The following is a 56,432-nucleotide window of genomic DNA, read 5'->3' as shown; positions in this document are numbered from 1 at the left end:
AAAAACCAAAACATCGTCGGCCTCTGCACGCTGCGGAGTCGATATCAAACTACCCAAAACAATAGCAGCAGCCAGAAAACGGCTTGCGGATGACAGGGTCATATTGTTCCCGTCTCGTAGGTTAAGGTTCCATCAGGGGATATCTGAGGCGGCGGGGGGCGCGCAAGCATCGATAGGACGCATCGTGAATAAGAACCTTTGAAACGGGCAATTCATAGCCGCTACAACACCCAAGATATTTTGGAGGTGCCTGATCCGAAACGACCGGTTCAGATTTCGTGATCCCTCAAAAAGTCTGATAAATCAGAGCCCGGTTGGCGGAGATATCACCCCAGATGCCCGCCTTGTCTAAATTCAGTGAAAGAAATTGTGCCAGACCCTCTTGCGCCCGCGCGCCGGCTTGGCTAAATGCAGCCTCACGGGTGATTAGCTCAGTTGGTAGAGCGCTTCGTTTACACCGAAGATGTCGGGAGTTCGAGTCTCTCATCACCCACCATTCTTTCCCTACAATGTATCAAGGTCTTACGCGGCTAGCACCTTTTGCTGTGCTGCGCATGAAACTGTGTCCGCTGCGCCTCCGCTGCACTTAAACGGAGATGATGTCTCCAACACAGGAGATAAGCCACATGGGTTTCGCACGTATTCAGAAGAGGTCAAACTTGAGCCTGGGACTTATGGCATCGAAGTCCGATATGTCGAGAACCACGGCCATGTGGGGCTGAAGCTGGAATGGGACGGTCCGGATACCCATGGCCGTGAGGTGATGCAGGCCGATCCCGGTTTGTCGGTTCCCAAGGACGACGCGATCCAAGTTGGCATCCAGGTGTCGCATGCGTCTGATCAGGCGAGTGTTACACTGGAGGGGTTACCGGCAAATACCCTGATAATCAGTGGTGAGCATTCGGTGATCACCAATGGTGATCCGGTGGATTTGTCGGGTTGTAACCTGAACCACCTGGAGCTTTCCCCGCCAGTAGGTTTCGAGGGCGTAATTCATGGTCAGATCGTTGTGTCAGACATAGACAGCGCCGGCACTCTCATCACTTCGGAAAACCCATTTGCCCTGACCGTCGGTGACGACCCTGTCAGCCCAGGGATTTCTTTGGACGAAGAACTGGCTTACGAAGCGCTGCACTCGAGTACTCCTGGAACCCTGCCTTGGGATGCTATCCATTCGACCGACAATGCCCCAGAGGTGGATGTTCTGGACGAGCCGATCTCAACCCTCGGAGATGCAAATATTACTTGTATTGAAACAGATACTTATGAGAGATTTGATTGGTAGTGAATGCAATGCTCAGTTGAGCCGACCTGCATTCTGTTCTGGGATGCGATCTTTGCCACAGGCTTCTTGCCGAGACGCTAGAATCTTGATTTTGCAGACGGTCCAACACCTATATTTTCTTTGGTTGTGCCCAAGGCACAGTCTGGCCAGAATTTCAGCAAATTTATGACAGAAATCACACCTAGCTGCGGCGTTCGAAACGAATCTGCTCTAGGTGAGATCAAATGAAAAAGTTGGCCATTCTTCTTATATCTATGCCCTTCACGGCGCTTGCAGAAGAGCGGGTGTTTGAATGTCAGTCGCCAGACGAACAGCATCCCGAAATGGCTGCGAAACTGATCAAATATGAAGATCAAAATAAAGGTCGTATCAAGATCGGTGACATCGACAAAGAGGTCGATGTTTTCCCGGGGCTCGATACCTTGACCTACCTGTATATCGGCGAGGATCACACGCTGAGTTATAACGTCCACCCCCAGAAAGGCACGTTCGATTTCTCTGCCTCTGGTAGTAGAACCGGTTGGGGCAAAGGAACTTGCACGGAAATCACAGGGCAATAACCCGCATCTCCTCCTAACAATGCACCGGCCTGTTCCATGGGCGTGTGCTTGCGGCAAACAGTGGCTGCACCCGCAGTAGCGCCACATATCTATCGGCGGACCAACCAGCACAGTCCCTTTTTCAAATATACGCATCGCGCCGTTTCCGTCCCGAAACGGCGCGATGACATTTCAGTTAATGCGCGCCACTGCGCTTGGCGTTGACGACCGTCTGCTCCAGAGGGTTATAGCCTTCTGGAACAGGCACAAGATTTACCCTTTTTGCATAGTCCTCAAAATAGGCCTGCATCGCTGCGACACGCTCGGGCATCTGGTCCGCCAGATTGTGTAATTCCGACGGATCAGCTTCGATATCAAACAGTTCCCATTCGCCTGTGCCTTTAGGGGCCAGATTCTGCATCAGTTTATATTTGCCCTGGAATACTGCCGAGGACCCTGCAAGCTCATATCCGACCGGGTTGTTATCGTCGCGCACGGTTTCCGTCTCACCCTTCAGGACCGGCATCATACTGATACCGTCTGGCGTATAGATTTCGCGACCGTCATAGACCGGTCCGGGAACGTCTACGCCGGCAACTTCAAGAAGTGTTGGAACGATATCGCGAACAAAGGCAAATTTATCGACTTGCGATCCGGGCTCGACAACACCCGGGAATTTCACGATCAAAGGGACACGCAAACCACCCTCGGTCGAGAATGTCTTAAAGTAGCTGCCCGGAACCGCTGCGGCTGCCGCCCAGCCAGGGCCGTAATCAGCATAGACACCCTGCTGCCCCATATCCGAATAATCGCCGTCAAAATCCTCGATATAGACCTTGTCGTAATGGGCTTTGTACCAATCACGATAGGCTTCAGACAGCGGCAACTGGTTCGGATCCGGGCCGTTATCCGCAAGGAAAATGACGATGGTGTTGTCCGCAATACCTTTTTCATCCAGATAGCTCAGAATCCTGCCGATATTGACATCCATATTGTCCAGCATTCCGGCATAGGTCTGCATCCGTCGCGCGTTGAATGCTTTTTCTTCGTCGTTAAGCTTTTCCCAATCCGGCATCTGCCACGGTTCATAAGAGGTTTTCGCAAATTCCGGGTCCAATTCCACATCCGGAGAGATAAGCCCAAGTTCCTTCTGCTTTTCCAGACGCGAAACCCGCAGGACCTCGAACCCTTCGTCATAAACGCCGTCATATTTGTCGATGAATTCTTTTGGCGCCTGATGAGGGTAATGGACGGCCTGATACCCGACCCAGGCCAAAAATGGTTTACCGTCATCCAGGTTGCTGTCGATGTAATCGATCATCGTTTGGGTATAAAAATCCGACGAGAAGTAGTCGTCCGTTGGCAGGCTGACGAGCTTGTCGTCCTCGTAATAGTGCACCCGCGTATAGAACGGGGCATAGGGCTGCTCGACCCAGTTATCCGCACCGCTTTCGCCCAGCATAAAGGATTTCTCAAATCCGCGGTCATAAGCGATCGTGCCAGGCTCATGACCCAGGTGCCATTTGCCGGTCATATAGGTGTGGTATCCTGCGTCGCGCAACAAACGCGGCAACGCAACAACCTTGTCGTTCAAATGACCTTCATAGCCAGGCTTGCCGAATTGGTTATCGGCCTGAATCTCTAACATATTGCCGAGGCCTGCGAGATGGTTGTCGACACCGCTGATCAGCATAGTCCGAGTGGGCGAGCAAGACGCTCCGACGTGAAAATTGGTGAACAGCATACCGTCATCTGCCAGTTGGTCGATCGAGGGCGTTTCGATTTCACTGCCAAATGCACCTACATCGGAAAACCCCATGTCATCTGCGATTAGAATAAGAACGTTTGGGCGTGTATCCTCAGAATCAGCAAGTGCTGCAGTCGTTGATAACGCCGAAGCGCCAAGCACAGCTAATATATTCCTTAAAGGAACCATTGAATCCTCCGTTATGTGGGAAGTCCGGGGCGTCGTGCCACGGTCGACAATAATGTCGCAGGAAACGACATTTCCGGCTACAGAAAGAGACGGTCATTCCATCATTTGGTATGAGCGTTCTGAATATTGGAACGAGGGTGCAAATGATTGATTCCAAAGCCATAGATGCGGTGCGCTCATTGGCCAGACACGGCAACTTTCGCGTGGCAGCGGATGCAATCGGAACCTCTCCGGCAAGTTTCTCACGCTATATCGGCCAGGCAGAAACTTATGCCGGTCAGGCGCTATTCGAACGGACAGGCCGCGGCGCAACCATCAGACCGGCGGGGAAACGCTTTCTGCAACTTCTGGACGCGCTGCACAATGCGACCAGCCAGTTTGAAGCAGGAGTCAAACGGCTGCGTTCGGTCGGCCCGGAGGTGCTGAATATCGGCTGCGGACCCCTGACGACCCGGACGATCATCACGCCGCTTCTGGCAGAGCTGCTTGATAACTGGCCAGATCTTCGCGTCCGCGTTGATGTGCGGGCCACCATGGAACCCCTCGAAGCATTGCGGATAGGGCGTCTGGACGTGGCGGTTTGCGATCTGACACACACGCCCAACCTAAGCGATCTGGACATTCAGGTCGTTCGAAAGGAACCCGTTTTCTTCTGCGCTCGCCCCGACCATCCCATTCATCAGGCTACTCCGGTCTCAATCGCTGAGGTGTTTCGGCATCCGTTTATAACCGCGCATATGCATCGCCACTGGCGCTCTGCCATTGCCGCCACTTTGGGGAATGACGAGAAAGCCTGGCATATTGTTGACCGATTGCCCCAGATCGAAAGTGACGATTTCTCTTTAGTGACCGATATGGCCTGCAGAGCAGACCTGATTGCCGGAGGAATGAAGGAAGATTTTGATCAGCACCTGAAATTGGGGATGTTGAAAGAAATACGGACCACGCAACCTCTGACCTGGAACATATGCGCTGCCCGTCGTAAGGGCGTCAAATTTGCCGCGCTTGATATGTTCTGGAATCGATTGTGCCACCGGTACGGGGCGGAATAAGCCCGCCGCATGACCGGAATACCCGGCGGTTAGTCTACATCGCGGACAACGCGAAATCCGACATGATTGCTGCCCAACGACATCTCAACCGGCTGCCGCGCAGAAGGTCGGTAACGCAGACAGAAATTCGGCGCGCAAAGCCATGAGCCCCCTTTGACCAACCGCATTGCACCCATCGATGCGCTACCGAACTGGGCGGCAAAGGCTTTTTCCGGGCCGGTAGGATCAATTTGGTCGCCAGGAATGTGCCCCGGCACCCACCAGTCGGCCACGTGCTCCCAGACATTGCCCGCCATGTCAAACAGGCCGTAGCCATTGGCCACATATGACGCTACGGGTGCGGTTCCGACATGGCCATCGTCAGCCAGGTTTTCGCTTGGGAACTGTCCTTGCCAGGTGTTTGCCTTCCACCCATTACTGGGATCATAGCTGTCACCCCAGGTGTAGTCGGCGCCTTCGATCCCGCCGCGAGCTGCAAATTCCCATTCGGCCTCGGTCGGCAGACGACCTCCGATCCACTCTGCAAATTCTGCGGCATCCTCGGGTGACACATGCACCACCGGATGGTCGCCCAGTTCCGCAATCGAACTGCCCGGTCCTGCCGGGTGTTGCCAGCTTGCACCTTTGACATAGCGCCACCATGCGTTGGGGTTATTCAGCGACACCGCTTCCTTAGGCTGGGCGAAGACCATCGACCCAGGCTCAAGCAAATCTGCAGGCAGACCCGGGAAATCCTCAGCCGACAAGCCACGCTCTGCCGTTGTCTGATACCCGGTTTCTTCGACAAAATTCGCAAATTGGTCGTTGGTAATTTCTGTCCGCGTAATGTCAAAGGACCCGACATTCACTGGATGGACCGGAGTCTCTTCCGCTTGAAAGTTTTGCGAGCCCATCAGGAATTCTCCACCATCCAGCCGGACAAACTCAGGACCTGGTTTGGAACCGATACTGGTATACCAAACCGCAAAGCATACAATCGTAACCACGGGAACCGAGCCATAGGCTAGCAATCTTCTTGAAAGGGGCATGTAGAATTAACCTGTTGGATCTATCAGGGGTGAATGTAGTGATTTGGTACGGTTTTCAATCCCCTACTGTGAATGGGCAGCATTTCCACCCTTCGACCTGTGCTTCAACGAAAGGCGCGCACCTGCCTGCTGCGAGGCAAATTCACCGACACTTGTAAATTCATGTCAAATTGGGACCACTGTTCAATTCAAACGATCCACAGCCGCCAAAGCACCTGACAGAGCGACTTTGATCTCTGAGGGCATGCCTCTGCCCTGTTTATATTGATTGGCCGCGATCCAACCTGCCTTGTGCCCCCGCGCACCGATCGCCTTCATCCGTGCATCAGCCGCAGAATCCGGCATTTTCTCAACCAGGTTTCTCGAATACTCGATCTCATCGCGGGACAAAATCATACCAACCGCACTGTATACATCCATGCCCACTTGCATCGTCAAATGATCCAGCCGATGTGTTGCCCCAGACAACATGCGCGTGCAAAAGGCCGCCAGAAAATACCAGCGAAAGATCGCAAGTATGCGCTTCTGAGTATCAGTGAATGTATCTACCTCAAATAACGCCGTGGCGGAGATCTTTTCAAATGCTGCACTGGCCGCCTGAGAGGCCTGAATAATCTGAACCTCGCGCACGTCTACGGGTATGACTGGCGGGACAGGTGTCACGACCGGCTGGTAAGTTTCGAAATTCATGCATGGCCTCCGGCTTTGGTTGCTGAAGGGAACATGGGGGTTCGAAAATGCATCCCGATGTGAATCTCTGCCATAGTTTGTAAGTATACCCGGTATTTTGGCTGAACTTAAAAGCCATTTTTCATATGTAACGCAAACTCAAGGACAAACTTGGCTATTTGAGCTATTAATTGTGTGGGATTTGAGCCGCATTTTTTGCAGAAATCTGGGCCTTTATATCGCCCTAAACCCCCTTACATCTGACACGATCTTGCAGAATTTGTGCCCTTTTTACCAAATACAAACAGTCAATCCTGCTGATCAGTTTACGAGTTTGAATTTAACGAGGGGGTACAAGCGGGACTAGGGGGTGAGCGCCTGCCGGGCCGGGCTCGCCCTAGGGCAGAGCAGCTCCCCCCGCCGCCTTCCGTCAGTCGATTTTGCTTTTTTGCGAATGCGGTGTGACACCAAAACTGGATCGATAAACCCGCGAGAAATGACCGGGATTTTCAAAGCCACAAGCCAAGGCGACCTCGGTGACGGATGCTTCGGTCTGAAGCAAAAGCTTTTGCGCGCGTTCCAGGCGCAATTCCATAAAGTATTTTTTGGGCGAAGTGTTGAGATACTTACCAAATAACCGCTCTAACTGGCGCGTGGATATGCCAAGATCATCCGCGATCTTTGACGGAGAAACCGGTGCTTCAAGGCATTCGCGCATGGTATGGATAGCCCGAGCCAGATGTGCGTTACGCATCCCGTTGCGCGATTGCAATGATACCCTTTGTTTGGCCGTTGCGTTGCGGGCAGCATTATACACCATCTGATCTGCAACCGCGATCGCCAGCTCCTCACCGTGGTCGCGTCCGATCAGATGCAACATAAGATCGGCAGTTGCCGTCCCACCCGATGCCGTGATGTGTTTCGCGTCTGCCACGAAGACACTGCGCACAAGGTTCACCTCTGGGAACGCTTCCATAAACGCATCGTGATATTCCCAATGGATCGCAGCCTGAGAGCCATCCAGAAATCCGGCCTCTGCTAGAAGCCAAGCACCAGAACACAATGCCCCGATCGGCGTGCCCCGCGCACGTTCGCGTCGCAACGTCGCCAGAAGGTCGCGTGAGACATGGTTGCGCATGTGGATGCCCGACAAGACAAACAGCTGATCAGTCTTTGGAATATCGCCCAACCCGCCATGCACAAGTGTCACCACCTTATTGGAACACACTGCACGCTCTGCGTCCTCCGATATCAGCGTCCAATCATATAGCGTTTTCTCACTGACCAGATTGGCGATCCGCAGTGGTTCGACGGCACATGAAAAGGCGAGATGCGAGAACTCCTCGATCAGAACAATGGTGATGTGCCGCATCTGAGGCATAGGGTTTTCCACTTTGTTCGGCCGGATTGGCTGAGTCTTTGTCGTTGGATTATGCTGCACGAAATTTCCATGTATACAATATGTATTTTATTCGGATACAAAAAGGAGGCAATCGAACCCAATCGATTCTTGCTGACTGGGCTGGAGGATCCGGATGAAGGACGTCGCAAAAACCCGCAAAACGCAGCTGGCCGAGCACTTGAAGGTCTCGATCCTGACTTTGCGCCTGCAACCTGGCACCGATCTGGACGAGGTGCATCTGTCCGATGCGTTTGGCCTGTCGAGAACGCCTTTACGCGAAGTGTTCCGACAACTCGCCGGAGAAGGATATCTGGACCTGCGAACAAACCGCAGCGCGCGCGTGTCCGAAATGTCGTATACCACCTTGCGCGATTTCTTTCTGGCCGCTCCGATGATCTATGGTGCAATCCTGCGACTGGCAGCGGCGAATGCAAAGCCTGTGCAGATTGAAGCCCTGAAAACCGCACAGCAGGCATTCAAGGCCGCGCTGCGGGATGGGGCAGCCGAAGAGCGCGCCCTGGCCAATAACCGCTTTCACGAAGTGACCGGCGAAATGTCGGGCAATGTCTATCTATTGCCCTCTTTCAACCGTTTGCTGATTGACCATGCCCGTATCGGCATGACCTTCTACCGGCCACAGTCGGGCAGGATGGTCGAAAACCTGTCCGAGGCAAGCCAGCAACACGACGCCATCATCGACGCCATAGAGACACGCGATGAAACGGCTGCTGCGCAGCTGGCCGAAGATCACTGGAACCTGTCACGCGATCAGATCGAACTGTTCGTGATGCCCGATGCGCTGGATGTCCCAATGGGCCTCCCACCGCTTTCGAAACCTGCATGAGGACGGAATGAATCCAATTTTCCGATTTGAGGGGGTCTATACCCCGGTGGTCACGCCCTATCAGGCCGATGACAGCGTCAACTGGGACGCGCTGGCGCAGGTGATCGAGCTTCTGATCAAGAATGGCGTGCATGGTCTGATCTCGGGCGGGTCGACCGGTGAGAATTATGCGCAGACCGTGGAGGAACGGCTGGAATTGGCGCGGTTCACCCATGTGCGTCTGAAAGGCCGTTTGCCTCTGGTTGTTGGCACGGGCGCGATGTTGACGTCGGACTCGGTTGCGCTGGCGTCGGGTGCAAAGGAAATCGGGGCAGATGCGATCCTGTTGGCCAGCCCGCCCTATTCGGTGCCCACCGACCGCGAAAATGCGCTGAATGCGCTGGCCATCGACAAGGCCGCCGACCTGCCGGTAATGCTGTACAATTATCCTCACCGCACAGGCACGATGATGGGCGAGGAATTCCTGGACCGCGTCGGACGCAGCAGGAATTTCTGCGGCATCAAGGAAAGTTCGGGCGATATCAACCGGGTTCATCTTCTGGCGCGGGACTATCCGCATATCCAACTGGGATGCGGTATGGACGATCAGGCGCTGGAGTTCTTTGCCTGGGGCGCGCCGTTCTGGGTCTGTGGCGGCTCGAACTTTCTGCCTGCCGAGCATGTGGCGCTATACCAGGCCTGTGTAATCGAGGGCAATTATGCCAAGGGCCGCCGGATCATGTCGGCGCTGATGCCCTTGATGCGGGTATTGGAACAGGGTGGAAAATTCATCCAGACCATCAAGCATGGTGTCACAATGAATGGGATTGACGCGGGCACCGTTCGACCGCCGCTGAAATCTTTGAACAAAGATGACAAACGCGCGCTAGAGCAAGTGACGCGCGTGCTGAAACAGAAAATCGCTGACATCATGGCAGAGGGGTAAGGTATGACATTGCTGACGCAGGACGAATACGACTCCATCGCCGCGGGTCTGACCTTGCCAACCGGCGCCTTTATTGATGGCGCGTACCGCCCGGCGATTTCAGGGCAGTCCTTCACAACGGTTAACCCGGCGACCAACAAGAAATTGGCCAACATTGCCGCCTGTGGTGTAGCGGACGTGGATTTTGCCGTCGAGAAGGCGCGCGAAGCGTTCGAAGATGGCCGCTGGTCGAGGCTGCACCCATCCGAGCGCAAAAATGTGCTGATCCGGTTGACCAAACTAATCACACGCAATGCACGTGAACTGGCGGTGATGGAAAGTATCGACAGTGGCAAGACCATCTTTGACTGCGAGACCGTCGACCTGCCCGAGACCATTCATTGCCTGAAATGGCACGCTGAGGCGATCGACAAGATCTATGATCAGGTCTCGCCCGCCAGTGACGACCACATCGCTTTGGTCGTGCGCGAGCCGATTGGCGTTGTCGGGTTAGTCCTGCCCTGGAATTTCCCATTGCTGATGCTGGCATGGAAAATCGGGCCCGCTCTGGCTGCGGGCTGCTCGGTGGTGGTGAAACCGGCCGAGGAAACTTCACTGACGGCATTGCGGCTGGCCGAACTGGCGATGGAGGCCGGTCTGCCACGCGGCGTCCTGAACATCGTCCCCGGCGCAGGTGCCGAGGTGGGCGAACCTATTGGACGGCACATGGATATAGATATGGTGTCCTTCACCGGCTCAACCGTGACTGGCAAACGGTTCCTGAGCTATTCGGCGGAAAGCAACGCCAAAGAGGTGGTGCTTGAAATGGGCGGCAAGAATCCGGCCATTGTGATGGAAGATGCAGAAAATCTGGACCGCGTGGCGGCACATATCGTCAACGGTGCGTTCTGGAATATGGGTGAGAACTGCTCGGCCACGTCCCGCCTGATTGTCCACAAGGACATAAAGGCCGAGTTGCTCGACCGCATCGCCCATCATGTAAAGCAATGGAATATCGGCGAGCCTCTGAACCCGGAAACACGATTGGGCGCAATGGTCAGCGAAGCTCATTTCGATAAGGTCTGCGGATATCTGGATCAGGCCGAAAACGTAGTGATCGGAGGCAAAGCGGACAATGGCTTTGTCGAGGCCACCGTAGTCGAACTCCCTGGCAATGACGCCATCCTGGCACGTGACGAGATCTTTGGTCCCATTCTTTCGGTGATCACGGTTTCCAGCTTTGATGAGGCCATCAAGATCGCCAACGATACCGAGTATGGTTTGTGTGCGTCGATCTTCACAGCCAATGCGAAACGCGCCATTCGCGGGGCGCGGATGATCCGGGCGGGAACGGTGACTGTAAACAGTTTTGGAGAGGGCGATATCACCACGCCCTTTGGCGGTTATAAACAGTCTGGCTTTGGTGGGCGCGACAACTCGATCCATGCGCATGACCAGTATACCCAGCTAAAAACCATCTGGGTCGACCTGTCCGACGATGCGGATGAGGCCGTGGATTGAGCAGCTATGCCGCCCGAACCCTGCCAGTCCATCGCGGACCTGCGGCCTGGAGCGTCATATTAGGCGATCCACCCCCAGCCCAAGAACTGGATGGTGATCTGACGGCGGATGTCGTGATTGTTGGTGCCGGTTTCGCAGGCCTGTCAGCGGCACAGCGTTTGAGGCAGCTGCAAAGCGACGCAAAGATCATCGTGCTTGAGGCTGGCCGCGTGGCCGAAGGGGCTGCTGGGCGCAATACGGGTTTTATGATCGATCTGCCACATGACCTGGCCTCGGACAATTATTCCGGGCCGGGGGATGATCGCACCATGATCACACTAAACCGACTTGCAATTGATTTTGCCCGATCGGCGGTCGAGCAATATCAGATCGACCCGAATTTCTTTGATCCGGCTGGCAAGGTTAACGGAGCGGTGAGCGCGGCGGGACATGCACATAATATCAGCTATGCGCATCATCTCAGCACTTTGGGTGAGACCAGTGAAATGCTCGACCAACAGCAGATGCACGCCCTGACAGGGTCGCGCCACTATCGGTCGGGGCTATACACGCCCGGCACGGTTATGTTGCAACCAGCAGGCTATATTCGTGGTCTGGCTGCGGGACTGATCAAGGATGGCATTGCATTGTACGAGAGCTCTGGCGTGACCGGGTTTGAGAAGCAAGGCGGTGCGTGGCTGGTAAAAACCGCGCGCGGTACCGTCAGCACTGGTACAGTCATCCTCACGGTGAACGGGCATCTGGAAAGCTTTGGGATCGAGCGTGACCGCCTGATGCAGCTGTTCCTGTTTGCGGCAATGACCCCGGAGCTGGACGCCGAAGTACTGTCGCGGCTGGGGGGGCAACCCCGCTGGAGTGTCACACCATCTGATCCGTTGGGTACAACGATGCGGCGCATTGATACGGCACAGGGCGGCAATCGGATCATAACTCGTACCTGCGCGGCCTTGCGCCCGGGCATGACCTCGACTGCTGGTGATCTGGCGCGCGCCTCGCGGGTGATGCAGCGCAAATTCGACCAGCGATTTCCGCAGTTGGCCGGGCTGGACATGCAATATCGCTGGGCCGGTCATCTCTGCCTCAGCCTGAACGGCGTCGCCGTCGCACGAGAGGTCGAACAGGGCGTAATTTCTGGCTGTGTCCAGAACGGGCTGGGCACGGCGCGCGGCACCCTGACCGGTATCGCGGCGGCAGAACGCGCCTGCGGCCACAGCTCGAATATCACCCGGTATTTCGACGCCCAAGGTCAACCCAAACGCCTGCCCCCAAAGCCATTCCGCGAGATCGGTGCCAATGCGGTGCTGCGCTGGAAAGAATGGCGCGCGCGGGACGAGTGATCAGGGCAGGCTCAGCTTGGCCATGCGGCCTCCGTCTACTGTGTAGACCTGCCCGGTGATAAAGCTGGCATCACCCGACGCCAGGAAGGCGACGAGCGCCGCAACCTCTTGTGGGCTTCCGGTTCGGGCAATGGGGTGTATGCGCTTGATATCCTCGTGAAATGTCTCCGGGTCCGGCATTGAGGCGATGAAATCCACGTTCAACTCGGTGTCGATCCAGCCAGGGGCCACGGCGTTGCAACGAATGCCCTCTGCCCCATGATCCACGGCCACCGCTCGTGTCAGACCATGCAACCCGGCTTTGGATGCGCAATAGGCGGCATGGCCGGGATTGCTGCCCAGCCCCTCAATCGAGCCGATATTGACAATCGCCCCGCCGGCCCGTCGTAAATGGGGCAGCGCCGCCTTGATCAGCAGGAACGGGGCCGTGAGGTTGACTGTCAACGTGCGCTGCCAGTCCGCAAGGCTCATCTGCTCGACGCCGGCTTCCTGCATCATGCCTGCATTATTGACCAGAATGTCCAATCGCCCGGCCTGATCAACGACCTGATTGACCACCGTTTGCGGGCTGAGGGGATCTCTGAAATCGGCCTCGAACCCTTCGAATTCCGGATCGCTCCCACGTTGCGCGGTAAAGACCCGTGCACCTTCGTGTTGCAAACGTTCCGCGATGGCGCGTCCGATACCGCTGCGCCCGCCCGTGACCAGCGCGGTTTTGCCGGTAAATCGCGTCATGAAACCGGTTTTCCTCCGTTCACTTCCAGCAATGCCCCGCACACATAGCGCGCGGCGTCCGAGGCAAGAAACATCACCACATCAGCAATATCCTCGGGCTCGGCGATACGCCCCAAGGGCACCGTCCGGCCCAGCTCGGCCACGGCAGTATCCGGATCAAAGCCGCGTTTTTCAAACCCCGACCGCAGCATCGGCGTGTTTACTTCATTCGGGCATACGGCGTTAATGCGGATGCCCTGATGCGCGTGGTCCATACCCATGCATTGTGTCAACGACGCAATGGCTGCCTTGGTCATGCAATAGACCGCGTGGTTCGGCCCAGGGCGCAGGCCCCAGCATGACGCGGTGTTCACGATGGCGCCACCACCACGCGCCGCCATGATCGGGATTGCGGCGCGACAGATGCGAAAGGGCGCCTCGACATTCACGCCCAGCGACAATGCCCAGTCGGTATCCGAGGTCTCGGTCACCGCTCCGCGGGTGATGACCCCCGCATTGTTGACAACGATATTCAGCCCGCCCAGCGCATCCGCCGCATGTTGCGGCAATGCATCTGCATAAGCGCTCTCGCGCAAATCGCCGGGCAAATGGGCGTCGGCCTCGATACCCTCAACCGAAACGTCCGCAACCGCAACTCGTGCCCCTGCCTGCCGCATCCGCTGTGCAATAGCAGATCCGATGCCGCCCGCAGCCCCTGTGATGAGCGCTGTTTTGCCCGTCAGCTCCATTTTCCCTCCGAGTGCTAAATGGAAACCCACCCGACAATGCAGTCGGGATAGGTCCAAGGCGAAATCTTTAATAGGTTTGGTTCAGCTCGTCAGCGGCGGGAATTTCCCGTTCTCGCCGGGCAATATAGTCCAGCAGGGCCTCGTTTTTGGCCACGTCCAGTGTCGGTTCCTGGTATTCGGCCAGCAGCTTGCGCGCGTGCTTCAACGCGCGCTCAGTGATCTCAACCCCGCCTTCTGCCACCCATTGCTCAATCGAGTTATTGTCGAACATCTCGGGCATGAAAAACGCCGTTTGAAAATTGTCCTGCGTGTGCGGATGACCCAAATAGTGCCCGCCTGGACCGACCTCTGGAATGGCGGCAAGAGCTTGGTCGAAATCATCCCATTGCGGGCCTTCTGCCATGCGATAAGCCATCGCACATTGTTCAGCATCGACAATGAACTTGGCGGTGGAACAATGCATCCCAGCCTCATTCCAGCCAGCCGAATGCCAAATATAGTTCGCACCGGAATGAAGAACCGCCTGCAGCGTCGTGGCGGATTCGTAGCCGGCCTGCGCATCAAATGTCTTGGCCCCACCCAGCGTATTCGAAGTGCGCCATGGAACGTCGTAGAACCGGGCCATCTGCCCGATCATAAAGTTCATCAGGCTGATCTCGGGCGTGCCGGCCATCGGGGCACCTGATTTCATCGACACCGTCGACAGGTAGTGCCCGTAAATCGCCGGAGCACCTTTGCGAATGACTTGGGTATAGGCCAGCGCGCTCAGTGCTTCGGCGTTCAACTGCGCCACTGTGGCGGGAACCGATGCGGGCGTATTGGCCCCGCCCAAAACAAAGGGCGAGCACAACACAGGCTGATTGCGGCGAGAAAAGGCCCGCATCGCGCCCAGCATCGTTTCGTCCCAGACCAGCGGAGAGTTTCCGTTGCAGTTGCCCGTGGTGACCGGATGATCTTCAATGAAATCTTCCCCGAACAGGATCGCACACATCTCAATGACGTCTTCGGCGTTTCTGGGCGAAGTAGTCATACCCATGAACGTCTTGTCCGAATGTTTCATCGACGAATAGGTAATCCGCAGATGTCGCTGACTGATCGGGTGGTCGTAAGGTTCAACAATGTGATGCGCCGAGGAATGCATCGCCGGCAGCATGTGGCTTAGTTTGTGGAACATTGCTAGATCATCGAGCGTCGGATTACGCCTCACGTCATCGAGATCGCGCAGAAAGGGCGCGCCGGTCATCGGCACAAAGATCGAGTGCCGTCCGCCCAGTCGCACGTTCTTGTTCGGATCGCGAGCATGATAAGTGAAGGTGCTGGGAATGGTGGCGATCAGCTCTCGGACCAGGCCCCGGTCCAGATAGACCAGTTCGCCCTCGACCTTTGCACCAGCTTTTTTCCAATCCTCCAGTGCGATTGCATCGCGAAACTGAACACCGACATTCTCGAGAATATCCATTGAGGCGCTGTCGATCCGGTCGATCTGGCTGCCATCCATCACCTCGCATAGGGGGATGCCTCGGGTCAGGCCGGGCAACATCTCGAAATTCGGAGCAGAGCGCAGCGCGCGCCGGGCCGCACGGCCACCGGTTCGGGTCATGGTACGCATATTCACAGGGCGATCCTCCAATCCTCCCCAAAAGATTGCGGTATTTGGTCAAAGCAAGCCTCACTAATTGCGATACATGTTTGCAGGAAGCGACCCGCACCCGAAACCGCCGAAATGATCTACAGACCCATGATGACGACCAGACCTGCTATCAGTTCTGCCATGCTTAGCGCGGGATCATCTCTGCCCATATCCATGATCCACTCCATGTCGGTGATGGCATAAGAACCGTCAATGAACTGGCTGACACCAAACCCGGTCGTCACAGAAACATTGCCTGATCTTTACCGCACGTATCGGAAACACGGCACTCAACATCATCGTTTTGGAAAATTTCTTCTGGCGCACAATCTTAAAAAGTCCAATATTTGAGTGAGAAGAATTAACCTGAAGACCACCAACGGCTACACCTGTCATGTCCAGACGCCACTATAATCTGCCGCCACTCACCACGCTGTCGGCCTTCGAAGCCGCTGCGCGCCATCTAAGCTTTAAGAATGCGGCTGAAGAACTGTCGGTAACGCCGGGCGCGGTCAGTCATCAGATCAAAGCGTTGGAAGGTGATCTTGGCACCGCCTTGTTCCAGCGCAAACACCGAGGGGTCGAACTGACGGAAGACGGCAAAGCGCTGTATGACGCGCTGGCTTCTTCGTTTACCCGCATCTCAAAAACACTGGCAACAATCCGCGACCGTGCCACCGTCGAAAAGGTAACCGTAGGATCAACCACTGCAGTGGCTGCTCTTTGGTTGTCGCCATCGGTAATCCGGTTCTGGCGCGAAATGCCTGAAGTAAATGTTGACCAGCTTTCACAGGATCGACCATTTCGGGGTCGGCCGGATATCGATTTCTTTATTCGCTACGGCCGGGACGGCAACGGTGACCTTTCGCACACTCCTCTGTTTCGGGATTGTCTGGTCCCCGTCGCCTGCCCAGAGGTGGCGGATCGGTTGGCCGGTGCAAGCCTTGAAGATCTCGCCGCTGAACGACTGATACATCTGGACTCTGAAGACCGCAGCTGGACCACTTGGCCCGAATGGTTTCAACAACTCGGGTACACGGGAACCATTCCGATCGATTCTCGTGTGAACAGCTATTCGGTAGCCCTCCAGCGGGCGCGTAAGGGGGCCGGGCTGGTTCTTGGATGGCAACGCTTGATCCAACCCATGCTGCAATCGGGAAAGCTGGTGGCAATCGGGCCCCACCTCCAGATCGCTCCAAACCAGTTTTATCTGGTTGGCCGCTTGGATGAAGACTTGTCCGAAAGTGCCCGGGCGCTGAAAGATTGGATCATTCAAGAGGTTCAGGACGGTTCGGTTTAGGTGAAATCACCCTGTGATGAGGTTTTCTGATATTGAGTGGATGCCAGCGTATCCGCCAATAGAGACCAAACAACACCTGCAGGAGAGCCCGATGAACAAGCATACTGCGTTGTCTTCCGTTCTGGTCGATGTGAATGTCGCAAACGGCCTGCCAAACGAACACTATATCGACCCGGCACTTTTCGCCGAAGAGCGTAGATCGGTTTTGTACGCCAACTGGTCCGGGATCGGCTTTGGCAAAGACGTGCCCGAGGAAGGCGATGCCATGCCGGTCGATTTCCTAGGCATGCCTTTACTAATCGTGCGGGATCGGGATGGTGAGGTTGGCGTATTTCAAAATACCTGCCGTCACCGCGGGATGATCCTTGTCGATACCCCTCGCAAGATAAGTGGCGCGATCCGTTGCCCCTATCACAGCTGGTGCTACAGCCTGAAGGGAGAGCTGCGTGCGACGCCACATGTTGGCGGCGCCGGTCACAACACCCATGAGGACGTGGATCGCAAATCTCTGGGCCTGATCCGTATTCGCTCTTATGTCTGGCGGGACGTGGTCTTTGTGAATGTGGACGGCAATGCACCCGAATTCGAAGAGGCGCACGCCGCCCTATTGGAACGCTGGAAAGAGTTTGATCAACCAGTACATCACGGCGGTGAGGCCTCTTCGTTCAAGTTGGAGGTCAAGACCAACTGGAAGCTGGCGGTTGAGAACTATTGCGAAAGCTATCACCTGCCCTGGGTGCATCCCGGCCTGAACAGCTATTCGCGACTTGAGGATCACTATAACATCGAAGTGCGCGGGCACTATTCCGGTCAAGGCACGCTTGTCTATCGACAACTCACTGACCATGACGGCACCACATTCGCCGATTTCGACGGGCTCAGCGATCGATGGAATGAGGGTGCAGAGTATGTGGCCGTGTATCCGAATGTTCTTTTGGGTGTGCAGCGTGACCATGCCTTTGCCATTGTCCTGGAACCGGTTGATCACGAAAATACCGTTGAGCATATCGAGCTTTATTATGCCAAAAGCATCGAAGACACACCTGAACATGATGGCCTGAGGGCGGCAAACGCCCAGCAATGGAAAACTGTGTTTGAAGAGGATGTGTTCGTTGTTGAAGGGATGCAAAAGGGTCGGCACGGAATGTTGTTCGACGGCGGTCGATTCTCTCCGGTGATGGATGGTCCGACCCATAATTTCCATCACTGGGTTGCGACACAGATTGAAAGCGGTCGCGCCGACTGAACCAGCTGTCTGGCCACGCACGACTGGCCAGACGCGACGGAGACCCGATGGACAGAACAGAACTGGATCGCTTGCTACTTGAGGCGCATGATCATGATGATCCTGCCGCGTTGGTCCGCTATTACACTATTGCAGCAGATGAATGCGAAGCGGTGCAAGATATCGACGCGGCCTGTTTTTACCTGACCCACGCCTTTATATTCGCCCTGGAAGCCGGGGCCTCTGAAACAGATGAATTGAACCACAGACTGGTCGAGTATGGACGTGCATAGTGGTGGGCATCGGAGACTAACCTTGGTTTATATCTGTTCAATCCCACGTGAAATTTAAACCCGTTGTCTTGGGTTCAGTACTGGTAACACATGACGACAAGACCAAAATTTTGGATGACAGACTCATGAAGACAGATGCACAGGCAGTGGTAATCGGCGGTGGTGTGATTGGGTGCTCGATCCTGTATCACCTGACCAAATCGGGGTGGTCAGACGTGGTGCTGTTGGAACGGGATGAACTGACATCCGGCTCGACCTGGCACGCGGCGGCGAACATCCACGGACTGCATGACAGCACCAATATCAGCCGCATCCAACACTATACGATGACGCTGTACAAAGAGCTTGAGGCTGAAACCGGCCAAAGCTGCGGCGTGTTCCAGCCCGGCTCGTTATATCTGGCCCAAACCGAAGAGCGCGAGCACCAGCTGAGGCTGCAGGCCGCCAAGGCCAAGCTGTACGGGATGAATTTCTATGAGATCAGCATCGAAGAGGCGCAGCGTCTGAACCCGCTGGTCAATTACGATGGCATCCGATGTGTCATGTACGAACCTGATGGCGGTAATGTTGATCCCTCGGGGGTCACCAACGCCTACGCTGTCGGCGCGCGCCAGCGTGGGGCCGAAATCCACCGCTTTACGCCGGTCACTGCGACAGATCAGCAAGAAGACGGCACCTGGATCGTACGCACCCCTAAGGGGGACATCCAAACGCCGTGGGTTGTGAATGCCGCCGGTCTTTGGGGCCGCGAAGTTGCCATGTTGGCCGGGATCGAGCTACCCCTGCAACCGACCGAGCATCAGTATTTCGTCACCGAAACCATGGCTGACGTCGCGGCGCATGATACCCGCCTGCCCTCGGTCAGTGACCGCGATGGCGAGTACTATTTGCGGCAGGAAGGTCAGGGCCTTTTGGTGGGGGCTTATGAAAAGGATATGAAATTCTGGGCCGAGGACGGCACACCCCTGGATTTTGCCCATGATCTGTTTCCCGACGATCTGGAGCGGATCGAAGAGAATATGATGAACGCCATCGAACGCGTACCTGCCGTGGGCGACGCCGGGATCAAACGGGTCATCAACGGACCGATGATCTGGTCACCGGATGCCAACGTTCTGATGGGACCAGTGCCCGAGGTCAACGGCTATTTCTGCTGCAACGGCATCATTCCGGGATTCTCGCAATCGGGTGGCATGGGCCTGATGGCGGCGCAGTGGATCATCGAAGGCGAAACCCAATACGACATGTTCGCCTGGGACGTGGCGCGGTTCGACACATGGGCTACGAAAGATTTCACCAAGGCCCGCGTGCAGGATCAGTACGCACACCGCTTTGCCATCCACTTCCCAAATGAAGAACGCAGCGCAGGACGCCCTGCCCGGACCCGCCCGATTTATGACAGGCAAAAGGACATGGGTGCCGTCTTTGGCCTGAATGTCGGATGGGAACACCCGCTGTGGTTCGCAGAGGCGCCCGGCGCCACGGACACCAACGGATTCACCCGCCAGAACTGGTGGGAACCGGTGGGCGCGGAATGCCGGATGCTGCGCGATCGGGCCGGGATCATCGACATCTCAAACTTTGCCAAATATGTTTGCAAAGGTCCGGGAGCCGAGGGTTGGCTTAATGCCGTATTCGCAAATTCCATGCCGAGATCGGTTGGTCGATCCTGCCTGACCCCGCTGATCTCAAAACGGGGTGGTATTGCCGGCGATTTCACCGTGACCCGCGTGGCCGACGACGAATTCTGGATCATCGGCTCGGGCATGGCCGAGCGCTATCACAAACGGTTCTTCAAACAAGTTCCTCTGCCCGACGGCACCCGTTTCGAAAGCCGCACCGAAGAGACTTGCGGCTTTAACGTGGCTGGACCGAAATCGCGGGAAATCCTGCAACGGCTTACGAATACCTCGCTCAGCCCCGAGGATTTCCCCTTCATGCGCTCGCAACAGATCGAAATCGCCGGAATTGCGGTCCTGGCGCTGCGTGTCTCCTTCACCGGCGATCTGGGCTGGGAGGTGCATTGCGCCGCGAAAGATCAGCTCCGCCTGTATGAGGCGCTGATCGAGACCGGAAAAGAGTTCGGCGCAGGCCCAGTTGGCAGCCGCGCACTGATGTCGCTGAGGATCGAAAAGGGCTATGGGTCTTGGGGGCGCGAATACAGCCCCGAATACTGGCCACACGAGGTCGGTTTGGACCGGTTGTGCAAATTCGACAAATCGTTCCTGAACAAAGATGCCGCCAATACTGCCATGACCTCTCCAGCCAGAGAGCAGCTTGTCCTGCTGCATCTGGACGAAGCCGACACCGCAGCTTCGAACGCTGACGCGACCGGAGGCGAACCCATTTTCATGGACGGGCGCGGAATTGGTCGGGTGACATCGGGCGCTTATGGCTATTCCGTGGGTATGTCGCTGGCCTTGGGCTATGTTTCGGGTGCCGAGGCAGGCGATAGGGTCGAGGTCATGGTATTAGGGCGCCTGCATAGGGCAACGATCCTGAAAGAACCGCCCTTTGATCCAACTGGGACGATCTTGCGCGGCTAACCCAGTCCGCATTAGATCCTTTAAGCGAGCTGTGGACATTGCCTTCGGGTTGTGGCGCTATCCGGTCAGTAATCTGATCTGCTCCATCCAGAGGATAGGCTGATGACAATCTTCCTGACTATTGCGCTGTTCATTGCGCTGTTTCTTGTTGCGATGAATCTTTGGACACGCAAGCTGACCCGTGACGGCCGGACGCGTGTCCCACAACAGGGGGTTATCATTTCCGTGCGCGGCGGCGATATCCACTATGTGGAAAAGGGCGACCCTTCCAATCAGACGGTTGTGCTCATTCATGGGCTGGCCGGGCAGTTGCAACATTTCACCTACGCCTTGATGGATAAACTGGCCGAGGATTTTCACGTCATTGCCGTGGATCGCCCCGGTTGCGGATACTCAACTCGTGAGACGGCAGAGCTTGGGCGGTTGCCCGAACAGGGCCGCATGATACATGAATTTCTAGAGGCAAAGGGGGTCAGCAACCCAATTCTGGTCGGCCATTCGCTGGGTGGCGCGGTTTCTCTGGCGATGGCGCTGGATTACCCGGACAAGATCAAGGCCCTGGCCCTGCTAGCCCCGCTTACTCAGGCGATGCCTGGCCCGCCCGCCGTGTTCAAACCGCTTGAAATCCGGACAGAATGGCTGCGCAGTCTGATCGGCAACACGATTGCCGTCCCGCTGGCCGCAAAAACCGCACCGCACACCCTTAGCGCGGCTTTTGCGCCAGAACCCGCGCCCCAAGACTTTCTGGACCGCGCCGGCGGCGCTTTGGGGATGCGTCCATCCGCGTTTATCAGCGCCTCACAGGATGTGATCGGGATTGAACAGAGCATGCCGGCGCAGGTCGCCCGTTATGGCGACCTGAAAGTGCCTGGCTCCATATTGTTTGGAGCACAGGATGCGCTCTTGTCAGCCACGCAACACGGTGAATCAATGCAGGCGTTTGGTCTGAGTTTTGAACAGATCGAAGGGCTGGGCCATATGATCCCCCTGACAGTCCCGGACATCTGCAACAACTTCATTCGCGGCGTGGTACAAAATACAGAACCCAGGGCGACGGTTGTGCCGAATTCGGATTAGTCCCAGCTAAAATATTCCCAACAAAGGCGCCATTTCCCTCTTGACCCTCCCCAACCCCTCCCTTAAATCGCCATTCACTCATGGCGGAGTAGCTCAGTTGGTTAGAGCAGCGGAATCATAATCCGCGTGTCGGGGGTTCAAGTCCCTCCTCCGCTACCAAAACCCCATAACATATCAGTTAGAAACGTGAACTCAGCGTTGCTCTCACGTACCGCAAACATAGTTTGGGTGGCATTTTGGGTAACAGCAGACGAATTTTGTGTTCAAAAAGAACTGGGAATCGTCACGAAAAAGCGGGAAACGCCACACGCCGCAACCAGTCCCATTTCGCTCCAAGAGTTGAGATGCAGGCTCTCAGGGGCACCGGTGTAATCGCTGACTTACCCGCCGGTACCGAAGAAGTTGAGTAGACTTCTTAGTGATCAAGACGAAAGCAGCTTTGCACACACAGCCTTTCTTTCTCCATTTACAAATAATAACATTCATTTTATTGATTGTGTATGGATGGAAATGCATTTTCTCGCCGCACTTTCTTGTACAGCGCCGCTTGCCTTGGGATGCTTGGTACTCAATCCAGGATCGTGAGGGCCGAGTTGCAACTCGGCTCTTCAGCTCGGATTTCAACCGTATCAGACGGGTACCTGTCATTGCCACCGGAAATGGTCTTTGGGTCCATGCCGAAAGAAGAACTCGAGCAGCTTCTGAATCGCAATCGAGTGGGCACGACCAAGTACGAGCCAGAGTGCAACGTGGCGCTCTATCGTGATGGTAAAAACACGGTATTATTCGATGTCGGAGCTGGGCCGGATTTCATGCCCACGTCTGGCAAACTTATGGAAACTGTTGAAACAATCGGCCTGTCGCCCGAAGACGTTTCGCACGTGATTTTCACCCATGCGCACCCGGATCACATCTGGGGCATTTTGGATGACTTCGACGACCTGCTTTTCCCCAACGCGACGCATCACTTTGGCCGTAAAGAGTGGGATTATTGGTGGAACCCTTCAACGGTAGATTCAATAGGAGAAGATCGCGCTGCGTTCGCTGTAGGCGCGAAGCGCCGGATGGCAGAAATTGAGGATCAGGTGGCGTTCTTTGACGACGGACAAGAGATCCTTCCAGGCATTGCCGCCCGTGCAAGCTTTGGGCACACACCCGGCCACATGGCGTTTGAAATCCGCAGCGGCAGTGAATCCGTGATGATTGTCGGCGATGCGTTGGGAAATCCACACGTAGCTTTTGAACGGCCTGATTGGCACAGTGGTACGGATCAGGATCCACAGACAGCTGCAGCAACTCGTAGTTTGCTGCTAGATGAGATTTCTCGCGAGCAAATGAAGATAATTGGCTTCCACCTGCCGAATGGTGGAATCGGCCGGGTCGAAAAAACTGGCTCTGCGTATAAGTTCATTGGAGAACCAACATGATACGAACGCTTGCGATTGCCTTGGCCTTGGCCGCACCAGCTTGGGCAAGCGAGGAAATTGCAGACCAATATCCGCAAAGCGTGCTGTATTCCAAACCGGTCGAGTATTTCCCTGGCGTCTATTCCGCCATTGGCGCAACCGCACCACCAACCTACGAAAACTCTGGTCACAACAACAATCTCAGCTTCATTGTAACCGGTGAAGGTGTAGTCGTCATAAACGGCGGTGCAGCCTATGTCCTTGCCGAAGCGCTTCACAAGGAAATTCAGGCCATCACGGATCAGCCTGTCAGACTTGTCTTCAACGAGAATGGCCAGGGGCACGCGATGCTTGGCAACGCTTACTGGTCAGAACTCGGCATTCCGATCATCGCACATTCAGAAGCAGCGGCTGAATTCGAGGAATATGGCCTGCAAATTCTGCAAGGAATGCAGCGATACAATCAGGACAAGGCAGACGGAACATTCCTGGCCGGCCCAACCGAGACATTCGATGATGAATACGTGGTTGAGATGGGTGAATTCCGGATTGAGGCAAAGTACCTCGGCCCTGCCCATAGTCCCGGCGATATCTCGATCTGGTTGCCGAACCAAAGCCTTGTCATTGCGGGAGACATGGCGTTTCACGAACGCATGCTGCCAATCTTTCAAGACACCTATACAGCGGATTGGCTTGAAACTTGGGACACCGAATTCGAAGCTTTAGATGCCACTTATGTGATACCGGGACACGGCCATCCTACGAACATGGATCAGGTGCGCCGCTATACACGCGACTACCTGATATATCTGCGCGGCAAGATTCAAGAGCATATGGATGCAGGAGGTGATCTGGCTGAGGCTTACTACGTCGATCAGTCACCTTACGCCAACCTGGACACGTTTGAAGAACTGGCCACGAAAAATGCAGGGCGCGTTTTCGAACAGATGGAATTCGAGTAGCTCAGGAATGTTGCGGAACAGGGATTAGCATCAATAATCTATGCGTGCTGATCGCCCCGACCCACATGAAAAATACGGCAACCCATGCGGTCAATGACAGGGCGGACCCTCCTGAAAGCCCGGCACCCACCGCGCAACCTCCCGCCAGCATGGCCCCAAACCCCATGAGAACAGCCCCTACGAGGTAGCGTTCCATCTGAGTTTCCGAGCCAAATCGTTCGATCCTCCACTCCCCTGCAGTCAAGGCTGAGCCTGCCGCACCAATTACTACGCCTGGGACAAGGCCGATACCGAAGGACAACACAACGTTTCGACTTGCAACCAACGCCATTAGTGTGTCCGTGGCCGGTCCGGTAAACGTGACTGAAGACACAGGCACGACTTCAAAAGATGCTTGCGCGATGGCAAATGTTATCAACCAGCCGAGCGCCACAGCCAGGCCAACTCCTGCGGCCGCTATGATCCTTATAGGCGCGACTTTCCGGTGGGACGCAAAGACAATGGCCGACACCAATCCCAACGCTGCAACGGCTGTATAAACCGTTGGCGAGAACCCAAGTATTTCTGAAAGATCACGCGGCGCGCCTCCTGGGACAGCCCAGATACCAGACAGCAACTCGCGGGCGGGACTAAGAACACCTGTGTAGGCGGCTTGAGCCACTAAGGTCAAAACCAACCCCGTAACCAGGGCGCGCAGATTACCGCAGGAGGCTAATACCAAAAGGCGAGATGCACATCCACGCGCCAGAACCATGCCTGCGCCGAACATCGCTCCACCAATTACCGCGCCGCTCAGGCTACCTGTCGACGCGATTGCACGTGTCTCGGAAAGGTCTAGCCACTCAAACGCGATAAGCACCTGCACCAAGGCTAGCGCAGTGGTGAAGGCGATCAGCCAAACGGCCAAGCGGGGACCTAACTCGCCTTCGGCGACTTCGACTGCCGACGCTCTTAAACAAAAGTGAGACTTCTGAGCCGTCACGCCAAACAAGATACCGACGAGCACTCCGGCAAATGCCAAGGCGCCAGAGTCTCCCAACAGATCGATGAGTCTCTCCATCAACAGAAACTCTCACTTCGTAGCGTGTGCATCCTTGTCTTCGGTCAAGTTGTCATTGCGCGACCATTGGCCTGCGCGCCAACTGGCATTGCGTCCACAACTCACCCAATGCAGATACCAGTCGATCCACGTCTTCAGTAGAATGCATCGGCGACGGTGTAATCCGTAGACGCTCCGTTCCCTTGGGAACGGTTGGATAGTTGATCGGCTGGATGTAAATTCCATAGTCACGCATCAGTACATCAGAGATGAAGCGACACTTAACCGGATCGCCGACCATGACCGGAATGATGTGACTTGGGTTCGGAGTATGGGGAATACTCAGTTCGTCCAGCCTGTCTCGAACTTCGCGCACTCGCTGCTGGTGCAGATATCGTTCCGCATTGCTTTGCTTCAGGTGCCGAACCGAGGCTGCCGCACCTGCGGCTACGGCCGGAGGCAATGCAGTGGTAAAGATAAACCCGCTGGCAAAGGACCGGACGAAGTCCACAAGCTCTTTCGACGCCGCGATGTATCCACCGACGACACCGAAGGCTTTGCCTAATGTCCCCTCGATAACGGTTAGGCGATCCATCAGGCCTTCACGTTCGGCGATGCCACCGCCGCGCGGTCCATAAAGCCCTACGGCGTGAACCTCATCCAAATAGGTCATCGCGCCATAGCGATCCGCCAGATCACAGATCTCGGCAACTGGCGCGATATCACCATCCATGGAATAGACGCTTTCGAACGCAATGAGCTTTGGTGCGTTGGCTGGTATGTCAGCAAGCTGCCTTTCAAGGTCTGCAATATCATTGTGCTTCCAGATCCGCTTTTGACAACGGCTGTGGCGAATTCCCTCAATCATCGAGGCATGGTTCAACTCGTCTGACAGTACGGTGATACCAGGAATGCGGGAGGCCAAAGTTCCCAAAGCCGCCCAGTTTGAAACGTAGCCGGACGTAAATAGCAATGCCGCCTCTTTGCAGTGCAAGTCGGCTAGTTCCTGTTCCAGCAAAACGTGCTCATGAGTGGTTCCAGAGATATTCCGCGTACCACCCGCCCCGGCACCACACTCATCAATCGCTTGGTGCATTGCTGCAAGAATGCAGGGGTGTTGACCCATGCCAAGATAATCATTTGAGCACCAGACAGTGACTTTTTCGGGACCGTCTTCTGCGTAATTGCGCGCGGTCGGGAATGCACCGCATTGCCTTCCGAGATCCGCAAAGACCCTATAGTTCCCTTCATCTTGAAGCTGGTCCAGTTGATCACGAAAAAACTGCTGATAGTTCATTTCAATTCCCTACGGCCTCTTCGACGATCTCGGATAACAGAGTCTGAACCTTTTGCATTGGCCCGTCAGGGTAGCCTCGATATCCCACCATCACGCCACTGTCGTCCTCGGCTACAAAAATCCCGTAGGGGCAGAATCCGATATTCATAGGGTCGGCTTCCATCACCTCGCGCGAGGTTTTTGCCGAGCAGAAAATGAAGATGTCTGCGGCCGCAAATATCTGCTTGTCACTGCCGACATCAGCGCCCGTACGATTTAACATGTCGCCTACGTGGCTTACATGGTCGATGACCAGTCCCTGTCCGACAATCGCGGACTCGACGGCGAAGGTTGCATCATCAAAACTGCCGTCAAATGGGGCGGTGATGATCTCCTCTGCAAACGCATGGCTCGCCAGAACAGTGGAAAAAGCGGCTACAGCGATAAAGTGTTTCATGATTTTAATCCTCCTCTTGAGCCGCATCTTCTCAGATTGCTCATCAAGGTCTTTGACACCAGTCAAAGCCCCTGAATACCTTAACCGAACATGTCTGAAGTGATACCAGCGTACCAACCCAGCGACTCTTCATAAGTTGCTTTTCTCAAGTCCGCATCTTCGCCGGTCTGGCTGATAAAGCCGTCCACTTTGGCAATCTTTTCGGGAGTCGCTTCGTAAGTTGCGCCAACCTTGACGCCATTATCGGTGTCGATGAGCGACCAGCAGGTGTTGGAGAACTTGGCCGGAAACACTTTGGACCCGGTCAACGCACCTCGCACGGCATTCGCACAGACTTTCGCCTGACTGTTGGCCGAGAAGCCGGATTTGGGCATGTCACCCTGTTGGCTGGCGTCACCAAGAACGTAGATATCCAGGTCGGCTTTGGAGGACATATCCGCGGCGTTCACGGGTGCCCAGTTGCCATCGGTCACCCCTGCCATTTCCGCAATGCGTCCGGCTTTCATCGCTGGGATCACGTTGCAGACATCGACCTTGGTTTCTTCGCCGTCGATAGTAACGGTCATTGCATCCGGGTTTACGGCGACATTGCCGCCGCCGAAATCTTCGCCGATCCAGTCAACCATTCCTTCGTAGTGGTTGGCCCAACCCTCTTGGAACAATGACATCTTGGAAAACTTCGGTTTCGGGTCGGCAACGATGATCTTTGCTGTCGGGTTGTTCGCCTTCAGAACATGCGCAACCATTGAAACCCGCTCATACGGTCCGGGTGGGCAACGGTACGGGTTCGGTGGCGCGACCATTGCAAATGTACCGCCTTCGGGCATTGCCATGATCTGCGCCTTGAGAAGCTCGGTCTGAGATCCAGCCTTGTACGCATGCGGCATTTTATTTTGCGCCGAGACGTCCCAGCCCTCGACCGCACCATCAACAAAGTCGATACCCGGGCTCAGGATCAGCTTGTCATATGGAACGGACCCGCCACCTGCCAAGGACACAGTCTTGGCATCGCGATCCACCCCTGTGGCCCAATCATGCACCACGTTGATGCCGTAGTTCGCGGCAAGCGTGCCATAGCTGTGGGCAATGTCCGAAAGCTCCTGAAACCCTCCCAGATACAGGTTTGAGAAGAAACAGGTGTAATAGGTCCGCGACGGCTCGATCAACGTTACGTCGATCTCACCCCTGCTGTCTTTTGCGATGTAGCGCGCAGCAGTTGCACCGCCCGCACCGCCGCCGACAATTACCACGCGTGGTTTGCCTTGCGCCAACACCATCGGTGCCGATAACCCGGCTGCTACCACCCCGGCGGCTCCAAGAAATACTCGTCTATTTAGCGTCATCGCGATTCCTCCTCTTGGACACCGTCACTATGGATTATTGAAGTAGGCAGCCAATGCCGCGATCTCGTCATTGCTCAGCCGTCCGGCAATCATTCGCATGACCGGATGTGGCCGCTGTTTGTCTTTATATGCGTGCATGGCGACCACGAAGTCTTCGTCAGGCCAGTACACGATCGAGGGAATGCCCTCATCGCCTCCGTCGATCTGATGGCACGTTGTACATTCGCTGCTGAGATATGCGCCGTACTCCGGATCTCCTTGAATCGCCAAGATCGCGGGGTCGATAGAATGATCCGTGCCCTTCGCCGTCGGGTCCGCTTCTGGGATGTCCTGAGGATTGTCGGAAAAATCCCGCAAATAGGCGATCACGTTGGCGCGGTCTACCGGGTCTTTCAGGCCACCAAAACTCATCCTGGTGCCTGACGCGAATGCACGTGGGTTTTCGATGTACGCAGACAGTGTGTCAGCGTGCCACTCCAGACCCGAGCTACCCGCGCGCGCAAGGCTTTTGGAATAGCTAAAGCCATCCAGACCAGCTGCCCTGCGCCCAAAAATCCCATTCAGATGCGGACCGATTTTGTTTTCGGCCCCCTTTCCAACCTGATGACAGCCTTTGCATTTGGCGAACACGGCTTTCCCTGCCTCAGCATCGCCAAGGTCTTCTGCAGCGTAGGTCGATGAAGCAGTAGCCCCAAAGAACGCGGCACAGACAAGCGCGTTCGACCAACGCATCGTCAACTTCCAAACGTCTTAAGATAGATGATCAAAGCTTCGATATCGTCCTGTTTTCTAAGACCTGCAAAAGACATCCTTGTGCCTTTCATGTATTCCTTGGGCTTCGTAAGAAAGGCAGTCATTTCTTCATCGGTCCAGACTAGTCCTGCCTCCGCAGACGCCTGCATCGCTTTGGAGTATTTGAAGCCCTCGACCGATCCAGCATTAGCTCCGATTACCCCGTTCAGAGCAGGCCCAGTGCTGTGCTTTGCACCTTCACCAATTTGATGGCAGGATTTACACTTCTTAAAGACTTTCTCTCCGGCAGCAGCCAGTTCTGTAACCTCGTCTGTCACTTCGGTTTCTTGAGCGGCCGGTATGGCTGCGGCCTCTTCATCAGGCTTTGGCGCTGCAGTTGGAATGAACGAGGGGCCTTTAGCCGAAAACGTCGGCAACTCATCCGGGCTGGCATTATTCATGACCGAGTTCGAACCACCCTCCGCGGGTGTTTCAACCAGAAAAACAGAACGCATCGTGACGGCGGCCTCTGCCTTGCAGTTCTCCATGCAAGGCTCTTTGCGCCATTCAGTGTATTCGGTCTCGGGTCGTACATCGACAACGAAACCGTCCATATTGTACATTTTGAACTCGGCGAAGTTTTCGTTGTTCAGCTCGAAATCGTCATCCACCAAATCATTGGAGTAGAGGATGTATGCGACAATTGCGTAGGTCTCATCCGCTGTCAGCGTGCCCGCTTCACCAAAGGGCATTGAGCGGGAAATGTAATCCCAGGCAGTCGACAAATGTGGCCAATATGACCCAACGGTTTTTACAGGATCTTCGTCTGCAAGCGTGTCAAACCCACCGGCCAGAACAGGCCAGTTATCGGCACCTTCGGCAAATTCACCGTGGCACGACGCACAGCGGGCCACAAACACCTCTTCTCCGGTCCAGACGTCGCCTGAACCTACGGGTAGGCCACGCCCATCAGGCAAGACGTCAACGTCCCAGGCCGCGATCTCTTCCTTCAGTGCCGACCGCCCAAGCCCAAGGCTACTCTCGCGGATGGGCGCGGATGCGGTCAAGTTCGCACCATTGGCGACCCGTTCTGCCGCCGCTGCCCGGATTTCTTCGACTTTGATCTCCAGTTCGGCTGCTCGTTTGGATTCTGCTTCCGCATTCTCCTGGGCAACTGCTGCATGCGCCTCAACCTGCCCTATCCGGGTCTCCAATGTCTCAATCTTCGAGTGGCCGTAGTTCCGGTTCGCGAAAGACACAGCTACCGCAAGCACCAACGCCGTACCGCCAAATACGGGCAGGAAAACATGACTAAGAGACTTCAACATTCTCGGCGATCCCTTCTGCGCTCACGTACCAAGTCTGGATACAGTTGTTGTGGTAGACCGAGTTTTCTCCGCGTTTTTCACGCAACTGGTCTTTGGTTGGTTGCACATAACCGGTCTCGTCTATTGCCCGGGCCTGCAAGAGCATTGGCACCCCGTCCCAGTTCGTATCGAGATAGAAACGTGTAAGAGCCTTTGTGTCGCCCTGCTTACCAAGACGCGCTGTCTCCCATGTGATCCCACCGTCCTTTGACACATCGACCCGTGTAATTTGTCCGTGGCCTGACCAGGCAAGCCCGGAAATGACCAGCGGACCCGGTCCGTGTTTGATCGGCATTTGCGGGCTGGGTGAGGTGATGACAGACTTAGCATCCATCACCCAAGTCCATTTCTGGGCCGTGCCATCGACGTAAACATCGGTGTATTTTGATGTTTCTTCGCGGCTTTCGACCGCCATATCGACAACCTCGATCCGGCGCAGCCACTTGACCCACATGTTGCCTTCCCAACCCGGCACCACGAGACGCACAGGGTACCCATGCTCCATCCGCAGCGCTTCGCCATTCGCCTTGAATGCAACCAACACGTCATCCAGCGCTTTTTCCATCGGGATAGAGCGGCCATTGGACGACGCATCTGCGCCCTCAACATAGACCCATTTGTCAGGTGTGATGTCGGCACCTGCTTCCTGCAACAGCGTGCGCAGCGGAACACCGGTGTATTCCATGTTGTGAATCATGCCATGAGTAAATTGGACGCCGTTGAGTTGCGCACCAGCCCACTCCATACCCGTGTTCGCCGCACATTCGCAGAAATACACGTGGTTTTCGCGCGGGAACCGCTCAATGTCTTCGTATGTAAAGACAAGCGGGCGATCAACCAGCCCGTTGATCATCAGGCGGTAGTCCTCCTTGCGCAGCTCGATCGCACCTGAATGGTGACGCTCAAAGGCGCATCCCTGCGGAGTGATCGTGCCATCGAGCGCGTGGATCGGCGTGAAGTTGATCGACGAAATCGGAGAGGCGGTCAGCCATTCCACATTGCGGCGCACGACATGGGATTCAAAGCTGATCGGCATGCCATAAGGCGTCTCATCAACACCTGCCCCCGTATAAGATGCCCAATCCTGAAGCTCTGTTATCAGTGGGTCGAGTGTTTCTGCCGCTGCCGCACCTGCAACGGATCCTGCGGCGACCGCGGCACTGCCTTTCAGGAAGGCCCGGCGGGACGGTTTGAACGCGTCATCCATATCTCTTAGGTCTCCATCGGTTTCTTAAGCGCCGATTACTTCGACACTGGTGTTCTCTTGCACCGTTACGGTGCCAAGGTTGCGAACATGGTTTTCGACGACATCCCAAATCGGCGGGCCCTCGGTGCCTTCGTTGACGCTGGCCCAACCGGCCACGACATAGGACTTGGCCGGGTCGATCGCCTCACCGGTTTTCAACAGCGTCATGTCGCTGATCCTCTGCCCCTGCGGCTTGGTTACGTCGATCCGATAACCCAGCCCGCCAACGCGGACCATGTCGCCACCCTGCTGGTAATAGGGGTCGGGATTGAACAGATTGTCGCCGACATCTTCCAGGATGACATGGATGAACTCCCCGGTCATTTCTGTGCGATAGGCGTTCGGATAGGACATCGAGGTGACGTTCCAAATATCCTCGCGCGTTATTTCCTGTCCCGGCAGGATTGACGGCCCCCAACGGACGCCGGGCGACATTGCGATATCTGCCTCACGCTCATTGATCAGAGCATCGCAGATCAGGTCATCCCAAGTGCCGTTGAAGTTGCCGCGGCGGTACAGCAACGAGTCTGTTTTGCCGATCACCTCGCTCAGCGCCGCCTCATAAGGCGCGCGCTGATCATTTATCAGAGCAGTGATCGCAGGATCTGGTGCAATAACATCAGAGAAAATCGGGATAAGCTTGTGCTTTAGCCCCATCATCTGCCCATCCCGCACGTCGAGATCCACACGGCTGACGAATTTGCCGTTCGATCCAGAGGCGATTATATGCGTTTTACCCACCAGAACCGGCTCGGGCAGTGCGTCATGGGTGTGGCCACTGAGGATAACGTCTATCCCCTGAACGCGACCCGCCATCTTCTTATCCACATCAAAGCCGTTATGGCTTAGGACGACAACGACATCGGCGCCGGCATCGCGAACTTCGTCCACCATTTCCTGCATGTTCTCATCCCGGATCCCGAACGAGTATTCGGGGAACATCCATCCCGGATTTGCAATCGGCATGTAAGGGAAGGCCTGTCCGATCACCGCAATCTTGGAACCGCCCCGATCAAAGAACTTGTAGGGTTTGAACATCTCTGCGGGCTCATCCCATTCCGCGTCAAAAATGTTCTGCCCCAAGGCGGCAAAAGGCAAACCTTCGACAATCTCATTGACACGATCACTGCCCAACGTGAACTCCCAATGGAAAGTCATCGCATCGGGTTTCAGCGCATTCATGACGTTGACCATGTCCTGACCGGCCGTCTGATAGCAGGTGTAAGAACCGTGCCAAGTATCACCCCCGTCAAGAAGCAACGCATCAGGACGGTCCGCTCGAATGGCGTTGATGACAGTTGAGACCCGATCCAAGCCACCCACCCGACCGTAGGTCTTGGCCAGTGACTCAAAATCGGTGTAGGTCAGCGCATAGGCCGACGGGCTTCCATCTTCTATCCCGTATGCCTTGCGGAACGCGGCGCCAGTAACATGCGGCATCTGTCCTCTTGCATCGCCAATACCAAGATTGACTTCGGGTTCACGGAAATAAATTGGTTTGAGTTGCGCGTGAATGTCGGTGACATGAATCAGGCTGATATTGCCAAAGGTCTCGAACTCTAGCAGTTGATCCTGCGTTAGACTTTGCTGCGCAGCAAGCTTGGCCCAGTTGCCAAACCCGGACGCTCCGAACAGAGCCGAGGCCGCAATTGAAACCTGCAAGAAGTCACGTCGAGAAATCATCTATCAGCTTTCCTTTTACACATATATATGTGTGAATGTTATATAAGTGAAAAACCCGCTCCGGGCATTGCCCAGGCGGGTCATTCGTTATTGACGTACAGCTGGGGTTTCGACTGAAAGCCCGTTGCCACGCGAAGCGACATAGAGCTCCAGTGCCCGGAACTCGTCCGACCCTTCGGCAAAGGTTTCCGCACGTGTATCGCGAATACAACCGCGGAACCGATTGTGGCGCGAGATCAGTTTGGCCTGCTTCAAACGATAGGTAGGGAATCCATTTATCATACCCTGGCTCAGGTGATCCGCTCGGATCATATTGCCCCAGTTTTCTTCATGACAGTTGGCACAGCTCAGTTCCAACTGACCGTAGCGGGTATAATAGATTTCCTTTCCCTGTTCCCAGAATGGCGCGGCATCACCATCAATAGCAACGTTCATGGGCATCCCGCGTGACTGCAGACCGATCAATGCGACCATACCCTGCATGTCACCACCAGACCATTTCCAGGCATCGGCCTCCATGCGATCGGTACGGCACTTGTTGATCAGATCTTCCATAACCACCAGCTCGCCGCTTTCAGCATCGACCTTGGGCATGGACGCCTGCAATCCTTTGAAGCTTTCCACTCCATCATGGCACGAGGCACAACTTTCACCTGCAGCACCATCAACTGCCTCATAGAGGTCGGCTGCCTGATCGACGAAGATCATTGCCGGATTGTCAAAATCATCAATCTGCAGTGCCTGAGTTTCATCTGTGCGGAAATGCCAACCCGAATAGACCGTGTCCAAATTCTCCAGATGCGCCGAGGCCTCGGTGACCGAGGTCATATTCAGCTCGTCATTGATCACAAGATTATCTTCGTCCGGTCCAGCCATTGCTGCCATTGGGAAAGCCAGAACAGCCGCGATCGCCGTAAGTGCCTTGGTATTCATTACGTTCCTCCCTTGGTGGGCCAGCGCCAGAAATCACAACCAGCGCTTACCTTCCTTAGTGGTCGAGCCGTCAGGCGATCTCGATCGTTTTCTTCTCGTCGTAAACTGAGCCATCATCATCGTACCAGGTGAAGACAAACTCACCGGCCTCGGGCACGGTTGCTTCGAACTGGAAGTACGGATTTGTCGAAATCGCAGGCTCCATAGTCACATCAATCACCATTTCACCGTTAAACTCGCAGGTGAAACGGTTGATGATCGAACGCGGGATGACGTTGCCTTCTTTATCCTTGCGCTGGCCGCTTTCCATCTTGTGGCTGATCAGTGTCTTGATCGTAACAGCTTCGCCAGCAGCGGCTGTCTTTGGAACCTTGACGCGGGGCTTTACACCGGATGCCATTGGTTAATCTCCTGTTCTTCAGGGCGCGTGGCGATTAACCGCCGCACCCTCCGATTGTCACTTTTACGGTCGCGGACGCTTTGGCAAAACTGCCATCTGCCATCTTCGCCACGGCAATGACATCCTGCGTTCCGGCAAGACGGATGCGGGTTGAAGCGGCTTGTTCAGCAGCCAGCGGGCCGAAATTGAACGTTGCCACGCCCGGTTCGGGGTTGCCTGCGGCCACGATCAGAATTGCAGCTGCGCCCGGAGCACTGACTTCGATTGGTACGGTGTTTCCGTTTTCCGCGATTTCCGGTGCCGTCAGTGTAACACCGCCATCAGCCACATCTGCCCCGCCTGAAAATGCGGAGATCGCATCTTCAGCAGCTGCATTCGCTCGTAGCGGCATAATTGTCAGGAACGCGGCGCCCAGCCCAAGGGCCAGAGTCTCGCGGCGAGAGAGTTCCATTTTCAATCTCCTTTGAATCTTCGAAAAGTCACGCCAGAAGGCGAGATTATTCCTCTTTCAGTGTCGCTAGAAACGCGACCACGTCCTCGATTTCCTGTGCAGTCAGGATCGTCGTTAAAGGCGCCGTTGGCGCTTTGCCCGTATAGGCATCGCCTGGACGGATATATCCGTCATCCTTGTAGAACGCCGGCATTACCGTGCCTTCGAACGTCATTTTTGCGTTTGCGACTAAACCGCGAAGCTCTGCTTCGGTCCAACGATCACCGGCGCCATCCAGCATCGGGCCAACCTCACCATGGAACGGAATGTCCGCCAAAGCTGAGACCGCGTGGCAGGCCACGCAATTACCTTTGGACTTGTCGCCAACGATGAGTGCGCCATTTGCCGCGTCCCCATTAACATCGGTCAGAGAGACCTCGATTGCACCATAGTCGTCATAGGGTACGTCTTTCGGACTTGTCTCTTCGGCAAATGCGGCAACGCCCATCATAGCGGATGCCAGTGTTAAGAGTCTCAGCTTCATGATCCCTCCCATTTGCTACCGCGCCTGTGGCGCTTTGCGACCCAAAGACTTTGTGCACCGTAGTCGACGAACATGGTTTATCGCAACATCAAATTCATCATAATGAATTTTTTTATCTGTAACGCCCAATCTCACTCCTGCGAAATATTGTTTCGCTCCTGAATGCGCCGCGCGTGATACCTTTGGAAATCTTCGCCATTATCAAGTTCATATCGCTTCTGATCGACCCAGGTGAAAAGGTCTAAGGTTGTTCCCTTGGAGAATGCTCCCGGCATTACAGCAACGGCAGCATCGATGGCTGAGGCATCCTCGGGCACCTCTTCCGGCAGAAATACAAGCGTTGGGGTAAACAGAATCCCCCATTTGCGCATCAGCGCTCTCTGCTCATTCTCTTCTCCGTCAAAATCAGTGGCCGTGGTGCTTCCATGCAAATCCAGCTGGACGACAAAAAAGTTCTCTTCGATAAACGCCGGCAGGTCGGGCTGTGGGAAAACCTCTTCGTGCATCTTTTTACAGTAGATGCAGCCCCGTTGTTCAATGAACAAAACCAACCGCTTACCTTCACCTGACGCTTCTTCAAGATCCTCGCGAAGATCTTTGAACGTGTCACGCATCCACGGTGTTTTATGCAATCCATCGTCGCCCAGATCAGCAGCAGAGACTGCAGCCCCTATCATGCATGCGATCAAAACTGACAAAGTGCGTTTCATGTCTTCCTCCCGGATTAACCAATGGCCGCAAGCCAGGGCATATAGTCCAGCATCCATTGTGCGATGTGATTGATCGAGTTGGTTGCGATCAGGACCCCGAACAGGATCAACAGCCCCCCCATTGCCATTTCGATCTGCGGCAAGTGCTTCCTGAACCGCACCATCCATTGCATGAAGGGGCGAACCAAAAAGGCCGCCAGAACAAACGGTGCAGTCATTCCAACCCCGTAAACGAACAGAAGCCCCGCGCCCCGCCAAGCCGTTTCGGTTCCGGCCGCTGTAAACAGGATTGCAGCGAGCACCGGCCCAACACAGGGCGTCCAGCCAAAAGCAAATGCCAATCCAAGTACATAAGCCCCAGTGAGGCTCACGTTTGATGTCTCGCCAATATCTGCACGTAACTGCCGATACAGGAACCCGATGCGAATTAACCCCAGGAAATGCAGGCCCATCGCTATGATGATGGCTGCAGCAATCCAACGCAGAATATCGAAGTATTCTCGTACCAGCTGACCAAATATCGAAGCCGTGGCCCCGAGAGCCATAAAGATGGTTATGATTCCAGCCGCAAATGCGATTGCAGCAAGCGTTGCCCGGCGGCGAACCTCGCTGGAAATGGCGGATGTCGCTGTAATCTGCTCCATCCCGACACCCGCCAGATAACTGAGGTAAAACGGCACAATTGGCAGGATGCAGGGCGACAGAAAGGACAAAAGTCCGGCGACCAAAGCTCCTGCAAATGTAATGTCGAGCATGGTCAAACCTGTCCTGGCGCGCTATCATTCACACATTCAAAATTATAAAGATATGTCACTGCGGTCAATCGGAGCTTTGGATGCGCCACCTAATCCTACGTTTGCTTGCGATCACGTTGCTTGTTTTTCCCGTGGCTTTACGGGCCGAAATGACACTTCTGATGGCAGAAGAAGATGGGTGCATGTGGTGCGCCCGCTGGGACTCCGAAATTTCAGAAATCTACACTAAGACACCTGAAGGAAATGCCGCACCGCTTCGGCGTGTCGATATCCACGCAGCCATGCCTGACGACATCACATTGGAACGGCCTCTCTACTACACACCAACCTTTGTTCTGTTGGACAATGGCCGAGAGGTCGGACGAATCGAAGGCTATCCCGGTGAAGATTTTTTCTGGGGTGTGTTGGGCGTTTTACTGCGTGACGCTGGGATACTAATTGAGACCTCTGGATAAACTGCGGTATATTACATAAACTGTTTTGAATGCGTGAAGCCATGAAAGCGAGGCGATCTTGTTGGACAAATCTTCGAACCTGCCTGTGTTCTCCAAGGACATGTGCGCCGAAGACATGGACAGAATGATGGAGAATGCTCAGACCGCGTCAAATTTCCTCAAGGCAATCAGCCATGAGGGGCGCCTGATGATTTTGTGTTATCTGTCGTCAGGGGAAAAATCGGTCACGCAGATGGAGGAAATGCTCTCAGCGCGTCAAGCCGCGGTATCTCAACAACTCTCCCGCTTACGCTTCGAGGGCTTGGTGAAGACACGACGCGAGGGGAAAACGATCTACTACAGATTGGCTGATGATCGTTCGACCCAAATCCTGGAAGTCGTTTACGACCTTTTCTGCAGGGAGAAGTAGAAGCCGGTCAGAAAGCCGCCAGCTTTGGGAGGAGACTGGCAATGCTCGAAGCATTGGGAGACACAAATACCGTTGCTCTGATCGGTTTGATTGGTGGCATCGTATTGGGATTGGCCGCACGCATCGGCCGTTTTTGCACGTTGGGTGCAATCGAAGACTACCTTTACGCAGATGATGACCGGCGGCTGCGCATGTGGGCAATGGCAATCGGTGTTGCGATTGTCGGCAGCCACACCGCTATGGCGTTGGGGGGACTTGACCCTGTCGGAACAAGGTATCTTGCGCAGACCTGGAACCCCCTCGGTTCGATCGTGGGGGGCCTCATGTTCGGGTACGGAATGGCCATCTGCGGTAACTGCGGCTATGGTGCGCTGGCAAGGCTGGGAGGTGGTGACCTTCGATCATTCGTTATTGTTTTGATCATGGGTCTTTCCGCTTATGTCGTAATGTCCGGACCCCTCGCCTATCTGCGGGTATGGATATTTCCAGAGGAAATGGATCTCAATGGCCCCCAGAGCATTAGCTTTCTTGCCGAACGGTTGACCTCTATTCCAGCTTGGCTCATTGGCTCTGTTATCGGTGTGGCTTTGGTGTTTTTTGCTTTGGCAAGCCATCGCTTCCGCCGCGCTCCGGCACAGGTGTTTTGGGGGTCTGTAGTTGGACTGGCAATCGTTTCGGGCTGGTTTGGCACGAATTGGGTTGCAACACATGGTTTCGATGGTGAGCCGGTGCAAACCCATACCTTCGCGGCACCCCTGGGTGACACAATATTCTACCTTATGACTGCGTCCGGAAACACTTTGTCCTTTGCGGTCGGATCAGTCTCCGGCGTTCTCATTGGCGCGTTTCTGGGGTCGTGGTCTAAGGGCCATTTCCGATGGGAAGCATGCGAAGATCCACGTGAACTCAAGCGGCAAATGCTGGGCGCTGCGATTATGGGTCCAGGTGCGATCATCGCGGTTGGTTGCAGCGTCGGTCAAGGCATATCTGCATTCTCACTTCTGGCCTACAGCGCGCCCGTAACATTCGCTGCAATCTTTGCAGGCGCAGCACTTGGATTGAGACAGCTTGTGTCTGGATTGTCCTTCATAACTGAGCGTTGAGTTCACAGTTCAAATCAGCGGGAATCCGGGTTTGCACCGGTGCAGCTGATGCGCTGCACCAAGACCTAAAGAAACCCGGTTAATTTGTGATGGTGCTGGCGACTCTGCCATCACAAAAGCAAGCCAAAACGCTCTCTTTCCGACTTTGTCCTCGATCTCGCTTCTAAGGACATACCAAGGCTTATCGAGCCCTTGCTTCAGCCTGTTCTCTGCGCCCTCAGAAGGTCGGGACAAACGCGCAAACGAAAAATGTGTTATGATGGCCCCTTAGAAAAGGGGGCTACTATGTACAATCCCGTATCATCTATCTCAAAATTTCGGATCGGCTTGTCGGCATTGAACATCGCCGAACAGAAGTCAATTTTTGACTGCCTTCCCGCCGCTGTTCAGGCGGCAGTGTGGCAAGACCGGCTTAGTGAAGGCATTGCGGCACTGTCTGACAAGTCTCAGTGCCGGTTACTTTCCGAGCTACAGGATTTACTCAATCCTGACTGCTACTCCGAAGACAAAGCGAACCATACGGCCACTTCTCGTCTTGAGGAGTTGTCGCCTGTGATCGAGAAGGTTTTTCCAGATCACTCGGTGTTTCATAAATATACGCAGCAACTCGGCGACAATGCTTGCGAAAGACCGATTATCGAAATTGCCAAAGGCGCGCCGCCTACGTGCACATGTTCGTCTTCGAGATCCTGTATGTGGTGGCACAATGATTGTGGGGCAATGCAGGAATGTCTTGCCGGTGGGTGCAAGAAGACTAACGTTGGATGTGGGGTCCTGTGGCTTCAGACATGCGATGGCCTTTGCACTGGGAACTGGTGCTGAAGAACGCAGGAAAGCTCTACCTATTCCGGCAGCAAAGCCTTTGCTTTCTTTGCCGAATTACAGGCCTGTGTTGAGGTCTAAATCAGGCGCGTCGCGCGTCACGGTGTGACGATCAACCTTCCCGGATTTGTCGATCTGAACAATCAGAGACTCAGCACGTTGAAAGCGGTCAAAATAAGGAAAGTTGACGTGGTCCAGATGCGTCATGTCCTGGCACTGCATCTGATAGTCTGCCCTGAATTCGGTATGCACATTTGATCCGTTGTCTACGACCGGTCCCAACCCTTCACCAGACAGCGTGACATTGGCCGAGACAGTGAAACACCCCGCCTCTTCAGGCAAACTGAACAGATCAAGGGGGTTGGACAATTCAGAAATGGCTCCGGCGACCGAGGCCTGATCGCCTTCGGTTTCCGCTGGGCCTTCGAACCCCAGGACGTCAAGACCAGGAACCACAAGGGAGATTGAAATCCCGGCTTCCGAAAAGGAAACCGCCAATCGTCCCTGCCCATGCTCGTGCTGATTTGCAACCTGGGACTGAGGCAACGCGTTTACCGGGAAAAGCGTTAATACAAACACTAAGAACTTCATGACCATGGAACCATCTGAAAAGAATCAACTAAGCGACTCTAAACTGAAAAACATTCGCGCAATCGCGTCACGATACACCAAAGCCCACTAGAATTGGGTAGGAATGAGCTATTTTCGCTCACAATTTACCTGACTATAAAACTCAGGTTGACTTAGTTGACTATTTCTATCAGTTATTTGGTCGAGCGTCGCATCGCGCGAACCCATTGTTATCTGACAAGAAAGACTACCCCCCAATGAATACCCCCCTGATCCTGACAAGCGCCGTGGCTCTGATGACCGCCACATCTGCTTTTGCAACCGAGACCCCCTCGAAAGTAGATGTTCTGAATACCTACGCCAATATCGCCGAGGCGAAGTACGATGACAGCCTGATTGCAGCCAAATCGCTGCAGCGCGCCGTGACCGCGCTGATTTCCGAACCAAACGACGCAACACTGAATGCCGCCCGTTCCGCTTGGATTGCGGCCCGCGTCCCTTATCAGCAGACCGAGGTTTATCGGTTCGGAAATGCGATCGTTGATGATTGGGAAGGTAAAGTGAACGCATGGCCCTTGGATGAGGGCTTGATCGACTATGTAGACACCACCTACGGCGGCCCGAGCGACGAGAATGAGTTCGCCGCATTGAACGTCATCGCCAACCCAAGCTTTGAACTTTCAGGCGAACCAATCGATGCCAACGACATCACTCCGGAACTGCTGTCTGGCACCTTGCACGAAGCAGACGGGATCGAGGCCAACGTCGCCACTGGTTACCACGCGATTGAGTTCCTGTTGTGGGGCCAGGACCTGAACGGCCACGGTGAAGGCGCGGGTAGCCGTCCATGGACGGACTATGCCCAAGGTGATGCCTGCACCGGCGGCAACTGTGACCGCCGCGCCCAGTACCTTGAGGCCGTGACTGAACTGCTGGTCACCGATTTGGAATGGATGGCGACCCAGTGGCAGGACGGAGGCGCGGCCCGAACCTCCCTGACCGAAAATGAAAGCGCAGGAATAAGCGCGATCCTCACCGGAATGGGCTCGCTGTCCTATGGTGAGCAGGCCGGTGAGCGGATGCGTCTTGGCTTGATGTTGAACGATCCCGAGGAAGAGCATGACTGCTTCTCGGACAACACGCATAACAGCCACTACTATGATGGTCTTGGCATTCAGAACGTCTATTTGGGCAGCTATACCCGCATCGACGGAACTCCTGTCAGCGGCGCATCGCTTTCGGACTTGGTGATTGCCTCCGACCCATCTCTTGACGCCGAGATGAAGCTGAAGCTGGCCAACACAATGCAGGCGCTGGGTCGGATCAAATCCACAGCCGAGGCCGGGTTCGCCTATGACCAGATGCTGGAACGCGGCAACGAAGGTGGCGAAGTTTTGATCATGGGCGGTGTGAACGGGCTGGTGGACCAGACCAAGACAATCGAGCGGATCGTCACCATTCTGGACGTCGATCAGATTGAGTTCGAAGGATCTGAAAGCCTGGATAATCCGACAGCTGTTTTCCAGTAAACCTAGCGGTTCGGGGGCGGAGGATTATCCCGCCCCCAACTCATTTTCGGCTAACTGACAGTATGCCGCAGGACACGCACTTAATAACTGACTAATATAGTCGGAATACAAACCAGAGCGCCACCTCCATGATCGTCTGCCATTGCACCAAGATCACAGACACCGAGATTCATGCCGCCATTGACTGGATGCGCGTTTCCGACCCTAGGGCAGTCATAACCCCTGGCAAGATCTATCATGCCCTTGGAAAATCAGCGGATTGTGGCGGATGCATGCCGCTTTTCCTAGACACCATGCGCGCCAGCGATAATCTGGAAGTCCCCATGCAGCTTTGTGCATTACGCACCAAGGCATCACAGGAGAGTGTAGATGAAGGGCGATCCCAAAGTCATAGAATACCTCAACAAATCTCTGCGGCATGAATTGACGGCAGTCAGCCAGTATTGGCTGCATTACCGTCTGCAAGAGGATTGGGGCCTGACCCACATGGCAAAGAAAAGCCGTGAGGAAAGCATCGAAGAGATGGGTCATGCCGACAAGCTGATCGAGCGCATAATCTTTCTGGAAGGTCACCCCAACCTGCAGAAACTGGACCCGCTTCGGATTGGACAGACCCCGAAGGAAACTCTGGAATGTGATTTGGCTGCCGAGAATGATGCGCGTGCCCTGTACGTTGAGGCCCGTGAATATTGTCGAGAGGCGGGTGACTACGTGACTATGTCTCTGTTCGAGAACCTGATCAGTGACGAAGAAGGCCATATCGACTTCCTCGAAACACAGCTTGATTTGTACGAAAGGATTGGCGAAGCCAATTATGCGCAACTTAACGCATCGAAAATGGACGAAGGCGAGTAAGCTCTCGCTTGTAGCGGTGGCTGCGATTGCAGCCACCCCGATCCTGTCCGCTGAACTGCAGGATCTGCATCTCAACTTCCAACCCAGAACCGAAGATGAAAAGGCCCGGATCGCGGATGTGATCGCCGCGCCCACGGATTTCGACGCCGCGCAACGGTTCGAGGACCTGCCCGCCGGTGCTGCAACCGTAAGGGCACGTCAGGACGCAGATGCATTTTCGCAACCTTCGGGCAATCTGAAATTCGAACAGGAACTGGATTTCAAGGTCGGCAACGGGCTGTTCAAGAAAATCTGGGTGTCTTCGCCTTCCTCGACCCTGGCCTCGGACGGTTTGGGGCCATTGTACAACGCGCGCTCTTGCCAACGATGTCACATTAAGGACGGGCGCGGCCACACACCAAATGGGCCCGATGACGGGGCCGTTTCGATGTTCCTTCGGGTCTCAATCCCCGGTGGCGGCGCAATCGATGAAATCGCGGACTACATCGCCACTCAGCCCGAACCCAATTACGGCGGGCAGATGCAGGATCTGGCCCTCGCGGGCCACCCCGCCGAGTACCGGCTGGACATCACCTATGAAGACCTTCCTGTCGCGCTATCAGACGGCGAAACGGTCATTCTCCGCAGCCCGACCTATACCGCGGCGGATCTTGGATATGGCCCGCTGCACCCCGAGGCGATGCTGAGCCCGCGCGTGGCTCCGCAGATGATCGGCCTGGGATTGCTTGAGGCAATTCCCGTGCAGGACCTGCTGGCCCAGGCCGACGCGGATGACGCGGATGGCGATGGTATTTCCGGCCGCCCCAACATCGTTTGGTCAACCGAATATGGTGAACCGATGATGGGCCGGTTCGGACACAAAGCCGGGATGCCCACGATAATGGAGCAGTCTGCTGCAGCTTTTGCAGGGGATATCGGCATCTCAAGCCCGCTTTACCCTGCTGGCTATGGGGAGTGTACGGAATTGCAGGTGGATTGCGTTGGCGCCCCCCATGGGGACAACGATGACCGTGTGTTTGAAATCGACCAACTGGGCATGGACCTCGTTGCGTTTTACAGCCGCAATCTGGGCGTACCCGCGCGGCGCGATATCGGTGACCCGCAGGTCCTGCACGGCAAGCAGGTATTCTTCGATACCGGCTGCGCCTCGTGCCACACGCCATCCTATGTCACCCACCGGATGGACGACCGGCCCGAGCACAGTTTTCAGCTGATCTGGCCCTATACGGATCTTCTGTTGCATGACATGGGCGATGGTCTGGCCGACAACCGACCCGAAGCACGCGCAACAGGCCGGGAATGGCGCACACCCCCGCTTTGGGGGATCGGCCTGACCGGGCAGGTCTCTGGCCACACACAATTTCTGCATGACGGGCGGGCGCAGTCGCTGTTGGAAGCTATTTTGTGGCACGGCGGAGAGGCACAATCGGCGCGCGACACCGTTGTGTCTATGCCAAAACCTGACCGCGACGCTTTGATCCGCTTTCTGGAGAGCCTCTGATGCGTGCCCTCGGCCTGGCCATTGCCCTTATTCTGCCCCTGTCAGCCTTGGCGCAAAATCCCAGCCAGATCCTGACAGATGTTGTTGAAGGGCACATTCTTCCCGGATACGCACAGCTATCTGACGCAACAGCTGCGCTGGATGCGGCCGCGCAGGCGGATTGCACAGCCGCTTCACTGAACCTTCGTGCAGCCTATCACCTGGCATTCGACCGCTGGGTCACGGTAAGCCACTTGCGCTTTGGCCCCTCCGAGGTCGATGACCGCGCATTTGCGATGGCATTCTGGCCAGACACAAAAGGGTTTACACCCAAAACCCTATCCGGCCTGATTGCCACCCAAGACGCGGTGGTTGACACCCCCGAGGCTTATGCCGAGGCTTCGATCGCGGGACGCGGGTTTCTTGCACTTGAAATGATGCTATTCGACCCAGCCCTCGTGGATCAGGGCGACAGGGCCTATCGATGCGCTTTGATCCGGGCGATTGCTGCAGATATAAACCGCAATGCCAAGGCGATGGATCACGACTGGCGACCCTTCTCTGCCAACCTGACCATGCCCGGCGGAGACAGTCCTTACCGGTCTGCTGATGAGGCCATGCAGGAACTTTACAAAGCTCTGATCACCGGATTGGAATTCACTGCCGAAACACGCCTTGGACGCCCTATGGGCACCCTAGAGCGCCCCCGTCCCAATCGGGCCGAAGCGCGCAGGTCTGAACGGTCACTACGCCAGGTCGAACTGTCATTGATCACGCTACGCGATCTGGCCACCCGGCTGTCCGCAGATCATCCGCAGATTGCCGCTGATTTGGATAATGCGTTCGACAAGGCTATCATCCGCACGCGTGAGTTAGACGACCCTACACTGGCCGGTGTCTCGACACCTTCGGGTCGGATACGGGTCGAAGCCTTGCAGCAGATGATCAACGACATCCGCACGATTGCAGCAACCGAGCTGGGCCCGACCTTGGGTATCAGTGCCGGATTCAATTCGCTGGACGGGGACTAAGCCATGACAAGCCGTCGACAATTCCTTGCGGGCCTGGCTGCAGCCAGCCTTGCCCCAACACAAGGTTGGTCGACTGTCGGCGCGCCAGATTTCCTGGCGGCGGCGCTGTTTCCGGACGGCACCTATCGGCTGGCGGGCCTGAGTTCTGAAGGCGGTATCTTATTCTCTCTCCCCCTGCCGGCGCGCGGCCATGCCGCTGCGGCGCATCCCTTGCGCGCGCAAGCCGTGGCTTTCGCCCGCCGCCCTGGCACCTTTGGCGTGGTGATCGATTGCAAGAGCGGAACCCAAACCGCACGGATGGATGCTCCCAAAGGCCGCCATTTCTATGGCCATGGCGTGTTTTCCCGGGATGGAACCCATCTGTTCACCACCGAAAACGACTATGAGGCCGGTGAGGGTGTGATTGGCGTTTGGGACTCGGAGGACTACACGCGGTTGGGCGAGTTTTCTTCGGGCGGGGTCGGGCCGCATGATATGCGGATCATGCCGGATGGGGAAACTCTGATCATCGCTAATGGCGGCATTGAAACACATCCTGAAATGGGCCGAACCAAGCTGAATCTGCCCATCATGCAACCGCGCCTAAGTTATCTGAGTCTGTCAGGCTCGGTCCTGGAACAGATAGAGCTGCCCCGGACACTGCATAAAAATTCGATCCGGCACCTTGCCGTTCGATCCGACGGTCTGGTTGGGTTTGCAATGCAATGGCAGGGCAACAGGTTAACCCACCCGCCTTTGCTGGGACTGCACAAAAGAGGCGAGGCTCTGCGCCTGCTTGCAGCCCCGGAATCGGTGCAAAGTGCCTTGCAGGGTTACGCTGGCAGCATTGCTTTTGCCGGGGACGGCAAAACCATCGCCATCACCTGCCCTCGCGGCAACAATTTGCTCCGGTTCGACAGCTTGACCGGTCGACTTAACGACACGACCCCGCTTGAGGATGTCTGCGGCCTGGGTGCCGGGCCTTCCGGTTTTGTCTTCACCACAGGCACCGGGCTGGTCGGAGCGCTTACTGCCAAGGCCCGCATTTCCGCCCGACCGGATTGTCAGTGGGATAACCATCTGGTTCCCGTTGGTCTGCCTGTATAAATTCGGAAATACCCGTCACATAGATTACACTTGGACGAATCGAATTGCTGCCGTATTGGCGGGCGCGAAGCAGGCACCCTAGGTTAAGGACAGACTTGATTGAAACAGACGCCCGACGCACCGCATTCCATCTACGGGGTTGAGAAATGGGGCAAAGACCTCATCGAGGTGACGGAAGACGGCGAAATCGGTCTGCGCAATCCCCTTGCACCAGAGACTGCTGCTATCAGCCTGCCCGGTATTCTGCGTGATCTGGACGATCGCGGCATCAAGGCTCCGATGATCCTGCGCGTCAGCTCCTATCTGGAGCACGAGATTGTCCATATTAACGAAAGCTTTGCAGAGGCGATTGCCCGGGTTGGGTACAAAAGCAGCTATCGCGGTGTCTTTCCGATCAAGGTCAACCAACAGGCTCAGGTGGTCGACCGGATCGTCGAGTTTGGGAAGAAGTACAATTATGGCCTTGAGGCTGGCTCGAAACCGGAACTTGTGGTCGCGCTTGCCCATCGTCTGGCCAATGAGGCGCTGATCGTCTGCAACGGCGTCAAGGATGCCGAGTTTATCCAGCTGGCCATCCTCAGCCGCAAAATCGGGTTCAATACGGTGATCGTGCTGGAAAGCCCGAAAGAGGCCGACACGGTGATCGAAGTCTATAACCAACTGGGCATCGAACCGCTGATCGGCGTACGGGTTAAACTGACCAACCAGATCAGCGGAAAATGGGAAGAAAGCTCGGGCGACCGTTCCGCCTTTGGCATGAACACCGATCAACTGGTCGCCACGGTGGACAAGCTGAAGGCCGCCGGATTGCTGCACTGCCTGAAGCTGCAGCACTCGCATCTTGGATCGCAGGTGCAGGACGTCAATGACGTGCGCCGCGCCGTGGGTGAGGCCTGCCGATACTATACCGAACTGACCCGCGAAGGCGTACCGCTGACCCATCTGGACCTGGGTGGCGGCATGGGCGTAGATTACACGGGCGAAAAGAAAGCCGCCGAAAACTCGATCAACTACACGGTAGAAGAATACTGCGCCAACGTGGTCGAAACCGTGGCCTATGCCATGGATGAAGCCGAGGTCAAGCACCCCACATTGGTCACCGAAAGCGGGCGCGCTATCGTTGCGACCTCATCCATGCTGGTGTTCAACGTGCTGGAAAGCACGCTTTATGACGCGCCAGACGGCCCTGAGGTCGAGGCGGATGATCATCACTTAGTCTCGGACCTTGCCGCCGTGCACGGATACCTCTCCAGCGACCGCCTTCAGGAATGCTGGAACGACGCCACTTTTTATCGCAACGAGCTGCGCGCCCTGTTCCGCCGCGGATATATCGACCTGCGCCAGATGGCGCGTGCCGAACGCATTTATCTGTCATTGATGGCCCGCCTCAAGGCGTTGGCTGCCAGTGATGAGCTCGACACGGATGTCGACGAACAGTTGGAAAAAGTGGCTGATATCTATCACTGCAACTTCTCACTGTTCCAATCGCTGCCCGACGTCTGGGCCATTGACCAGCTACACCCGATCGTGCCGCTGCAGGGTCTGAACGAAACGCCCGACCGCCGCGCGGTGCTGTCCGATATCACTTGCGACAGCGACGGCAAGATCGACCGGTTTATTCTGGCCGACGGTGTCTCGCCCAGCCTGCCAGTGCATTCCCTGCCCGAGAATGACGAATACTTCATGGGCGTCTTCTTTGTTGGTGCTTATCAGGAAACGCTGGGCGATCTGCACAACCTGTTCGGCGACACCAACGTGGTTACCATCGACCTGCGCTCCGATGGCGGTTTCGATCTGCTGCACGAGCAAGAGGGCGACACCATTGGTCAGGTCCTGTCCTATGTCGAGTTTGATCCGGCCGACTGTGTCGCCGCCTTCCGCAAAATGGTGGACGAGGCGATCTCGACCGGTACTCTGCTGGCCAAAGACCGCAAAACCCTGATGAGCGCATATCGCGACTCGATCAATGGCTACACCTATTACGAATAACCCCCGAGAGGAGATGACCCCATGGGAACTTTGAGTGGCAAAACGCTGGTTGTCGGCGCGGGCGGCGTCTCTCACGCTGCGGTGCACAAGATGGCGATGAATTCGGACATCTTCACTGAAATCACGCTGGCCAGCCGCACCAAGTCGAAATGCGACGCCATTGCCAAGGCCGTGAAAGAGCGTGTGGGCGTTGATATCGCTACTGCGGAGCTGGACGCTTATAAGGTCGCGGACACGGTCAAACTGATCAAGGACACCGGTGCCGAGGTCCTCGTGAACCTGGCCCTGCCCTATCAGGACCTCGTGCTGATGGACGCGTGCCTTGCGGCGGGCATCCACTACATCGACACCGCGAATTACGAGCCCGAGGACGAAGCCAAGTTCGAGTATCACTGGCAATGGGCCTATCAGGATCGGTTCAAACAGGCAGGACTGACCGCCATCCTCGGTTCGGGCTTTGATCCGGGCGTGACGTCTGTCTTTGCGACGTGGTTAAAGAAACACAAGTTGGATACGATCCGCCAGATCGACGTGCTGGACGCCAATGGTGGCAGCAACGATCAGGAATTCGCCACCAACTTCAACCCCGAGATCAACCTGCGCGAAGTGTTGGCCGAAGTGCGCCATTGGGAAGCTGGCGAATGGAAACACTCCCCCGCCATGACCCATAAGGTCGAGTTCGATTTCCCCGCCATCGGCCCCAAAAACATGTACCTGATGTATCACGAGGAACTGGAATCCCTTTCCACCCACTTCCCCGAAATTGAGCGCGCCCGCTTCTGGATGACCTTCGGCGACGCCTATATCACCCATGCCAAAGTGCTGGAAAATGTTGGCATGACCCGCATCGACCCGGTAATGCATGACGGCAAGGAAATCATCCCGATCCAGTTCCTGAAAACCCTGCTGCCTGATCCCGGCGATCTGGGTGCGGAAACCAAGGGCAAGGCCTGCATCGGCGACATCGCTACAGGTCAGGCCAAGGATGGTTCGGGTGAGAAAACATATTACATCTACAACATCTGTGACCACGAGGAATGCTACGCCGAGGTCGGCAGCCAGGCCGTCAGCTACACCACCGGTGTCCCCGCCATGATCGGTGCCGCGCAGGTGCTCAAAGGCAACTGGACGCAGCCAGGTGTGTGGAACATGGAACAGCTCGACCCGGATGATTTCATGGACATGCTAAACGCCCATGGCTTGCCATGGCAGGTCCACGAACTGGATGGCCCGGTCGAGTTCTGATCCGCCAAGCTTCATCTGGCCCTAAATACCTCGGGGGGTCCGGGGGGGCAGCGCCCCCCGCCCTCTCCAAATTCGGAGACGCCTGATATGTCCGACATGATGACCACCCAAGCAGGCGATGCCGGTGCCTTCCGCAATTTCGACCTAAACCGCGTGCCAACGCCTTGCTTTGTGGTTGACCAAAAGGCGGTTGAGCGCAATCTGGTGATCTTGTCCGACGTCGGTAGCAGGTCCGGCGCCCATGTCCTCGGTGCCCTCAAAGCGTTCTCAATGTTCTCGCTTGCTCCGCTGGTCCGCCAACATCTTGACGGTACCTGCGCCAGCGGTATCTATGAGGCGCGTTTAGGCCGCGAAGAATATGGCGGCGAAGTCGCCACTTACTGCGCCGGGTACAAAGACGCTGACATCGATGAAATCCTGTCGCTGTCCAACCATGTGATCTTCAACTCGCCCGCGCAAAAGAACCGGTTCCTAGCCAAGGCACAGGCAGCCAAAGTACAGGTCGGCCTGCGCATCAATCCGGAACATTCCGAAGGCGAGATACCCAAATATGACCCCTGCGCGCCCTGTTCGCGTCTGGGCACACCGGTCAGCCAACTAAGCCATGAAATCATGGGTGGTGTTGACGGCCTTCATATGCATACACTTTGCGAACAAGGGTTCGAGCCCTTGATGCGCACATGGGAAGCCGTTGCACCAAAACTCGCCCCGTTCCTGGGTCATCTCAAATGGCTGAACTTCGGCGGTGGCCACCATATCACCCGTGACGACTATGATCGTGATGGGTTGATCGCGTTCATCAAGGAGATCCGCGAAACCCATGACGTCGACGTCTATCTTGAACCCGGCGAGGCTGTGGCACTGGATGCGGGGATTCTGGTCGGTGAAATCCTTGACCTGCCGACCAATGGCATGGCCCTTGCGATCACCGACATCTCGGCCACATGCCACATGCCCGATGTGATCGAAGCCCCCTATCGCCCGGCCCTGATGGACGAGGCCGAGGCAGGCCATACCTACCGTCTGGGCGGCCCGTCCTGTCTGGCGGGGGATGTGATCGGCGACTATACGTGGGACAAACCGCTTGAGATCGGCCAACGCTTTGCCTTCCTAGATCAGGCGCATTATTCGATGGTCAAGACCAACACCTTCAACGGTGTCCCCCTGCCCACAATCGCCCTGTGGAACAGCGAAACCGACGCGTTGAAAATTATCAAACAGTTCGGCTATGACGACTTTAAAGAGAGGCTCTCATGAGCGTTTTCCTCGACAGTGAACTGACCACATCGGAACGGACCGAAAACGCCCGGTTTCGTGTAATCCCAGTACCGTTGGAGCGCACGGTATCCTACGGCTCGGGTACAGCCGGTGGCCCGGCGGCGATCATCGAGGCCAGCAACGAGCTGGAGCGCATCACCGGCCTTGCCGAGCCTTGCATAGCGGGTATTTTCACTGAGGAACCTTTGAACTGTGACGGCCCTATGCCTGCAGTGATGGAACGCCTTGCCCTGCGCACCGAAGCCGCCATTCGCGCTGGTAAAGTACCGGTCACTCTGGGCGGTGAGCATTCGCTGAGCTACGGTGCGGTGATGGGCGTGGCCCGCGCGTTGAACCAACCGATCGGGATCGTCCAGATTGATGCGCATGCGGACCTGCGCGACACGTATCAGGGTGAAAAGCACAGCCATGCCTCGGTCATGCACCTGCTGGCCCAAGAAGGCGTCCGACTGGCCCAATTCGGCGTCCGGGCCTTTTCGACTGAAGAGGCGCAGAGCCGGGTGAAGAACAGCGTGTTCCACATTGATGCCGAGGAGCTGGTCACCGGTAACATCAACGCGGTCGATCTGCCCAAGGATTTCCCCGAACTGGTCTATGTCAGCTTCGATGTCGACGGGCTGGACCCTTCGCAAATGCCGGCCACAGGAACACCCGTGCCCGGCGGCTTGGGCTATTATCAGGCGCTACAACTGGTCGAGCATGCCCTTCGGGGGCGCAAATGCGTGGGGTTCGACGTGGTCGAACTCGCCCCGGACGGCAATGCCGCCTGGGACTTTACCGCCGCACAGATCGTTTACCGTCTGATGGCCGCCTGCTAACCTTCGGCGGTTTCGTTCAACTCCATATGCCCCTCGCCGCGGCTTAGGACACGGCGCAGCATCGGCTCGAAGAACTCCAACGGTTTGGTCGGGTAATCCGGATCGAACGCCTTTTGGTCGTATTCATGGCAGAAATAGCGGCAGTCCTCCCAATAAGGACTGTCGCGGTACTTGTCGCGGGCGTTGCGGTCTCCGCCCAGGTGGTGATTGTAGTAATAGCCCTGGAACACGCAGTGATGTTTGAGGATCCAATGGGTTTTCTGGCTGACATAGGGCTTCATCATCGCCGCTGATAACTCTCCATGGTTATAGGGAGACAGGATATCGCCGGTGTCGTGGATCAGCGCTGCGACGACCAGCTCTTCTTCCGCCCCATCCTCATAGGCGCGCGTCGCGGCCTGCAGGCTGTGCTGATAGCGGTTCACGGGATAGGGCGTCCAATCCTCGTCCAGCGAACGGATCGCATCCAGTATCCTGTCCGGCAACGCGGCGTTATAGGCCTCTTCGTATTCCATGACGGCGTCCCAATCGGCCTTGGTCGCCACTTCAAAGCTGGTCCAGGTGGGTTTGTGAGTTTTGTCCAGCATGGTCCGGTCCTTTTGACTGATCATCCAACCGCAGCCTAACGCAGAAAACCTGAGCGAAAAAACGAATTAGCTTGGCCGAAGAACATTGCGCCGAAATGCGCCGTAACTTCAGGCTTGGGACAACGCCCGCGAGTGTTTTCTTGCGCGCACGCGCAGAAGCGGACGACCTGCAATCAAAAGAAACAGGCACGAGATCAATATGCCCATGACAGCAGGCAAATAGAGCAATAGCCACAATTTCGGGTCTTCGATCACCAACGGGGACACAAAGCCGCGCATACCTTCCAAAAGGACCAGAATTATGAATGCTCCAAAAATCTGTGGCCACAGGCCAAATCTGGAAAAGCTGCCCAACATAAGGGTTGCATAGCCCGCCATCGCGACCGCGATACAAATGGTGATCCACGAAAATCGCTGATGCAGCTCGTCGATCAACGCGCCCTCAGTGAACCCTTCTGCTGCCGCAATCGCAGCCCGGTCGCGCAACAGCTCTGCGGTGGGAATGGCCTCGAGGCTTCGCTCGGCCGCGTTGTCAGCACTCGTCAATTCTGAGATGTCATAGGACGCGTCCTGAAACAGTGTAGACGACAGGGTACGTCCCTGCCGGTCCTGACGCAGGGCAACTCCGTCAACCATCACCAGATGAATGCCCGAGCCGTTATTGACCAGATAAGCTGTTTGGCTGGAATAGCTGACCGGGCTGGTTTTATCCCGCCGGTCCGAAACAAAAACTTCGCGCAAAGTCCCGTCCAGATCAATTCCCCCAATATAGACGGTCACGTCACTTGCAGGATGCAGGAATTCGCCTTCATTCAATAACTGCGCTGTGACGTCACCCGCCACTTCGGCCTGCCGTTTTTCCAGTAGATCGACCGAGGCCGGGCGCAGGAAAACACTGATCGAGGCCATCATCAGACCAGCAACAAGACCGAACAGAACAACAGCGCGAGCCAGCCGCCACGGGCTGGAGCCTGTGGCCAGCATCACCGTTAGCTCGCTTTCACGGCTCAGGCGGTTGGTGGCATAGACGGCCGCTGCGAACACGGCCATGGGCATCACCGTACGGATCAGCGTCGGCAAAGTAAGAGCGGTAAATTCAAGAAACACCATGGCCGATTGACCACCGCTGATGACACGGTCAAACAGGCTGACCGAGCGGGTGATCCAGAAAACCCCCACCAGAATCAGTGTGAAAAAGCCGAACAGAATCAGCAGTTGCCGCAGGAAATATCCATCGAAGCGCGACATGTATCCTCATCCGGCTACCTGAAATTCGTTTGGACAATATGCCAATCCCCTGACCGAGGAAACCGCATAGCCCAAGAATTATAGAATTTGAGCCGTGCGCACTAAAACGGCTTATGCCACATCGGAATTGGCACCCCGATCCAGAATGCTTACCTGCCCGGATCAGTCCAGCGTTTCAGACAACGATCTGAGCAGGTGATTGAGTTGATCGCGCTGTTGCAGGGACAAACCCTGAACCAGGCGCTGCTGAGTCTCTACATGATCCGAAACGGCGGCCTCAATCGCTTTGAATCCGTTTTGGGTAAGACGGATCAGGAAGCCCCGGCCATCCTCAGGGTTTTGCACTCTTTCGACCATCCCCGCCTTAACCAGTTGATCGACGCGATTCGTCATTGTGCCGGACGTCACCATTGTAAGCTCCAAAAGCTCGCCAGGTGAAAGACCCTCTGGCTTGCCAGACCTTCGCAACGTGGCAAGGACATCAAAGCTGGCAGCGTTCATGTCATGAAGAGCCCAAGTATGCTCCATCGCCCTTCGCAACTGAACCGCCAACCGCGTCAGTCGACCAACGGTTTCCATTGGCCCCACATCCAGGTCGGGCCGGGCACTGTTCCACTGCGCGATAATTTGCTCCACATGATCCATGAATTCTGGCTAGCCCAACTTTATCTTGACGTCAAGATTTTACAATATATCTTGACGTCAAGATAAAGGGATTCGCCATGAGACACCAAACCGACATCGCCCTAACTGCTGTTGCCCCTTTGATCTGGGGTAGCACTTATTATGTTACGACCGAATTTTTGCCCGTCGGATATCCGATCACGATGGCCGCGCTGCGTGCGCTGCCTGCCGGGCTGCTGCTTCTAGTTTTGTCCCGTCAACTTCCAAGGGGTCATTGGTGGGGCCGCATATTCATTCTAGGCGCGCTCAATTTCACCGTGTTCTGGACCCTGCTTTTCGTCGCGGCTTACAGGCTCCCCGGTGGGGTCGCAGCCACTGTCGGCGCGGTACAACCTCTTATTGTAGTCTTCCTGTCGGCATTTCTGCTGAACACCCCGGTTGGGCTGAGATCGGTCGGCGCAGCGCTGTTGGGGGTGATCGGCGTCGGGTGCCTTGTCCTCGGTACAGCTATCAATCTTGATACGGTAGGCCTGATCGCTGGACTGGGTGGCGCCCTTTCGATGGGAGCAGGAACTGTCCTGACGCGCAAATGGCAACCGCCAGTGCCGCTGCTGACATTTACCGCTTGGCAACTAACCGCCGGCGGGCTGATGCTGGTGCCGCTTGCACTGATGTTTGAGCCCGCCTTACCAGCGCTTGAAAAAAACAACCTTCTCGGAATTGGTTATCTGAGCGTCATCGGGGCTGCCCTGACCTATATCCTGTGGTTCCGAGGCCTCGCCCGGATCGAACCCTCTGCGGTCTCGGCACTTGGCTTTCTCAGCCCGCTATCCGCCGTAATGATTGGTTGGGTCATGCTTGGGCAAAACCTGACCTTTGTGCAGATCGCCGGTGTCTGTATTGTACTTCTGGCGGTCTGGCTGGGGCAAATGGGCAAACGTACCGGCCGTTCGATTGTCACCATCAGAAAGCCCGCCTGAAACTCCAGGCATCGATGTACGAGTTTTGTGCTAAACTGTGTGCTGTGCAACGCCCGGGCTAGAAAGGTATCACGTGTCAAAAAGCCGAGTAAAACCGCGCTATTTTGCCATCGCCCTGCTGCCGGTATGTGTTTTCGCAATCCATAAACTGATCCAGAACCAAATGATCGCCAATGAACTGGACGTTCCAGTAAACTTTGTGTTGAGCGGTAGCTCTTGGCAGGAAGCCGTTGGTCGATTTCGGTTTCTTGCCGCGTCCTGGTTCTTTTTATCGCTGGCCTTGTTGCCCGTGGCAGTCTTGTTCCGGACCCTGTCACGCCCGATCGAAAAAAACACCCGGATCGCGGCAATCGCGATTGTAGTCGCCATCGTGTTTCTGGCTCTCGTGCCGACCATTCAAAAGCATATGACCGACCAAAGCCCGCAGATTTACCACCAGATCGGCAAAGCCGTTTTTGAAACAGCATTGTCGCAAGGCACCTTGCCGGCATGTTCCGGTTCGGAAGATAGCTGGATGTTTGGGAAATGCGGGCAGGCCCCTGTTCTTTCGCTGTTCAACCGTATTCTGGACCTGGTGAATGCAATGGCCGGCCTTGCGATCGGGTCGTTGATTGTCGGAATGATATTGTGTCTTGGTCGGCATGAATCTCAGGACATCGAAGCAACCGCAGCTGAGCTGGCGCAAAACTTGCGGCAGATGCGGCAGCAGCTCTACCTGTCCAGTCTGGTGCTGACCTTCGGCATGTTCTTTGCCGCAAGCTGGATGTACTGGCCCTTGCCCATGATCGCTGAATCAGAAAGGGCCGCCTATAGCGCATTGCTCAACGCATCGGCCTTGTTCACCGGCACATATTTTTGCTTGCTAATGCTCAGCTACTTTCTTCCCGTGGCAGTCCTTCTGGACGGAAGAATTTCTAACCTCGCTTTGGCTGCCCGAAATCAGGGCGGCACAGACCAGACATTCGACATTGATGACTGGAGATCGTCGC

Annotated in this window: 57 protein-coding genes and 2 tRNA genes (2 of these 59 cut by a window edge); 32 read left to right on the top strand and 27 right to left on the bottom strand. The window is 55.7% G+C overall.

Annotated features, from left to right (window positions below; genetic code table 11):
• Positions 1-102, bottom strand: partial view of a molybdate ABC transporter substrate-binding protein gene (gene modA / locus AC2FFB_RS07445; protein ID WP_281995303.1) — the 5' end (the start) only. Its footprint begins 678 nt before the window's first position; the window shows 102 of its 780 coding nt (coding positions 1-102); it begins with the start codon at positions 100-102; the stop codon falls past the left edge of the window.
• Between the two features lie 318 nt (positions 103-420).
• Between modA and AC2FFB_RS07440 the strand changes: the two genes are divergently transcribed.
• The 3 genes from AC2FFB_RS07440 (at position 421) to AC2FFB_RS07430 (ending at position 1,845) form a co-directional block, all read left to right on the top strand.
• Positions 421-496, top strand: a tRNA-Val gene (locus tag AC2FFB_RS07440).
• A 66-nt stretch (positions 497-562) separates the two neighbouring features.
• On the top strand, positions 563-1,285 hold the full coding sequence (locus AC2FFB_RS07435) for a hypothetical protein (RefSeq protein WP_496711980.1): 723 nt from the start codon (positions 563-565) through the stop codon (positions 1,283-1,285).
• Positions 1,286-1,509: 224 nt separating this feature from the next.
• Positions 1,510-1,845, top strand: coding sequence for a hypothetical protein (locus AC2FFB_RS07430; RefSeq protein ID WP_281995305.1), 336 nt, complete (start codon positions 1,510-1,512; stop codon positions 1,843-1,845).
• A 175-nt stretch (positions 1,846-2,020) separates the two neighbouring features.
• Here AC2FFB_RS07430 and AC2FFB_RS07425 read toward each other — a convergent pair whose 3' ends face one another.
• Positions 2,021-3,760: an arylsulfatase gene (locus AC2FFB_RS07425; protein WP_496874726.1), complete on the bottom strand. Its 1,740-nt coding sequence runs from the start codon at positions 3,758-3,760 to the stop codon at positions 2,021-2,023.
• A 143-nt stretch (positions 3,761-3,903) separates the two neighbouring features.
• Between AC2FFB_RS07425 and AC2FFB_RS07420 the strand changes: the two genes are divergently transcribed.
• Positions 3,904-4,812, top strand: coding sequence for a LysR family transcriptional regulator (locus AC2FFB_RS07420; protein ID WP_496874725.1), 909 nt, complete (start codon positions 3,904-3,906; stop codon positions 4,810-4,812).
• Between the two features lie 29 nt (positions 4,813-4,841).
• Here the strand turns inward: AC2FFB_RS07420 and AC2FFB_RS07415 are convergent, their stop codons facing one another.
• From AC2FFB_RS07415 to AC2FFB_RS07405, 3 genes are all read right to left on the bottom strand, one after another.
• The gene (locus AC2FFB_RS07415) at positions 4,842-5,798 is read right to left on the bottom strand and encodes a formylglycine-generating enzyme family protein (protein ID WP_496874724.1); all 957 of its coding nucleotides are present in this window, start codon (positions 5,796-5,798) and stop codon (positions 4,842-4,844) included.
• A 225-nt stretch (positions 5,799-6,023) separates the two neighbouring features.
• The gene (locus AC2FFB_RS07410; RefSeq protein WP_142635892.1) at positions 6,024-6,530 is read right to left on the bottom strand and encodes a hypothetical protein; all 507 of its coding nucleotides are present in this window, start codon (positions 6,528-6,530) and stop codon (positions 6,024-6,026) included.
• Positions 6,531-6,939: 409 nt separating this feature from the next.
• A complete protein-coding gene (locus tag AC2FFB_RS07405; protein ID WP_142635891.1) occupies positions 6,940-7,890 on the bottom strand; it encodes a GlxA family transcriptional regulator in 951 nt (316 codons plus the stop codon).
• A 154-nt stretch (positions 7,891-8,044) separates the two neighbouring features.
• Here AC2FFB_RS07405 and AC2FFB_RS07400 point away from each other — a divergent pair, with 154 nt between their 5' ends.
• Genes AC2FFB_RS07400 through AC2FFB_RS07385 form a run of 4 tightly spaced genes read left to right on the top strand, consistent with a single transcriptional unit; the run spans position 8,045 to position 12,517 of the window.
• Complete coding sequence (locus tag AC2FFB_RS07400) at positions 8,045-8,755, top strand: GntR family transcriptional regulator (RefSeq protein WP_142635889.1); 711 nt, start codon at positions 8,045-8,047, stop codon at positions 8,753-8,755.
• Positions 8,756-8,762: 7 nt separating this feature from the next.
• Positions 8,763-9,680: a dihydrodipicolinate synthase family protein gene (locus AC2FFB_RS07395; protein ID WP_142635887.1), complete on the top strand. Its 918-nt coding sequence runs from the start codon at positions 8,763-8,765 to the stop codon at positions 9,678-9,680.
• Positions 9,681-9,683: 3 nt separating this feature from the next.
• Positions 9,684-11,180, top strand: a complete 1,497-nt coding sequence (locus tag AC2FFB_RS07390) for an aldehyde dehydrogenase (RefSeq protein ID WP_282021559.1) — start codon at positions 9,684-9,686, stop codon at positions 11,178-11,180.
• Complete coding sequence (locus AC2FFB_RS07385) at positions 11,177-12,517, top strand: NAD(P)/FAD-dependent oxidoreductase (protein ID WP_496693665.1); 1,341 nt, start codon at positions 11,177-11,179, stop codon at positions 12,515-12,517. The genes AC2FFB_RS07390 and AC2FFB_RS07385 overlap by 4 nt, the downstream gene beginning before the upstream one ends.
• On the opposite strand, the gene AC2FFB_RS07380 is transcribed toward AC2FFB_RS07385, so the two are convergent.
• The 4 genes from AC2FFB_RS07380 to AC2FFB_RS07365 all read right to left on the bottom strand — a co-directional run bounded on the left by AC2FFB_RS07380 (position 12,518) and on the right by AC2FFB_RS07365 (position 15,855).
• Positions 12,518-13,252, bottom strand: a complete 735-nt coding sequence (locus AC2FFB_RS07380; RefSeq protein WP_496693664.1) for an SDR family NAD(P)-dependent oxidoreductase — start codon at positions 13,250-13,252, stop codon at positions 12,518-12,520.
• A complete protein-coding gene (locus AC2FFB_RS07375) occupies positions 13,249-13,980 on the bottom strand; it encodes an SDR family NAD(P)-dependent oxidoreductase (RefSeq protein WP_142635880.1) in 732 nt (243 codons plus the stop codon). Before AC2FFB_RS07375 ends, AC2FFB_RS07380 begins: the two co-directional genes overlap by 4 nt.
• A gap of 67 nt (positions 13,981-14,047) precedes the next feature.
• Positions 14,048-15,589 (bottom strand): trimethylamine methyltransferase family protein, encoded by a 1,542-nt coding sequence (locus tag AC2FFB_RS07370; RefSeq protein ID WP_142635980.1) that lies wholly within the window; start codon positions 15,587-15,589, stop codon positions 14,048-14,050.
• Between the two features lie 119 nt (positions 15,590-15,708).
• Entirely contained in the window at positions 15,709-15,855 is a 147-nt protein-coding gene (locus AC2FFB_RS07365) for a hypothetical protein (RefSeq protein ID WP_496688712.1), read from the bottom strand.
• 149 nt (positions 15,856-16,004) lie between these two features.
• Here AC2FFB_RS07365 and AC2FFB_RS07360 point away from each other — a divergent pair, with 149 nt between their 5' ends.
• From AC2FFB_RS07360 to AC2FFB_RS07325, 8 genes are all read left to right on the top strand, one after another.
• Complete coding sequence (locus tag AC2FFB_RS07360; protein WP_496874723.1) at positions 16,005-16,910, top strand: LysR substrate-binding domain-containing protein; 906 nt, start codon at positions 16,005-16,007, stop codon at positions 16,908-16,910.
• A gap of 91 nt (positions 16,911-17,001) precedes the next feature.
• On the top strand, positions 17,002-18,156 hold the full coding sequence (locus AC2FFB_RS07355) for an aromatic ring-hydroxylating oxygenase subunit alpha (RefSeq protein ID WP_142635876.1): 1,155 nt from the start codon (positions 17,002-17,004) through the stop codon (positions 18,154-18,156).
• Positions 18,157-18,203: 47 nt separating this feature from the next.
• Positions 18,204-18,428, top strand: a complete 225-nt coding sequence (locus tag AC2FFB_RS07350) for a hypothetical protein (protein ID WP_142635874.1) — start codon at positions 18,204-18,206, stop codon at positions 18,426-18,428.
• A 125-nt stretch (positions 18,429-18,553) separates the two neighbouring features.
• Positions 18,554-20,974, top strand: coding sequence for a GcvT family protein (locus tag AC2FFB_RS07345; RefSeq protein ID WP_496874722.1), 2,421 nt, complete (start codon positions 18,554-18,556; stop codon positions 20,972-20,974).
• A gap of 102 nt (positions 20,975-21,076) precedes the next feature.
• Positions 21,077-22,051, top strand: coding sequence for an alpha/beta fold hydrolase (locus AC2FFB_RS07340; protein ID WP_496693663.1), 975 nt, complete (start codon positions 21,077-21,079; stop codon positions 22,049-22,051).
• A gap of 82 nt (positions 22,052-22,133) precedes the next feature.
• Positions 22,134-22,210, top strand: a tRNA-Met gene (locus tag AC2FFB_RS07335).
• A 341-nt stretch (positions 22,211-22,551) separates the two neighbouring features.
• Positions 22,552-23,478: an MBL fold metallo-hydrolase gene (locus AC2FFB_RS07330; protein ID WP_496874721.1), complete on the top strand. Its 927-nt coding sequence runs from the start codon at positions 22,552-22,554 to the stop codon at positions 23,476-23,478.
• Positions 23,475-24,419: an MBL fold metallo-hydrolase gene (locus tag AC2FFB_RS07325; RefSeq protein WP_281995313.1), complete on the top strand. Its 945-nt coding sequence runs from the start codon at positions 23,475-23,477 to the stop codon at positions 24,417-24,419. The genes AC2FFB_RS07330 and AC2FFB_RS07325 overlap by 4 nt, the downstream gene beginning before the upstream one ends.
• Position 24,420: 1 nt before the next feature.
• Here the strand turns inward: AC2FFB_RS07325 and AC2FFB_RS07320 are convergent, their stop codons facing one another.
• From AC2FFB_RS07320 to AC2FFB_RS07255, 14 genes are all read right to left on the bottom strand, one after another.
• Positions 24,421-25,479: a YeeE/YedE family protein gene (locus AC2FFB_RS07320; RefSeq protein ID WP_496874720.1), complete on the bottom strand. Its 1,059-nt coding sequence runs from the start codon at positions 25,477-25,479 to the stop codon at positions 24,421-24,423.
• A 52-nt stretch (positions 25,480-25,531) separates the two neighbouring features.
• Positions 25,532-26,755 carry a 5-aminolevulinate synthase gene (hemA, locus tag AC2FFB_RS07315; RefSeq protein WP_496688781.1) on the bottom strand — a complete coding sequence of 408 codons (1,224 nt, stop codon included), beginning with the start codon at positions 26,753-26,755 and terminating at the stop codon, positions 25,532-25,534.
• 1 nt (position 26,756) lies between these two features.
• Positions 26,757-27,191 (bottom strand): DUF302 domain-containing protein, encoded by a 435-nt coding sequence (locus tag AC2FFB_RS07310; protein WP_496688783.1) that lies wholly within the window; start codon positions 27,189-27,191, stop codon positions 26,757-26,759.
• Positions 27,192-27,271: 80 nt separating this feature from the next.
• The gene (locus AC2FFB_RS07305; protein ID WP_496688785.1) at positions 27,272-28,534 is read right to left on the bottom strand and encodes an FCSD flavin-binding domain-containing protein; all 1,263 of its coding nucleotides are present in this window, start codon (positions 28,532-28,534) and stop codon (positions 27,272-27,274) included.
• Between the two features lie 27 nt (positions 28,535-28,561).
• The gene (locus tag AC2FFB_RS07300) at positions 28,562-29,266 is read right to left on the bottom strand and encodes a c-type cytochrome (protein WP_496874719.1); all 705 of its coding nucleotides are present in this window, start codon (positions 29,264-29,266) and stop codon (positions 28,562-28,564) included.
• 2 nt (positions 29,267-29,268) lie between these two features.
• Positions 29,269-30,594 (bottom strand): c-type cytochrome, encoded by a 1,326-nt coding sequence (locus AC2FFB_RS07295; RefSeq protein WP_496693657.1) that lies wholly within the window; start codon positions 30,592-30,594, stop codon positions 29,269-29,271.
• Complete coding sequence (soxC, locus tag AC2FFB_RS07290) at positions 30,578-31,840, bottom strand: sulfite dehydrogenase (protein WP_496693656.1); 1,263 nt, start codon at positions 31,838-31,840, stop codon at positions 30,578-30,580. The genes AC2FFB_RS07295 and soxC overlap by 17 nt, the downstream gene beginning before the upstream one ends.
• Positions 31,841-31,864: 24 nt before the next feature.
• A complete protein-coding gene (gene soxB / locus AC2FFB_RS07285) occupies positions 31,865-33,562 on the bottom strand; it encodes a thiosulfohydrolase SoxB (RefSeq protein WP_496874718.1) in 1,698 nt (565 codons plus the stop codon).
• A gap of 87 nt (positions 33,563-33,649) precedes the next feature.
• Positions 33,650-34,495 carry a sulfur oxidation c-type cytochrome SoxA gene (gene soxA, locus AC2FFB_RS07280; protein WP_281995318.1) on the bottom strand — a complete coding sequence of 282 codons (846 nt, stop codon included), beginning with the start codon at positions 34,493-34,495 and terminating at the stop codon, positions 33,650-33,652.
• Between the two features lie 70 nt (positions 34,496-34,565).
• Positions 34,566-34,895, bottom strand: a complete 330-nt coding sequence (gene soxZ, locus AC2FFB_RS07275) for a thiosulfate oxidation carrier complex protein SoxZ (RefSeq protein WP_142635848.1) — start codon at positions 34,893-34,895, stop codon at positions 34,566-34,568.
• Positions 34,896-34,929: 34 nt separating this feature from the next.
• Entirely contained in the window at positions 34,930-35,346 is a 417-nt protein-coding gene (soxY, locus tag AC2FFB_RS07270; protein ID WP_142635846.1) for a thiosulfate oxidation carrier protein SoxY, read from the bottom strand.
• Positions 35,347-35,392: 46 nt separating this feature from the next.
• Positions 35,393-35,869 carry a sulfur oxidation c-type cytochrome SoxX gene (gene soxX / locus AC2FFB_RS07265; RefSeq protein WP_142635844.1) on the bottom strand — a complete coding sequence of 159 codons (477 nt, stop codon included), beginning with the start codon at positions 35,867-35,869 and terminating at the stop codon, positions 35,393-35,395.
• A 131-nt stretch (positions 35,870-36,000) separates the two neighbouring features.
• Entirely contained in the window at positions 36,001-36,579 is a 579-nt protein-coding gene (locus AC2FFB_RS07260) for a thioredoxin family protein (RefSeq protein WP_496874717.1), read from the bottom strand.
• Between the two features lie 14 nt (positions 36,580-36,593).
• Positions 36,594-37,334 (bottom strand): cytochrome c biogenesis CcdA family protein, encoded by a 741-nt coding sequence (locus tag AC2FFB_RS07255; RefSeq protein ID WP_142635840.1) that lies wholly within the window; start codon positions 37,332-37,334, stop codon positions 36,594-36,596.
• An 80-nt stretch (positions 37,335-37,414) separates the two neighbouring features.
• On the opposite strand from AC2FFB_RS07255, the gene AC2FFB_RS07250 reads away from it, so the two are divergent.
• From AC2FFB_RS07250 to AC2FFB_RS07235, 4 genes are all read left to right on the top strand, one after another.
• The gene (locus tag AC2FFB_RS07250) at positions 37,415-37,789 is read left to right on the top strand and encodes a hypothetical protein (protein ID WP_496874716.1); all 375 of its coding nucleotides are present in this window, start codon (positions 37,415-37,417) and stop codon (positions 37,787-37,789) included.
• 100 nt (positions 37,790-37,889) lie between these two features.
• On the top strand, positions 37,890-38,198 hold the full coding sequence (locus tag AC2FFB_RS07245) for an ArsR/SmtB family transcription factor (RefSeq protein ID WP_142635976.1): 309 nt from the start codon (positions 37,890-37,892) through the stop codon (positions 38,196-38,198).
• A 41-nt stretch (positions 38,199-38,239) separates the two neighbouring features.
• Positions 38,240-39,301, top strand: a complete 1,062-nt coding sequence (locus AC2FFB_RS07240; protein WP_496874715.1) for a YeeE/YedE family protein — start codon at positions 38,240-38,242, stop codon at positions 39,299-39,301.
• 249 nt (positions 39,302-39,550) lie between these two features.
• Entirely contained in the window at positions 39,551-40,123 is a 573-nt protein-coding gene (locus AC2FFB_RS07235; RefSeq protein ID WP_496874714.1) for a bacteriocin fulvocin C-related protein, read from the top strand.
• A 57-nt stretch (positions 40,124-40,180) separates the two neighbouring features.
• On the opposite strand, the gene AC2FFB_RS07230 is transcribed toward AC2FFB_RS07235, so the two are convergent.
• A complete protein-coding gene (locus AC2FFB_RS07230) occupies positions 40,181-40,702 on the bottom strand; it encodes a ZrgA family zinc uptake protein (RefSeq protein WP_496688801.1) in 522 nt (173 codons plus the stop codon).
• 248 nt (positions 40,703-40,950) lie between these two features.
• Between AC2FFB_RS07230 and AC2FFB_RS07225 the strand changes: the two genes are divergently transcribed.
• From AC2FFB_RS07225 to speB, 10 genes are all read left to right on the top strand, one after another.
• On the top strand, positions 40,951-42,222 hold the full coding sequence (locus AC2FFB_RS07225) for an imelysin family protein (RefSeq protein WP_496688803.1): 1,272 nt from the start codon (positions 40,951-40,953) through the stop codon (positions 42,220-42,222).
• Positions 42,223-42,350: 128 nt separating this feature from the next.
• Positions 42,351-42,644, top strand: coding sequence for a (2Fe-2S)-binding protein (locus AC2FFB_RS07220; RefSeq protein ID WP_142635828.1), 294 nt, complete (start codon positions 42,351-42,353; stop codon positions 42,642-42,644).
• Complete coding sequence (bfr, locus tag AC2FFB_RS07215) at positions 42,592-43,077, top strand: bacterioferritin (protein ID WP_142635826.1); 486 nt, start codon at positions 42,592-42,594, stop codon at positions 43,075-43,077. The genes AC2FFB_RS07220 and bfr overlap by 53 nt, the downstream gene beginning before the upstream one ends.
• Complete coding sequence (locus AC2FFB_RS07210) at positions 43,037-44,578, top strand: di-heme oxidoreductase family protein (protein ID WP_281995321.1); 1,542 nt, start codon at positions 43,037-43,039, stop codon at positions 44,576-44,578. Before bfr ends, AC2FFB_RS07210 begins: the two co-directional genes overlap by 41 nt.
• Complete coding sequence (locus AC2FFB_RS07205) at positions 44,578-45,588, top strand: imelysin family protein (protein WP_496874713.1); 1,011 nt, start codon at positions 44,578-44,580, stop codon at positions 45,586-45,588. The genes AC2FFB_RS07210 and AC2FFB_RS07205 overlap by 1 nt, the downstream gene beginning before the upstream one ends.
• A gap of 3 nt (positions 45,589-45,591) precedes the next feature.
• Entirely contained in the window at positions 45,592-46,674 is a 1,083-nt protein-coding gene (locus AC2FFB_RS07200; protein WP_281995323.1) for a DUF1513 domain-containing protein, read from the top strand.
• A 99-nt stretch (positions 46,675-46,773) separates the two neighbouring features.
• Positions 46,774-48,663 (top strand): biosynthetic arginine decarboxylase, encoded by a 1,890-nt coding sequence (gene speA, locus AC2FFB_RS07195; protein ID WP_281972444.1) that lies wholly within the window; start codon positions 46,774-46,776, stop codon positions 48,661-48,663.
• Between the two features lie 21 nt (positions 48,664-48,684).
• Positions 48,685-49,908: a saccharopine dehydrogenase family protein gene (locus tag AC2FFB_RS07190; protein WP_496688810.1), complete on the top strand. Its 1,224-nt coding sequence runs from the start codon at positions 48,685-48,687 to the stop codon at positions 49,906-49,908.
• Between the two features lie 87 nt (positions 49,909-49,995).
• Positions 49,996-51,165 (top strand): carboxynorspermidine decarboxylase, encoded by a 1,170-nt coding sequence (gene nspC, locus AC2FFB_RS07185; protein WP_496874712.1) that lies wholly within the window; start codon positions 49,996-49,998, stop codon positions 51,163-51,165.
• On the top strand, positions 51,162-52,004 hold the full coding sequence (gene speB / locus AC2FFB_RS07180; RefSeq protein ID WP_496874711.1) for an agmatinase: 843 nt from the start codon (positions 51,162-51,164) through the stop codon (positions 52,002-52,004). The genes nspC and speB overlap by 4 nt, the downstream gene beginning before the upstream one ends.
• Here speB and AC2FFB_RS07175 read toward each other — a convergent pair.
• The 3 genes from AC2FFB_RS07175 to AC2FFB_RS07165 all read right to left on the bottom strand — a co-directional run bounded on the left by AC2FFB_RS07175 (position 52,001) and on the right by AC2FFB_RS07165 (position 54,484).
• On the bottom strand, positions 52,001-52,591 hold the full coding sequence (locus tag AC2FFB_RS07175; protein WP_496874731.1) for an HD domain-containing protein: 591 nt from the start codon (positions 52,589-52,591) through the stop codon (positions 52,001-52,003). The genes speB and AC2FFB_RS07175 overlap by 4 nt on opposite strands.
• A gap of 108 nt (positions 52,592-52,699) precedes the next feature.
• Entirely contained in the window at positions 52,700-53,839 is a 1,140-nt protein-coding gene (gene lptF / locus AC2FFB_RS07170; RefSeq protein WP_496874710.1) for an LPS export ABC transporter permease LptF, read from the bottom strand.
• Positions 53,840-54,001: 162 nt separating this feature from the next.
• Positions 54,002-54,484: a MarR family winged helix-turn-helix transcriptional regulator gene (locus AC2FFB_RS07165; protein WP_281995324.1), complete on the bottom strand. Its 483-nt coding sequence runs from the start codon at positions 54,482-54,484 to the stop codon at positions 54,002-54,004.
• A 77-nt stretch (positions 54,485-54,561) separates the two neighbouring features.
• On the opposite strand from AC2FFB_RS07165, the gene AC2FFB_RS07160 reads away from it, so the two are divergent.
• Positions 54,562-55,443: an EamA family transporter gene (locus AC2FFB_RS07160; protein ID WP_496693649.1), complete on the top strand. Its 882-nt coding sequence runs from the start codon at positions 54,562-54,564 to the stop codon at positions 55,441-55,443.
• A 73-nt stretch (positions 55,444-55,516) separates the two neighbouring features.
• Positions 55,517-56,432, top strand: the 5' portion of a protein-coding gene (locus tag AC2FFB_RS07155; RefSeq protein ID WP_281995326.1) for a hypothetical protein. Its footprint extends 104 nt past the window's final position; only the first 916 of its 1,020 coding nucleotides appear in the window; it begins with the start codon at positions 55,517-55,519; its stop codon lies beyond the right edge, outside the window.

It is taken from the genome of Ruegeria sp. YTSA219 (assembly GCF_059609985.1).
This window is presented reverse-complemented; position numbering and strand designations above follow the sequence as displayed.

What these genes read in the sequence shown, in the direction of transcription:
- AC2FFB_RS07430 (WP_281995305.1), top strand. Translation starts at nt 1,510, where the DNA reads ATGAAAAAGTTGGCCATTCTTCTTATATCTATGCCCTTCACGGCGCTT.
- AC2FFB_RS07425 (WP_496874726.1), bottom strand. Translation starts at nt 3,760, where the DNA reads ATGGTTCCTTTAAGGAATATATTAGCTGTGCTTGGCGCTTCGGCGTTA.
- AC2FFB_RS07420 (WP_496874725.1), top strand. Translation starts at nt 3,904, where the DNA reads ATGATTGATTCCAAAGCCATAGATGCGGTGCGCTCATTGGCCAGACAC.
- AC2FFB_RS07410 (WP_142635892.1), bottom strand. Translation starts at nt 6,530, where the DNA reads ATGAATTTCGAAACTTACCAGCCGGTCGTGACACCTGTCCCGCCAGTC.
- AC2FFB_RS07405 (WP_142635891.1), bottom strand. Translation starts at nt 7,890, where the DNA reads ATGCCTCAGATGCGGCACATCACCATTGTTCTGATCGAGGAGTTCTCG.
- AC2FFB_RS07400 (WP_142635889.1), top strand. Translation starts at nt 8,045, where the DNA reads ATGAAGGACGTCGCAAAAACCCGCAAAACGCAGCTGGCCGAGCACTTG.
- AC2FFB_RS07395 (WP_142635887.1), top strand. Translation starts at nt 8,763, where the DNA reads ATGAATCCAATTTTCCGATTTGAGGGGGTCTATACCCCGGTGGTCACG.
- AC2FFB_RS07390 (WP_282021559.1), top strand. Translation starts at nt 9,684, where the DNA reads ATGACATTGCTGACGCAGGACGAATACGACTCCATCGCCGCGGGTCTG.
- AC2FFB_RS07380 (WP_496693664.1), bottom strand. Translation starts at nt 13,252, where the DNA reads ATGACGCGATTTACCGGCAAAACCGCGCTGGTCACGGGCGGGCGCAGC.
- AC2FFB_RS07375 (WP_142635880.1), bottom strand. Translation starts at nt 13,980, where the DNA reads ATGGAGCTGACGGGCAAAACAGCGCTCATCACAGGGGCTGCGGGCGGC.
- AC2FFB_RS07370 (WP_142635980.1), bottom strand. Translation starts at nt 15,589, where the DNA reads ATGCGTACCATGACCCGAACCGGTGGCCGTGCGGCCCGGCGCGCGCTG.
- AC2FFB_RS07360 (WP_496874723.1), top strand. Translation starts at nt 16,005, where the DNA reads ATGTCCAGACGCCACTATAATCTGCCGCCACTCACCACGCTGTCGGCC.
- AC2FFB_RS07355 (WP_142635876.1), top strand. Translation starts at nt 17,002, where the DNA reads ATGAACAAGCATACTGCGTTGTCTTCCGTTCTGGTCGATGTGAATGTC.
- AC2FFB_RS07350 (WP_142635874.1), top strand. Translation starts at nt 18,204, where the DNA reads ATGGACAGAACAGAACTGGATCGCTTGCTACTTGAGGCGCATGATCAT.
- AC2FFB_RS07345 (WP_496874722.1), top strand. Translation starts at nt 18,554, where the DNA reads ATGAAGACAGATGCACAGGCAGTGGTAATCGGCGGTGGTGTGATTGGG.
- AC2FFB_RS07340 (WP_496693663.1), top strand. Translation starts at nt 21,077, where the DNA reads ATGACAATCTTCCTGACTATTGCGCTGTTCATTGCGCTGTTTCTTGTT.
- AC2FFB_RS07330 (WP_496874721.1), top strand. Translation starts at nt 22,552, where the DNA reads ATGGATGGAAATGCATTTTCTCGCCGCACTTTCTTGTACAGCGCCGCT.
- AC2FFB_RS07325 (WP_281995313.1), top strand. Translation starts at nt 23,475, where the DNA reads ATGATACGAACGCTTGCGATTGCCTTGGCCTTGGCCGCACCAGCTTGG.
- AC2FFB_RS07320 (WP_496874720.1), bottom strand. Translation starts at nt 25,479, where the DNA reads ATGGAGAGACTCATCGATCTGTTGGGAGACTCTGGCGCCTTGGCATTT.
- hemA (WP_496688781.1), bottom strand. Translation starts at nt 26,755, where the DNA reads ATGAACTATCAGCAGTTTTTTCGTGATCAACTGGACCAGCTTCAAGAT.
- AC2FFB_RS07310 (WP_496688783.1), bottom strand. Translation starts at nt 27,191, where the DNA reads ATGAAACACTTTATCGCTGTAGCCGCTTTTTCCACTGTTCTGGCGAGC.
- AC2FFB_RS07305 (WP_496688785.1), bottom strand. Translation starts at nt 28,534, where the DNA reads ATGACGCTAAATAGACGAGTATTTCTTGGAGCCGCCGGGGTGGTAGCA.
- AC2FFB_RS07300 (WP_496874719.1), bottom strand. Translation starts at nt 29,266, where the DNA reads ATGCGTTGGTCGAACGCGCTTGTCTGTGCCGCGTTCTTTGGGGCTACT.
- AC2FFB_RS07295 (WP_496693657.1), bottom strand. Translation starts at nt 30,594, where the DNA reads ATGTTGAAGTCTCTTAGTCATGTTTTCCTGCCCGTATTTGGCGGTACG.
- soxC (WP_496693656.1), bottom strand. Translation starts at nt 31,840, where the DNA reads ATGGATGACGCGTTCAAACCGTCCCGCCGGGCCTTCCTGAAAGGCAGT.
- soxB (WP_496874718.1), bottom strand. Translation starts at nt 33,562, where the DNA reads ATGATTTCTCGACGTGACTTCTTGCAGGTTTCAATTGCGGCCTCGGCT.
- soxA (WP_281995318.1), bottom strand. Translation starts at nt 34,495, where the DNA reads ATGAATACCAAGGCACTTACGGCGATCGCGGCTGTTCTGGCTTTCCCA.
- soxZ (WP_142635848.1), bottom strand. Translation starts at nt 34,895, where the DNA reads ATGGCATCCGGTGTAAAGCCCCGCGTCAAGGTTCCAAAGACAGCCGCT.
- soxY (WP_142635846.1), bottom strand. Translation starts at nt 35,346, where the DNA reads ATGGAACTCTCTCGCCGCGAGACTCTGGCCCTTGGGCTGGGCGCCGCG.
- soxX (WP_142635844.1), bottom strand. Translation starts at nt 35,869, where the DNA reads ATGAAGCTGAGACTCTTAACACTGGCATCCGCTATGATGGGCGTTGCC.
- AC2FFB_RS07260 (WP_496874717.1), bottom strand. Translation starts at nt 36,579, where the DNA reads ATGAAACGCACTTTGTCAGTTTTGATCGCATGCATGATAGGGGCTGCA.
- AC2FFB_RS07255 (WP_142635840.1), bottom strand. Translation starts at nt 37,334, where the DNA reads ATGCTCGACATTACATTTGCAGGAGCTTTGGTCGCCGGACTTTTGTCC.
- AC2FFB_RS07250 (WP_496874716.1), top strand. Translation starts at nt 37,415, where the DNA reads ATGCGCCACCTAATCCTACGTTTGCTTGCGATCACGTTGCTTGTTTTT.
- AC2FFB_RS07245 (WP_142635976.1), top strand. Translation starts at nt 37,890, where the DNA reads ATGTGCGCCGAAGACATGGACAGAATGATGGAGAATGCTCAGACCGCG.
- AC2FFB_RS07240 (WP_496874715.1), top strand. Translation starts at nt 38,240, where the DNA reads ATGCTCGAAGCATTGGGAGACACAAATACCGTTGCTCTGATCGGTTTG.
- AC2FFB_RS07235 (WP_496874714.1), top strand. Translation starts at nt 39,551, where the DNA reads ATGTGTTATGATGGCCCCTTAGAAAAGGGGGCTACTATGTACAATCCC.
- AC2FFB_RS07225 (WP_496688803.1), top strand. Translation starts at nt 40,951, where the DNA reads ATGAATACCCCCCTGATCCTGACAAGCGCCGTGGCTCTGATGACCGCC.
- AC2FFB_RS07220 (WP_142635828.1), top strand. Translation starts at nt 42,351, where the DNA reads ATGATCGTCTGCCATTGCACCAAGATCACAGACACCGAGATTCATGCC.
- bfr (WP_142635826.1), top strand. Translation starts at nt 42,592, where the DNA reads ATGAAGGGCGATCCCAAAGTCATAGAATACCTCAACAAATCTCTGCGG.
- AC2FFB_RS07210 (WP_281995321.1), top strand. Translation starts at nt 43,037, where the DNA reads ATGCGCAACTTAACGCATCGAAAATGGACGAAGGCGAGTAAGCTCTCG.
- AC2FFB_RS07205 (WP_496874713.1), top strand. Translation starts at nt 44,578, where the DNA reads ATGCGTGCCCTCGGCCTGGCCATTGCCCTTATTCTGCCCCTGTCAGCC.
- AC2FFB_RS07200 (WP_281995323.1), top strand. Translation starts at nt 45,592, where the DNA reads ATGACAAGCCGTCGACAATTCCTTGCGGGCCTGGCTGCAGCCAGCCTT.
- AC2FFB_RS07190 (WP_496688810.1), top strand. Translation starts at nt 48,685, where the DNA reads ATGGGAACTTTGAGTGGCAAAACGCTGGTTGTCGGCGCGGGCGGCGTC.
- nspC (WP_496874712.1), top strand. Translation starts at nt 49,996, where the DNA reads ATGTCCGACATGATGACCACCCAAGCAGGCGATGCCGGTGCCTTCCGC.
- speB (WP_496874711.1), top strand. Translation starts at nt 51,162, where the DNA reads ATGAGCGTTTTCCTCGACAGTGAACTGACCACATCGGAACGGACCGAA.
- AC2FFB_RS07175 (WP_496874731.1), bottom strand. Translation starts at nt 52,591, where the DNA reads ATGCTGGACAAAACTCACAAACCCACCTGGACCAGCTTTGAAGTGGCG.
- lptF (WP_496874710.1), bottom strand. Translation starts at nt 53,839, where the DNA reads ATGTCGCGCTTCGATGGATATTTCCTGCGGCAACTGCTGATTCTGTTC.
- AC2FFB_RS07165 (WP_281995324.1), bottom strand. Translation starts at nt 54,484, where the DNA reads ATGGATCATGTGGAGCAAATTATCGCGCAGTGGAACAGTGCCCGGCCC.
- AC2FFB_RS07160 (WP_496693649.1), top strand. Translation starts at nt 54,562, where the DNA reads ATGAGACACCAAACCGACATCGCCCTAACTGCTGTTGCCCCTTTGATC.